58 protein-coding genes (2 of these 58 running past the window's edge) are annotated in these 57,067 nt (G+C 71.0%); 44 read left to right on the top strand and 14 right to left on the bottom strand.

Going from position 1 to position 57,067, the window contains the following annotated elements; translation table 11 throughout:
* Nucleotides 1-861 carry the 5' portion of a mycothione reductase gene (locus BMY07_RS09045; protein WP_092777274.1) on the bottom strand. 537 nt of this gene lie to the left of the window's left edge, so only the first 861 of its 1,398 coding nucleotides appear in the window; it begins with the start codon at nt 859-861; its stop codon lies beyond the left edge, outside the window.
* An 82-nt stretch (nt 862-943) separates the two neighbouring features.
* On the bottom strand, nt 944-1,480 hold the full coding sequence (locus BMY07_RS09040) for a YbhB/YbcL family Raf kinase inhibitor-like protein (RefSeq protein WP_092776467.1): 537 nt from the start codon (nt 1,478-1,480) through the stop codon (nt 944-946).
* Nucleotides 1,481-1,617: 137 nt separating this feature from the next.
* Between BMY07_RS09040 and BMY07_RS09035 the strand changes: the two genes are divergently transcribed.
* On the top strand, nt 1,618-2,664 hold the full coding sequence (locus BMY07_RS09035; RefSeq protein WP_092776464.1) for a M48 family metallopeptidase: 1,047 nt from the start codon (nt 1,618-1,620) through the stop codon (nt 2,662-2,664).
* 104 nt (nt 2,665-2,768) lie between these two features.
* On the opposite strand, the gene BMY07_RS09030 is transcribed toward BMY07_RS09035, so the two are convergent.
* The 3 genes from BMY07_RS09030 to BMY07_RS09020 form a co-directional block, all read right to left on the bottom strand.
* Nucleotides 2,769-2,984 (bottom strand): hypothetical protein, encoded by a 216-nt coding sequence (locus BMY07_RS09030; RefSeq protein WP_143073413.1) that lies wholly within the window; start codon nt 2,982-2,984, stop codon nt 2,769-2,771.
* Between the two features lie 180 nt (nt 2,985-3,164).
* Nucleotides 3,165-3,491, bottom strand: coding sequence for a YnfA family protein (locus BMY07_RS09025; protein WP_092776458.1), 327 nt, complete (start codon nt 3,489-3,491; stop codon nt 3,165-3,167).
* 1 nt (nt 3,492) lies between these two features.
* Nucleotides 3,493-4,398, bottom strand: coding sequence for a M15 family metallopeptidase (locus BMY07_RS09020; RefSeq protein WP_245782289.1), 906 nt, complete (start codon nt 4,396-4,398; stop codon nt 3,493-3,495).
* Nucleotides 4,399-4,531: 133 nt separating this feature from the next.
* Between BMY07_RS09020 and BMY07_RS09015 the strand changes: the two genes are divergently transcribed.
* Both BMY07_RS09015 and BMY07_RS09010 read left to right on the top strand, forming a co-directional pair.
* Nucleotides 4,532-5,296 (top strand): S1 family peptidase, encoded by a 765-nt coding sequence (locus tag BMY07_RS09015; RefSeq protein WP_092776452.1) that lies wholly within the window; start codon nt 4,532-4,534, stop codon nt 5,294-5,296.
* Between the two features lie 43 nt (nt 5,297-5,339).
* Entirely contained in the window at nt 5,340-5,765 is a 426-nt protein-coding gene (locus BMY07_RS09010) for a GNAT family N-acetyltransferase (RefSeq protein WP_092777272.1), read from the top strand.
* Here BMY07_RS09010 and BMY07_RS09005 read toward each other — a convergent pair.
* Entirely contained in the window at nt 5,738-6,571 is an 834-nt protein-coding gene (locus BMY07_RS09005; protein ID WP_092776449.1) for a class I SAM-dependent methyltransferase, read from the bottom strand. The two genes, BMY07_RS09010 and BMY07_RS09005, sit on opposite strands and share 28 nt — an antisense overlap.
* A gap of 42 nt (nt 6,572-6,613) precedes the next feature.
* The gene (locus BMY07_RS09000) at nt 6,614-7,774 is read right to left on the bottom strand and encodes an 8-amino-7-oxononanoate synthase (protein ID WP_092776446.1); all 1,161 of its coding nucleotides are present in this window, start codon (nt 7,772-7,774) and stop codon (nt 6,614-6,616) included.
* A 72-nt stretch (nt 7,775-7,846) separates the two neighbouring features.
* Here BMY07_RS09000 and BMY07_RS08995 point away from each other — a divergent pair, with 72 nt between their 5' ends.
* The 6 genes from BMY07_RS08995 (at nt 7,847) to BMY07_RS08970 (ending at nt 14,555) form a co-directional block, all read left to right on the top strand.
* Nucleotides 7,847-8,938 carry a cobalt-precorrin-4/precorrin-4 C(11)-methyltransferase gene (locus tag BMY07_RS08995; RefSeq protein ID WP_092776443.1) on the top strand — a complete coding sequence of 364 codons (1,092 nt, stop codon included), beginning with the start codon at nt 7,847-7,849 and terminating at the stop codon, nt 8,936-8,938.
* A 31-nt stretch (nt 8,939-8,969) separates the two neighbouring features.
* Complete coding sequence (cbiE, locus tag BMY07_RS08990; protein ID WP_092776440.1) at nt 8,970-10,145, top strand: precorrin-6y C5,15-methyltransferase (decarboxylating) subunit CbiE; 1,176 nt, start codon at nt 8,970-8,972, stop codon at nt 10,143-10,145.
* Nucleotides 10,146-10,594: 449 nt separating this feature from the next.
* Complete coding sequence (locus BMY07_RS08985) at nt 10,595-11,440, top strand: alpha/beta hydrolase-fold protein (protein ID WP_143073412.1); 846 nt, start codon at nt 10,595-10,597, stop codon at nt 11,438-11,440.
* Between the two features lie 52 nt (nt 11,441-11,492).
* Complete coding sequence (locus BMY07_RS08980; protein WP_092776434.1) at nt 11,493-12,437, top strand: hypothetical protein; 945 nt, start codon at nt 11,493-11,495, stop codon at nt 12,435-12,437.
* A 143-nt stretch (nt 12,438-12,580) separates the two neighbouring features.
* Complete coding sequence (gene cobA / locus BMY07_RS08975; protein ID WP_177215503.1) at nt 12,581-13,792, top strand: uroporphyrinogen-III C-methyltransferase; 1,212 nt, start codon at nt 12,581-12,583, stop codon at nt 13,790-13,792.
* A 58-nt stretch (nt 13,793-13,850) separates the two neighbouring features.
* Entirely contained in the window at nt 13,851-14,555 is a 705-nt protein-coding gene (locus tag BMY07_RS08970; RefSeq protein ID WP_143073411.1) for a hypothetical protein, read from the top strand.
* 50 nt (nt 14,556-14,605) lie between these two features.
* Here the strand turns inward: BMY07_RS08970 and BMY07_RS08965 are convergent, their stop codons facing one another.
* Nucleotides 14,606-15,595, bottom strand: a complete 990-nt coding sequence (locus BMY07_RS08965; RefSeq protein WP_245782288.1) for a helix-turn-helix domain-containing protein — start codon at nt 15,593-15,595, stop codon at nt 14,606-14,608.
* A gap of 347 nt (nt 15,596-15,942) precedes the next feature.
* On the opposite strand from BMY07_RS08965, the gene aspS reads away from it, so the two are divergent.
* From aspS to BMY07_RS08935, 6 genes are all read left to right on the top strand, one after another.
* Nucleotides 15,943-17,763, top strand: a complete 1,821-nt coding sequence (gene aspS / locus BMY07_RS08960; protein WP_092776423.1) for an aspartate--tRNA ligase — start codon at nt 15,943-15,945, stop codon at nt 17,761-17,763.
* A gap of 1 nt (nt 17,764) precedes the next feature.
* Nucleotides 17,765-18,697, top strand: a complete 933-nt coding sequence (locus tag BMY07_RS08955) for a DUF389 domain-containing protein (protein ID WP_092776420.1) — start codon at nt 17,765-17,767, stop codon at nt 18,695-18,697.
* Nucleotides 18,698-18,871: 174 nt separating this feature from the next.
* Nucleotides 18,872-20,098 (top strand): hypothetical protein, encoded by a 1,227-nt coding sequence (locus tag BMY07_RS08950; RefSeq protein ID WP_342741530.1) that lies wholly within the window; start codon nt 18,872-18,874, stop codon nt 20,096-20,098.
* A gap of 82 nt (nt 20,099-20,180) precedes the next feature.
* The gene (locus BMY07_RS08945; protein ID WP_092776417.1) at nt 20,181-21,026 is read left to right on the top strand and encodes an SGNH/GDSL hydrolase family protein; all 846 of its coding nucleotides are present in this window, start codon (nt 20,181-20,183) and stop codon (nt 21,024-21,026) included.
* 10 nt (nt 21,027-21,036) lie between these two features.
* Complete coding sequence (locus tag BMY07_RS08940) at nt 21,037-22,143, top strand: pyridoxal-phosphate-dependent aminotransferase family protein (protein WP_092776414.1); 1,107 nt, start codon at nt 21,037-21,039, stop codon at nt 22,141-22,143.
* 79 nt (nt 22,144-22,222) lie between these two features.
* Nucleotides 22,223-23,269, top strand: a complete 1,047-nt coding sequence (locus tag BMY07_RS08935; RefSeq protein ID WP_092776410.1) for a zinc-dependent alcohol dehydrogenase family protein — start codon at nt 22,223-22,225, stop codon at nt 23,267-23,269.
* A 41-nt stretch (nt 23,270-23,310) separates the two neighbouring features.
* Here the strand turns inward: BMY07_RS08935 and ssuE are convergent, their stop codons facing one another.
* From ssuE to BMY07_RS08915, 4 genes are all read right to left on the bottom strand, one after another.
* Nucleotides 23,311-23,847, bottom strand: coding sequence for an NADPH-dependent FMN reductase (gene ssuE / locus BMY07_RS08930; RefSeq protein WP_092776407.1), 537 nt, complete (start codon nt 23,845-23,847; stop codon nt 23,311-23,313).
* 15 nt (nt 23,848-23,862) lie between these two features.
* The gene (locus tag BMY07_RS08925; protein ID WP_092776404.1) at nt 23,863-25,074 is read right to left on the bottom strand and encodes an acyl-CoA dehydrogenase family protein; all 1,212 of its coding nucleotides are present in this window, start codon (nt 25,072-25,074) and stop codon (nt 23,863-23,865) included.
* Nucleotides 25,075-25,086: 12 nt separating this feature from the next.
* On the bottom strand, nt 25,087-26,214 hold the full coding sequence (gene sfnG / locus BMY07_RS08920; protein ID WP_092777268.1) for a dimethylsulfone monooxygenase SfnG: 1,128 nt from the start codon (nt 26,212-26,214) through the stop codon (nt 25,087-25,089).
* Nucleotides 26,215-26,448: 234 nt separating this feature from the next.
* Nucleotides 26,449-27,093: a TetR/AcrR family transcriptional regulator gene (locus BMY07_RS08915; protein ID WP_092776401.1), complete on the bottom strand. Its 645-nt coding sequence runs from the start codon at nt 27,091-27,093 to the stop codon at nt 26,449-26,451.
* A 371-nt stretch (nt 27,094-27,464) separates the two neighbouring features.
* On the opposite strand from BMY07_RS08915, the gene BMY07_RS08910 reads away from it, so the two are divergent.
* The 22 genes from BMY07_RS08910 (at nt 27,465) to BMY07_RS36045 (ending at nt 50,011) form a co-directional block, all read left to right on the top strand.
* The gene (locus BMY07_RS08910) at nt 27,465-28,754 is read left to right on the top strand and encodes a cytochrome P450 family protein (RefSeq protein ID WP_245782287.1); all 1,290 of its coding nucleotides are present in this window, start codon (nt 27,465-27,467) and stop codon (nt 28,752-28,754) included.
* A gap of 34 nt (nt 28,755-28,788) precedes the next feature.
* Entirely contained in the window at nt 28,789-30,294 is a 1,506-nt protein-coding gene (locus BMY07_RS08905; RefSeq protein WP_092776398.1) for a GMC family oxidoreductase, read from the top strand.
* 198 nt (nt 30,295-30,492) lie between these two features.
* On the top strand, nt 30,493-31,566 hold the full coding sequence (locus BMY07_RS08900; protein ID WP_245782286.1) for an alpha-hydroxy acid oxidase: 1,074 nt from the start codon (nt 30,493-30,495) through the stop codon (nt 31,564-31,566).
* Between the two features lie 443 nt (nt 31,567-32,009).
* The gene (locus BMY07_RS08895; RefSeq protein ID WP_092776395.1) at nt 32,010-33,437 is read left to right on the top strand and encodes a class I adenylate-forming enzyme family protein; all 1,428 of its coding nucleotides are present in this window, start codon (nt 32,010-32,012) and stop codon (nt 33,435-33,437) included.
* Between the two features lie 106 nt (nt 33,438-33,543).
* Complete coding sequence (locus tag BMY07_RS08890; protein ID WP_092776392.1) at nt 33,544-33,822, top strand: acyl carrier protein; 279 nt, start codon at nt 33,544-33,546, stop codon at nt 33,820-33,822.
* Nucleotides 33,815-34,063 carry a hypothetical protein gene (locus tag BMY07_RS08885; RefSeq protein WP_245782285.1) on the top strand — a complete coding sequence of 83 codons (249 nt, stop codon included), beginning with the start codon at nt 33,815-33,817 and terminating at the stop codon, nt 34,061-34,063. The genes BMY07_RS08890 and BMY07_RS08885 overlap by 8 nt, the downstream gene beginning before the upstream one ends.
* Nucleotides 34,056-35,198, top strand: a complete 1,143-nt coding sequence (locus tag BMY07_RS08880) for a beta-ketoacyl-[acyl-carrier-protein] synthase family protein (RefSeq protein ID WP_092777260.1) — start codon at nt 34,056-34,058, stop codon at nt 35,196-35,198. Before BMY07_RS08885 ends, BMY07_RS08880 begins: the two co-directional genes overlap by 8 nt.
* Nucleotides 35,195-35,788, top strand: a complete 594-nt coding sequence (locus BMY07_RS08875; protein WP_092776388.1) for a beta-ketoacyl synthase chain length factor — start codon at nt 35,195-35,197, stop codon at nt 35,786-35,788. Before BMY07_RS08880 ends, BMY07_RS08875 begins: the two co-directional genes overlap by 4 nt.
* Nucleotides 35,785-37,413 carry a class I adenylate-forming enzyme family protein gene (locus BMY07_RS08870; protein WP_092776385.1) on the top strand — a complete coding sequence of 543 codons (1,629 nt, stop codon included), beginning with the start codon at nt 35,785-35,787 and terminating at the stop codon, nt 37,411-37,413. Before BMY07_RS08875 ends, BMY07_RS08870 begins: the two co-directional genes overlap by 4 nt.
* A complete protein-coding gene (locus BMY07_RS08865; protein WP_245782284.1) occupies nt 37,410-38,672 on the top strand; it encodes a beta-ketoacyl-[acyl-carrier-protein] synthase family protein in 1,263 nt (420 codons plus the stop codon). The genes BMY07_RS08870 and BMY07_RS08865 overlap by 4 nt, the downstream gene beginning before the upstream one ends.
* A gap of 29 nt (nt 38,673-38,701) precedes the next feature.
* Nucleotides 38,702-39,238 (top strand): L-2-amino-thiazoline-4-carboxylic acid hydrolase, encoded by a 537-nt coding sequence (locus BMY07_RS08860; protein ID WP_218150635.1) that lies wholly within the window; start codon nt 38,702-38,704, stop codon nt 39,236-39,238.
* 156 nt (nt 39,239-39,394) lie between these two features.
* A complete protein-coding gene (gene hppD / locus BMY07_RS08855) occupies nt 39,395-40,471 on the top strand; it encodes a 4-hydroxyphenylpyruvate dioxygenase (protein WP_092776382.1) in 1,077 nt (358 codons plus the stop codon).
* Between the two features lie 34 nt (nt 40,472-40,505).
* Complete coding sequence (locus BMY07_RS08850) at nt 40,506-41,417, top strand: phytanoyl-CoA dioxygenase family protein (RefSeq protein WP_177215502.1); 912 nt, start codon at nt 40,506-40,508, stop codon at nt 41,415-41,417.
* A gap of 73 nt (nt 41,418-41,490) precedes the next feature.
* Complete coding sequence (locus tag BMY07_RS08845) at nt 41,491-43,443, top strand: FAD/NAD(P)-binding protein (RefSeq protein WP_092776379.1); 1,953 nt, start codon at nt 41,491-41,493, stop codon at nt 43,441-43,443.
* A gap of 40 nt (nt 43,444-43,483) precedes the next feature.
* A complete protein-coding gene (locus BMY07_RS08840; protein WP_092776376.1) occupies nt 43,484-43,960 on the top strand; it encodes an acyl-CoA thioesterase in 477 nt (158 codons plus the stop codon).
* A 13-nt stretch (nt 43,961-43,973) separates the two neighbouring features.
* Nucleotides 43,974-44,762 (top strand): enoyl-ACP reductase FabI, encoded by a 789-nt coding sequence (gene fabI, locus BMY07_RS08835; RefSeq protein WP_092776373.1) that lies wholly within the window; start codon nt 43,974-43,976, stop codon nt 44,760-44,762.
* 12 nt (nt 44,763-44,774) lie between these two features.
* Nucleotides 44,775-45,707, top strand: a complete 933-nt coding sequence (locus BMY07_RS08830; RefSeq protein WP_092776370.1) for an alpha/beta hydrolase — start codon at nt 44,775-44,777, stop codon at nt 45,705-45,707.
* A gap of 42 nt (nt 45,708-45,749) precedes the next feature.
* Nucleotides 45,750-47,072: an aminotransferase-like domain-containing protein gene (locus BMY07_RS08825; protein ID WP_342741529.1), complete on the top strand. Its 1,323-nt coding sequence runs from the start codon at nt 45,750-45,752 to the stop codon at nt 47,070-47,072.
* An 86-nt stretch (nt 47,073-47,158) separates the two neighbouring features.
* Entirely contained in the window at nt 47,159-48,325 is a 1,167-nt protein-coding gene (locus tag BMY07_RS08820) for a pentapeptide repeat-containing protein (protein WP_218150634.1), read from the top strand.
* 126 nt (nt 48,326-48,451) lie between these two features.
* A complete protein-coding gene (locus tag BMY07_RS08815) occupies nt 48,452-49,060 on the top strand; it encodes a DUF5701 family protein (RefSeq protein WP_092776361.1) in 609 nt (202 codons plus the stop codon).
* Between the two features lie 58 nt (nt 49,061-49,118).
* A complete protein-coding gene (locus BMY07_RS08810) occupies nt 49,119-49,445 on the top strand; it encodes a DMT family transporter (protein ID WP_092776358.1) in 327 nt (108 codons plus the stop codon).
* A complete protein-coding gene (locus BMY07_RS36045; protein WP_092777252.1) occupies nt 49,442-50,011 on the top strand; it encodes a TetR family transcriptional regulator in 570 nt (189 codons plus the stop codon). Before BMY07_RS08810 ends, BMY07_RS36045 begins: the two co-directional genes overlap by 4 nt.
* On the opposite strand, the gene BMY07_RS08800 is transcribed toward BMY07_RS36045, so the two are convergent.
* Nucleotides 50,012-50,842 carry a class II glutamine amidotransferase gene (locus BMY07_RS08800; protein WP_092776356.1) on the bottom strand — a complete coding sequence of 277 codons (831 nt, stop codon included), beginning with the start codon at nt 50,840-50,842 and terminating at the stop codon, nt 50,012-50,014.
* Between the two features lie 115 nt (nt 50,843-50,957).
* Nucleotides 50,958-51,167: a hypothetical protein gene (locus BMY07_RS08795; RefSeq protein WP_092776353.1), complete on the bottom strand. Its 210-nt coding sequence runs from the start codon at nt 51,165-51,167 to the stop codon at nt 50,958-50,960.
* A gap of 119 nt (nt 51,168-51,286) precedes the next feature.
* Here BMY07_RS08795 and BMY07_RS08790 point away from each other — a divergent pair, with 119 nt between their 5' ends.
* The 7 genes from BMY07_RS08790 to alaS all read left to right on the top strand — a co-directional run.
* The gene (locus BMY07_RS08790; RefSeq protein ID WP_092776350.1) at nt 51,287-52,150 is read left to right on the top strand and encodes a helix-turn-helix domain-containing protein; all 864 of its coding nucleotides are present in this window, start codon (nt 51,287-51,289) and stop codon (nt 52,148-52,150) included.
* 3 nt (nt 52,151-52,153) lie between these two features.
* Nucleotides 52,154-52,345: a DUF397 domain-containing protein gene (locus tag BMY07_RS08785; RefSeq protein ID WP_092776347.1), complete on the top strand. Its 192-nt coding sequence runs from the start codon at nt 52,154-52,156 to the stop codon at nt 52,343-52,345.
* 9 nt (nt 52,346-52,354) lie between these two features.
* Complete coding sequence (locus tag BMY07_RS08780; protein ID WP_092776344.1) at nt 52,355-52,543, top strand: DUF397 domain-containing protein; 189 nt, start codon at nt 52,355-52,357, stop codon at nt 52,541-52,543.
* A gap of 11 nt (nt 52,544-52,554) precedes the next feature.
* A complete protein-coding gene (locus tag BMY07_RS08775) occupies nt 52,555-53,898 on the top strand; it encodes a replication-associated recombination protein A (RefSeq protein ID WP_092776341.1) in 1,344 nt (447 codons plus the stop codon).
* A 100-nt stretch (nt 53,899-53,998) separates the two neighbouring features.
* On the top strand, nt 53,999-54,421 hold the full coding sequence (locus BMY07_RS08770) for a DUF948 domain-containing protein (RefSeq protein WP_092776338.1): 423 nt from the start codon (nt 53,999-54,001) through the stop codon (nt 54,419-54,421).
* Nucleotides 54,418-54,684 (top strand): hypothetical protein, encoded by a 267-nt coding sequence (locus BMY07_RS08765; RefSeq protein WP_425426250.1) that lies wholly within the window; start codon nt 54,418-54,420, stop codon nt 54,682-54,684. Before BMY07_RS08770 ends, BMY07_RS08765 begins: the two co-directional genes overlap by 4 nt.
* Nucleotides 54,685-54,744: 60 nt before the next feature.
* On the top strand, nt 54,745-57,067 hold the 5' portion of the coding sequence (alaS, locus tag BMY07_RS08760) for an alanine--tRNA ligase (protein WP_092776335.1). Its footprint extends 341 nt past the window's final position; only the first 2,323 of its 2,664 coding nucleotides appear in the window; the start codon lies at nt 54,745-54,747; the stop codon falls past the right edge of the window.

Raw genomic sequence — 57,067 nt, 5'->3', positions numbered from 1 at the left:
GGTGATGCCGCCCGCGGCCACGTCGAGCTGGTCGGCGTTGGGGGTGCGGCCGGTGGCGACCAGCAGCAGGTCGGCGTCGACGGTCTCCGCGCCGTGCGGGCCCTCCAGGTGCAGGCGGACGCCGCCGTCGTGGTTCTGCGCGCGCACCGCCTTGCGGTCGAGCCGCACGTCCCAGCGCTGCTGGGCGAGCTCGGTGAACCGCAGGCTCACGTCGCGGTCCTCGGCGCGCAGCAGGGCACCGGAGCGGGCGACCACGGTCACCTCGACGCCGAAGGACGAGAACACGTGCGCGAACTCGGCCGCGATGAACCCGCCGCCGAGGATCACCAGCCGCCGGGGCAGCTCGGGGATCCGCATGATCGTGTCGCTGGTGTGCAGCGGCACGTCGTGGATGCCGTCGATGTCCGGGACGGTCGCGCGCCCGCCCGCCGCGAGCACGACCCGGTCGGCGGTGATGGTCTCGGCGGGGGAGCCGTCGTTGGGCGTGATCTCCAGGCGCCGCTCGCCGGTGAACCGGGCGTTGCCCGCGTAGACGGTGACGTTGGCGTTGTCCGGGTGCTCGACCCGGTAGGCCTGGCCACCCGCGGCGATGGGGTCGATCCGGCCGAAGACCCGGTCCCGGATGTCGGCCCACCGCACCCCGTCGAGCGTGGTGTCCACCCCGAGCCGCGCCGAGTGCCCCGGCACCGCGGCCAGGTCGGCGGCGTGCACGAACATCTTGGTCGGGATGCAGCCGACGTTCAGGCAGGTCCCGCCGAACACGCCGCGTTCGACCATCGCCACCCGCCAGCCCGCGAAGCGCGGGTCGAGCAGGGAGTTCCCGGAGCCGGTCCCGATGATCACCAGGTCGTAGTGCGCCACGACCCCATCCAACCGCATCGCCCCGGTCCCGCATTCCCGCGCGTGTCCCGGGTGACCACGGCCACCCGGGAGCCAGCCGGGATCAGTGCGCGTAGGTCGGGGTGATGATCGCCCTGGCCAGGGTGTGGAACGCCAGGTTGAAGCCGACCACCGACGGGCTGGCGTTCTCGTCGACGTCGAGCCGCTCGACGTCGACGGCGTGCACCACGAAGTAGTACCGGTGCACCTGGTCGCCCTGCGGCGGGGCGGCGCCGCCGTAGTCGCGGGTGCCGAAGTCGGAGCGCACGTGGAACGCGTCGCCGGGCAGGGCGTCGTCGCTCGCGCCCGCGCCCTCGGGCAGACCCGTGGTGTCGGCCGGGATGTTCACCGCGGCCCAGTGCCAGAACCCGCCGGGGATCGGCGCGTCCGGGTCGAAGCAGGTGACCACGTAGCTCTTGGTGCCCTCGGGCGCGCCGCTCCAGGTCAGCTGGGGTGAGGCGTTCTCCCCGCCCGCCGAGCCGTGCACGTGCCGGGTGGCCAGCGGCTCGCCGTCGCGCACGTCGGTGGAGGTCACGGTGAACGAGCCGACCTGGGGCAGCAGCTCGTAGGGGTCGGGTGCGACCGGGCGGTCCAGGCTCATCGGCATACCTCGCAGCCAGTGGGTGATCTTCCGGCGTCGAATCTAGTCCGGCCCGGCACCGGTCGCCTCAGCGCAACTACGCCAAACGGACCGGGGACGGGCCTACTGTGGAAGGAGACACACGGGGAGGAAGACCAGTGACCGACAATTCCGACGTCTCGCGCTCGACCAGCAGGGTTCGGTTCCCGCGGATCAGCCCGCGCGCCTACGAGCACCCGGCCGACCGCGGCGCCATGGCGGGCCTGCGCGCCGTGCCCGGCCTGTCCGAGGTGCTGAAGTCCGTCGCGGGCCTGTTCAGCGAGCGCGGTGAGCGGCTGCTGGCGCTGGCCTCGGCGATCCGGGTGGGCGAGAAGCAGTACCCGAAGGTCGACCAGCTGCGCCGGGAGACCGCCGAGGTGCTGGACCTGGACACGGTGCCGAACCTGTTCATCCAGCGCGACCCCAGGGCCAACGCGATGGCGGTCGGCATCGACGAGCCGTTCGTGGTGATCACCACCGGCCTGGTCGAGGCCATCGACACCGAGAGCCTGCGGTTCGTCATCGGCCACGAGATGGGCCACATCCTCTCCGGCCACGCCGTGCTGCGCACCATCCTGCTGCGGCTGCGCAGCGTGCAGCAGACGATGGCGCTGCTCCCGCCGGGTGCCCTGGCGCTGCGCGCGATCCTCGCCGCCCTCAACGAGTGGTACCGCAAGGCGGAGCTCACCGCCGACCGCGCGGGCCTGCTCGCGGGCCAGGACCCGGCCGCGGCGCTGCGCACCCACCTCTACCTCGCGGGCGCGACCGACCTGACCCAGATCGACATCCCCTCGTTCCTCCAGCAGGCCAAGGAGTACGAGGAGGTCGACGACGTCCGCGACAGCATCCACAAGCTGCGCAACGTCGAGGGCATGACCCACCCGTTCGCCGTGGTCCGCGCCGCGCAGTTGCAGCGCTGGGCCGCCTCGGACGAGTACCGCGACATCCTCACCGGCCAGTACCAGCGCCGCGACGACGACACCCCCACCACCAACCTCGGCGAGGACCTCCGCTCGGCGGCGAAGTCCTACAAGGAGTCGTTCACCACCTCGGCCGACCCCCTGGTCAGCCTGCTCAACACCGTCGGCTCCACCATCACCGACACCGCGGGCAAGGTGTTCACCAAGTTCACCACCCCCCGCTCCGAGAACCCCACCCCCAACTAGCTCTTCCGAGGGGCGGCGGGCACTTCCGCCGCCCCGGCGCACGGCCGGGTCGACCGGGGGAGCGGCGCGTGGACCCGCCGACGATCCGGCGGGTCGACGCCTTCCTACGTCCTGGACCGCCGCGGGCGGTGCTGCCACCAGCCGATGGCGGTGGCGGCCAGCACCATCAGGGTGGCCGCCCCGGTGGCGACCAGGGCCGCCACGCCCATCTGCTGCCAGGTCGGGGCCGGGTAGGGGAATCCGACTGCGAACCACAGCAGCCAGACGGCGAGGAAGAGCCATCGCCTGCCGGTCTTGGGGGCTGTGTTCGTGCTGGTCACCACCGGTCCTCCTGCGCGCTCAGGTTGCTCTGCGTCACCATCGCCGTGTTCGGCCGAGACCGCGGCGCGGGGGTGAACACCGTTGGGGCATCTGGCCGACAAGGGTGGTTCCCGCTCCGCACGGTCCATTCCAGGGTCGCGTCGCCTGTGCGCAGCGTTACAGCTCTCACCTGGTGGTGATCACCCACGGGGGGCGTACATGATCGCCGCGACCCCCGCCAGGCACAGGGCGGCGCCGAGCAGGTCCCAGCGGTCGGGGCGGAAACCGTCCACGACCACGGCCCAGGCCAGCGAGCCCGCCACGAACACCCCGCCGTAGGCGGCGAGGACCCGGCCGAAGTGGGCGTCGGGTTGCACTGTCGCGACAAATCCGTACGCGCCGAGGGCGAGCACCCCGCCGAGCACCCACAGCCAGCCGCGGTCCTCGCGGACGCCCTGCCACACCAGCCACGCGCCGCCGATCTCGGCGATGGCCGCGAGCAGGAACAGCGCCACCGACCGCAGCACGTCAGCCGCCGGTCGCGCTGAAGTGCTGGCGGTCCACCGGGGACGTCCACGTGCCGCCCCAGGTCCAGCCGATCGCGGTGAACGCGCGCACGACGGGGTCACCGGAGTAGAGCATCCCCGGTCGCTTCCGCGCCCTGTCCACATAGGAGGAAGCCAGCTCCGGCAGCACCAGCTTCCCCTTGGTGTAAGGGTTGCAGAACGGGTTGATGTCGATCGCGAGGCCGTAGGCGTGCGCCGACCACGTCGTGCCCGTGCGGACCGCGCGGCAGACGAACGCGCCGGTGTTGTTGCCATCGCCGGTCGGGGGGAGATCCAGCTCGGGTAGCGCTGTCACCCGCATCTCCTCCAAGGGGAACCGGTTCGCGAACAGCGTCCCGAACACCTTGGTCACGTCTTGCGCCACCCGCGCGTTGACGATCATCTCGCCGGTGTGCGCTTTCCCGTCGAACCCCCAGAACGACATCGTCAGGTACCGCAGCTGACCCGCGGTCACCGGGCACCCCGACTGCCAGGTGCTGCGCCGCAACACCGCCGTGGGCACCTCCGACACCGTCGCCGCGTACCTGCCGTCCGCGGGCGGCGGCAGCACGTCGCGAGTCGGCAGTGACCGGTTCACCAGGACCGCGGGCGTCGGCAGCACCTTCCCGAACCCGTCCGCCCCCAGCGGCAGCGGCTCCGCCCCGACCACCCACGTCTCGGTGGGCGCCTGCGTTGTCACCGGCGGGGCCGCGGTCACCGGGACCGTCGTGGTCGCGCTCGTGGTCGGCGGGATGGCGGTGGATGGCGCGGTGGTCGCCACGGACTCGCTGGTCGGGGCCGCCGCGCTGCTGGAGGCGGCGCGTTGCTGTTCGGGCGTCACGCACCCGGCGGCGAGCAGCAGGCACAGGGCGGGCAGGAGGCGGCGCACCTGCCCAGCATGCCGTACCCGGAAAGTTCCACCCGTTCGAGCGACAGCGCAGAGTAACCGTTCGGCTCCGATTTGACCTACCGTGTCGACCTGCCCGAACCCCCGCTGGATCCCCCCGACAGGAGACACACCCATGGGGCTCTACGCCCGCCGCATCCTCGGCGCCCTGGCCGCCGTGGCGATCCTGGTCGCGTTGCTCGGCCAGTTGTTCCGCGCCGACGCCTCCGAGCAGATCGTCGGCGGGCAGCGCGTGCCGATCGCCGACCACCCGTACGTCGTGTACCTGGCCACCTCGAACGGGTTCCAGTTCTGCGGCGGCACCCTCGTCGACCGCGACAAGGTCGTCACCGCCGCCCACTGCGCCAAGGCCTACCCCCGCGACCGGGTCCTCGTCGTCGCGGGCCGCGAGGACAAGAGCAGCACGGACGGGGTGACCGTCGGCGTCAAGGACATCTGGGTGCACCCCGACTACCGCGACGTGACCCTGGGTGACGACGTGGCTGTCCTCACCCTCGCCGAGCGGGTGCCGTACCGGCCGCTGCCGGTGGCCACCGACCGGGCGATCTACACCCCCGATGCCCCGGCCGGGATCCTCGGCTGGGGTCGCGTGGCCGAGACGGGGGCCGCGTCCCGCTACCTGCTCGGCGCCCAGGTCCGCCTGGTGTCCGACACCGAGTGCGCGGTCGACTACGACAACTTCCTCGACGACTCCATGGTCTGCGCGGGCCTGCCCGAGGGCGGTATCGACACCTGCCAGGGCGACTCCGGCGGCCCCCTGATCGTGGACGGCAGGCTCGTCGGCATCTCCTCGTGGGGCCAGGGCTGCGCCGAGGCGGGCAAGCCCGGCGTCTACACCCGCGTCGCCGCGTACGCCGATCTGATCGGCGACCACCTGTGATATCCACGGTGGCGTGACGCTTCACGCCGCCCCCGGGCCCGAGATGACCGCGGCTGACCTCTACGCCGTGCTCACGCTGCGGCTTCTCGTGTTCGTGGTGGAACAGACGTGTCCGTACCCCGAGTTGGACGGCCGCGACCTCTTGCCCGACACCGTGCACGTCTGGTGGCAGCCGGACACCGAGCCGTTGGCCTACCTCCGCGTGCTCGGTGCTCCGGGCACCGTGCGCCGCGTAGGTCGCGTGTGCACCGCCGCCACCGCTAGAGGCACCGGCCTGGGCAGCAAGCTCATGGCCGCCGCGCTCGACATCGTCGGTCCGGACGAGAGCGTCCTAGATGCCCAACTTCCCGCCCAGGCCCTCTATGCGAAGTTCGGCTATGTGCCGGAAGGCGAGCCCTTCGACGAAGACGGCATCCTGCACATCCGCATGCGCCGCCCCGGTCAGTCCTTGACCGCGACGAGCGTGTAGCTCGCCGCGAGCCGCTCGGGCTCCGACGTCAGCCGCCACTCGCCATCGGCCGACTCGGTCATCTGGCCGGGCAGCGCGTTCCACGGGACGCTGTCGTGCTCCTCCAGCAGTGTCAGCCGCAGACCCCGCTCCAGCAGCGCGGTCACGATCTCGCCGAGCCCGTGGTTCCAGGTGTGCGTGTACCCCTGGGTGAACGCCACGTCGGTCGCGACGTAGGTGTCGTACTCCTCGAACACCAGCGGCTCGACGTGCTCGAAGTACGGGTACCGCAACACCGGCCGGTCGGCCTTCTCGTCGAGCGCCCACAGCAGCGGGTGCGACTCCCGCAGGAACAGCCGCCCACCCGGGCGCAGCAGCCCGGCCACGACACCGGCCCACCGGCTGACCGAGGGCAGCCAGCACAGCGCCCCGACGCCGGTGTAGACGAGGTCGTAGCCGCCCGGGTCGAGCACGTCGAGGGCGCGGTACACGTCGGACTCGTGGAAGTCGACGGTGTCCCCGGCCAGCGCGCGGGCCTGGCGCAGCGACTCGGCGGAGAAGTCCAGGCCGCTCATCCGCGCGCCGAGCCTGGCCAGCGACAGCGTGTCGGTGCCGATGTGGCACTGCAGGTGCACGCCGCGCACGCCGGTCAGGTCACCCAGCCGCGGCCGGTCGAACCGGACCACGTCGCTGAGGTGGGTCGGGTCGGCGCGGAACCGCTCGAAGCCGTAGTCGGCGGACGCGGCGTGGGCGGGCGCGCGTTCGTCCCACTTCGCCTTGTTGACCGCGATGTACTCGGCTTCCTGGTACTCGGGTTCCTGGTCCATGCCCCGCATGATCCGGGCCGGGGCGGCCGCTCGGCCAGTCGATTACCGGGGGGCGCAGCGGGTGATGACGTCGACCGCCCGGTCGATGTCGCTCTCGGTCAGGTCCGCCCGCGCGGTGAGCCGCAGGCGTGAGATCGAGTCCGGGACGGACGGCGGGCGGAAGCAGCCGACCCACACCCCGGCCGCGCGGCAGTCGTTCGACCACGTGAGGGCCGCGTCGGGGGAGGGCGCGCGGACCGACACCACTGCTGCGGTCGGGTCGCTCACTGCCAGCCCTGCTGCCTTAAGGCGCTCAGCGAGAGTCAGCGCTACCTCCAGCACCCGCGCTGGGCGGTCTGGTTCTTCCTTGAGGATGTTGAGCGCTGCGAGCGCGGCCGCGACGCTGCTCGGGGCGAGGCCGGTGTCGAAGATGAAGCTGCGCGCGTTGTCGACCAAGTGCTTGATGACCCGGCGCGGGCCCAAGACCGCGCCTCCTTGTGCGCCAAGGGCTTTCGACAGCGTCACCGTCGTCACCACGTCCGGTGCGCCTGCCAGTCCGGCAGCCGCGACCGCGCCCCGGCCGCCTTCACCAAGCACGCCAAGGCCATGCGCGTCATCGACGATCAGCGCCGCGTTGTTCTCCCGGCATACCTGCGCGAGTTCGTCCAATGGAGCCAAGTCACCGTCAACGCTGAACACGGAATCGGTGACATAGACGGCGCGTTCGGTCCGTCGCGTCGAGAGCGCGCGCCCTGCGGCGGCTGGGTCGGCGTGCCCGACCACCGCTACCTCCGCGCGGGACAGTCGACATCCATCGATCAAAGAGGCGTGGATGGCGGAATCCGTGACGATCGAGCAGTTCTTCCCCGACAGCGCGGTCACCACTCCGAGGTTCGCCGCGAACCCCGACGAGAACACCAGCGCCGCCTGCGTCCCGCAGAACCGGGCCAGGTCGAACTCCAGCTCGCTGTGCAGCTCCGTGGTCCCGGTGACCAGCCGCGACCCGGTCGCCCCCGCGCCCCAGCGCAGCGTCGCCGCCGCGGCCGAGCCGGTCACCCGCTTGTCGCGGGCCAGCCCCAGGTAGTCGTTGCCCGCGAGGTCGAGCAGGTCCGAGTCGTGCCCGCGCGGCCGCAGCTGCCTGGCCAACCCGGCCCGGCGGCGGTCGTCGGCGTGCGCGTCGAGCCAGTCGAAGACCTGCTCGGCGGGGCTGGGTGCGTCGTTCACGCAGCGAGTCTGACACCGGCCACCGCTCGGGGTGCCCAGGGGGCGGGGCAGGCCGGACGATACGGTCGGGCCATGCGTGGCGCCGTGAGTTTCGTGGGAGCTGGACCGGGGGCGGCCGACCTCATCACCCTGCGCGGGGCGGCCAGGATCGCCGAGGCGGACCTGGTGCTCTACACCCCGAGCGCGGTCGACCCGCTGTGGCTGCGCGAGCACACCAAACCCGACGCGGACCTCGTCGACCACGCCCGGCTCGCCGCCGACGAGCTCGCCGAGCTGTACCGCAGGCTCGCCAGCAGGCACCACCGCGCCGTCCGGCTCGTCGCGGGCGACCCGGCGCACTGCGCCGACCTGCGCGAACAACGCGAGCTGTGCGCGCGGCTCGGGCTCGACACCGAGGTCGTGCCCGGGGTGTCGCCGGTGTCCGCCGCCGCGGCCGCCACCGGTAACGCGCTCGTCGAGACCGCGGGCGCCGACACCGTGGTGGTCACCGAGGCCGACTTCGAGCGGGTACGCGAACTCGCCGCGGACAGCCGCACGCTCGTAGTGCACGCCCCGGCCGCGCGGGCCGCCGAACTGGTCGAGGCTCTCCTCGGCGCCGGGTTGGACTCAGAGGTACCGGTGGTGGTCGCGCACAAGATCAGCTGGGTGGACGAGACGCTGCTGCGCACGACCATCGGTGAACTCGTCGCCGACGTGAAGGGCGCCAACCTGTGGCGCAACGCGGTGTTCCTGGTGGGCGACGCGCTGCGCCAGGCCAAGCCGAGGGCGGGGTACGCGCCGCGCGAGACCGAGACGGGCAAGCGGTGGACCTCGCGGTCGTGGCGGTCGAACGGCACCTGGTCGCGCCGCTCGTTCCCGGAGCCCGCTCCCGCCGTCGGCGATCCCACAGCCTGCGATCCCACCGTCGAGGATCCTGCCCCGGCGGGCGCTGTCGAACCGGAGTCGGCTGAGCCCGGGTCCGCCGAGTTCGTGTCGGTCGAGCCCGTGGTGGCCCGGTCGGAGCCGGCTCCCGCCGAGCGGGCGCCGGACGCCCCGACGATCGAGTCGGTGCCCGAGGTGCCGGTCGCCGCGGAGCCGAAACCGGTGGTCAAGCGGGCCACGGCGACCAAGAAGCAGCCCGCGCGCCCGACGCGGACCGGCGCGAGGCGCACCACGAAGAAGTGAGTCCCGTTCACGGGCGTGGTCGAATACCGCCATGACGGTGACCGTTCTAGGTGGCCTGGCCGCGGCTGGTCAGGCCGTGCCCGGTGGCGCGCTCGACGCGGCGGACCTGGTCGTCGGGCCGAGAGCGCTGCTCGCGGGCTACACCGGGTCGGCGCGCGTGATCGAGACCGCCGGTCCGCTCACCGGTGCCGCGCTGGACTCCCTCGCCGCCGCCGACGCCGCGGTCCTGCTCGTCGCCGGTGATCCCGGCTTCTTCGGCGACCTGCGGGTGCTGCGCGAGCGCGGCGTCCAGGTCGTGGTGCGTCCCGGGATCACCGACGTCCAGCGCCTCGCGGCGATGCTGCGGCGCCCGTGGGACGACATCACCGTGGTCAGCGCGCACGGCCGCGACTTCCGGCACGCGGTCAACGTCTGCCGCGCCCGCAAGGCCGTCGCGGTGCTGACCGCTCCCGGCGCCGGTCCGGCCGAACTGGCCAGGGAACTGCGCGGCTGGCGGCGCGCGATCGCGGTGCTGGAGGACGTCGGCGGCCAGGCCGAGAAGCTGTCCATTGTGGACGTCACCGAGGCGGAACGGGCGCGCTGGCGGGAGCCCAACCTGGTGCTGTGCCTGACCTCCATCGACGCCGTTGGCGCGGCCCGGTGGATCGCGGGCGGCGAGCCGGTGCCCCCGCCCGGCGGCTGGGCGCTGCCCGCAAGCGCTTTCGCCACCCGCGAGGGCCTCGGCGTCGCCCCGGAGATCAGCGCGCTGGCGCTGGCCAGGCTGGCCCCGCGGCCGGGGGCGCTGCTGTGGGATGTCGGCGCGGGCTCCGGTGCTGTCGGCATCGAGGCCGCCCGGCTCGGCGCCGCCGTCATCGCCGTCGAGCGCGACCCGGGGCTGTGCGTGCGGATCGTCGCCAACGCCGCCGCCCACGAGGTCGATGTCCGGCTGGCCGACGGCGAGGCGCTGACCGACCTGCCGCGGCCGGACTCGATCTTCCTGGCCTCCGCCCGCCCCGACCTCGTCCGCGCGTGCGCCGCCGCGGGCGCGGACCGGGTCGTCGTCCTGGTCCGCGAGGTCGACCGCCTCACCGAGACCCGCCAGATCCTCGTCGGCGCCTGCTACGAGGTCGACGGCTGCCACCTCACCACCGCCGCCCTGACCCCCACCGCGGACGGCACCACCCTCACCCCCGCGAGCGCCACCGCGCTGATCTGGGCCACTCGCTGATCACGGTCAGTACCAACGTGGACACGAACCGTGCGACCGGGAGCCCCGGATCGCGAACTGGTCCACGTCCGCGGCCGAACACGAGATCAACTTGAAGCCGTAGCCCGAGTGGCACCGGAATCGTTCACCGATGGATGGCGTAAGAGGCGCGGGTGGTGGCAAACGGCCTTATTGGCGTTGGGCTGAATGCGCCCGATCTGGGCCATGCCGCTGGTGAAGTGGTGGTAGCGCTAGAGATCGCGTAACCCGATTGGCCGGGGACGATTGTCGGGGGACGGTAGAGCTACCAGTTGCCAGTTAGGTCTATCCGCACAAGCGTTGCGCCCCTTGTGAAGGATCACAGGCGGACTGGGAGCGCTCTCCCGGCAACCGTTTCACTACGGAGCGCCCACGCGACGGCAGTAGACCAATAGGATTCGGCCCAGGGGTCCGTGAGGAGCGGAGAACTTGTGAACACTGCGCGAACTGTTCGACTGTCGCGGCGCTCGGTGCTGATGGCCGGGGTCGGGCTGGGTGCCGGGCTGGTCGCCGGGTGCCAGCAGCAGGCGTCGCCGTCTGCGCCACCGAACCCCGTGATCGGCAGCAAGACGCCGACCAGCGAGATCGCGCCGGTGGTCACCGGCAGGAACCTGTCCGCGGGCCGCTACCGCGAGGTCGACATCGTCATCATCCGCCCGGAGGGCATCCCGCCGGAGCCGATCCCGGTGTGCATCGCGCTGCACGGCGGCTGGGGCGCGGCGAAGGTGTTCCTCGACTACGGCGTGCCGCAGGTGCTGACCCAGATCGTGCGCGACGGGGCGCCGCCGTTCGCGGTGGTGGCCGTCGAGGGCGGCAACTGGATCGGCAACAAGGACGACGACCCGCACCGGATGCTCAACGAGGACCTGCCCGGCTGGCTCGACTACCACGACCTGGCGACCACCCCGTTCTCCGTGGTGGGCTTCGGCGAGGGCGGCTCGGCCGCGCTCAACCAGGGCCGCTCGCCCGGCTTCCAGGCCGTCGCCGCGATCAGCCCCACCCTCTACAGCACCTGGGACTCCGCGCAGCGCGCCAAGATGTTCAACGACCAGGCCCAGTGGGAGCGGCTGGAGCCGCTGCGGCACACGATGGAGCTGGGCAAGACCCCGATCGGCCTGTGGTGCGGCACCGAGGACACCGAGCGCCTGGAGCTGACCAGGCAACTCGCCCAGAAGGTGAAGGCGGTCAAGACCGCCTACGACCCCGGCGGCCACGACGACGCCTACTTCCGCCGGGCCATCCCCGAGGCGCTCAAGTTCGTCGCGGGCTACCTGTAGCCTTGCTGGTCGGCGCCCTCGTCCGCGCCGACCACGACCTGGGGACCTGCGAATGACCGACCGACCCGACCAGCCCGAGCAGCCGAGCGGTCCGGAGCCGACACCGCCACCGGTGCACCCGTCGCGGTCGCGCACCGACCACACCGGCGCCATCCAGCTCGGCATCGTCCCGCTGCGGCCGCTGAGCCTGCCGGACTTCGTCGGCGGCACCGTGAGCGCGCTGCGCCGCAACGCTGGGGCGCTGCTGGGTGTCTCGCTCGCCGTCGCGCTCGGCGCCGAACTGCTGCGACTGCTGCTGAGCACCCTGTTCATCGGCGACATCCCCACTGCGGCGGTCGTCACCGGCACCGCCATCGACTGGGACGTCGCCGGCCGCATCCTGGGCGACCTGGCCATCGGCCTGGCCGCCACCGCCGTGCTCGGCCTCGTCCTCGCCGCCGCGGTCAACATCGTCATCCCGCGCGCGGTGTTCGGCCACGCCACCGGCGTCCGGCAGGCGCTGCGCGAGAGCGTCCCCCACCTGGGCAGGCTCCTCGCCACCACGCTGATCATGGTCGTGATCCTCGGCGGCCTCGGCTCCATCGCCGTCCTGGCCATGGTCGCCGCGGGCGGCGCGGGCATCCTCATCGCCCTGCCCCTGCTGGTGGGCATCATCTACCTGTCCATCGCGTTCACCTTCGCCCGCTCCCTCGTCGTCGTCGAGGGCCTCGGCCCGGCCGCCGCCCTGGACCGCTCCCGCCACCTGGTGCGCGCGGGCGGCTGGTGGCGGGTGGCGGGCATCACGACCCTGCTGAACGTGGTCCTGGGCATCTTCGGCCTGGTGATCACCACCCTCTTCGACCGAGTCAGCAACTCCAGCTCCCTCGGCGGGACCCTCGCCATCATCCTCGCAGGCTCCCTCACCGGCGTCGTCGTCATCATCTTCGAGTGCCTCCTCTACATCGACTACCGCGCCAGGACCGAGGGCATCGAGGGCCTCTGGCTGAAGGCAGGCTGACCACCGGACGGCCGCCATCCCGGGCGGTGTCCTCCGCCCGCGCCGCTCGATGACACTCACCGGTGTTCACCGCTCGTTCGCTCCGTCACACTGTCGGGCGGCGGTTGCGGGTCCGGGGCCGGGGACCGGGCATGCTGTCCGGCATGGCAGTCGAGCAGCACTATCTCGCCGGGTTGGACCTGGCTGGGCGCCGTGTGGTCGTCGTCGGGGGTGGGACGGTGGCGCAGCGGCGGTTGCCGCGGTTGGTGCGGTCCGGTGCGGTGATCGAGGTGGTGTCGCCGGAGGCCACGCCGTCGGTGGAGGCCATGGCGGACGCGGGTGAGATCGCGTGGCACCGGCGGGTCTACCGGGCTGGTGATCTCGCGGATGCTTGGTATGTCTTGTGCTGCACCTCGGAGACGGCTGTCAACGCGGCGGTAGCGGAAGAGGCTGAGCGGACAAGGGTTTTCTGCGTTCGCGCGGATGCCGGGAGTGCCGGTAGTGCTGTCACGCCCGCCACGGGTGACCACGATGGTCTGCTCGTTGGCGTACTCGCGGGCGGTGAGCACCAGAGGTCCGCTGCCATCCGCGACGGTTTGCTTGACGCGCTCAGGGAAGGCCGGATCGCGGACCAGGAACGGGAACCCGCCGGCGTGGCTCTGGTCGGCGGCGGTCCGGGAGACCCCGAGCTGATCACCGTGCGCGGCCGCCGTCTGCTCGCGCGCGCGGACGTCGTGATCGCTGACAGGCTCGGCCCGCGCGACCTGCTCGACGAACTAGCCCCCTCCGTCACCGTCATCGACGCCGCCAAGATCCCGTACGGGCGGGCCGCGAGCCAGGACGCCATCAACGACGCCCTTGTGGAGCACGCCAAGGCAGGCAAGTTCGTGGTGCGGCTCAAGGGCGGCGACCCGTACCTGTTCGGCCGTGGGTTCGAGGAGTTGATCGCGTGCGCTAAAGCAGGCGTGCCGGTCACCGTCGTGCCGGGCGTGACCTCCGCGTTCTCCGTTCCCGCTGTCGCCGACATCCCGGTGACGCACAGGGGTGTCGCGCACGAGGTCGTAGTCGTTTCAGGGCACATCGGCCCTACTGACCCCAACACGCTCACCGACTGGTCCGCGCTGGCCCGGCTCGGCGGCACCATCGTCGTGATGATGGGTGTGGACAAGCTGGCGGCGATCGCCGAGGTCCTGATCAGCGGCGGGCGGGACAAGACGACGCCGGTCGCGGTAATCCAAGAGGGCACTACCCGGTCTCAACGCGTCCTGCGTTCCACATTGGACCGTGTGGCCGATGACCTGCTCGAAGCCGGGATCCGGCCGCCCGCGGTGACCGTCATCGGCCCCGTCGCGGACCTACGTACCGCGCTCTCTTAGCAGAACAATCAGTACCCGTACTGCGACGACTACGGATTGTTCCGCGTATGTCCGGACGGTGATGGTGAGGGTCCACAAACCGGAGGAGACCCTCACCGTGGCCTACGCGATCGACCCGTTCCTCAGCCCGAGCACGCACCCGGGTGACTTCACCGTGTCCGTCGAGCCGCTGTCGGTGCGGGTGGGCAGGCCAGGTGGGGCTGTCGCCGCCGTCGTGACGCGGGCGGGCGGGGAGCGGCACACGCTGACCATGTCGGTCACCGGTCTGCCCTGCGGGGCGCTGGCGACGTTCGAGCCGAAGGTCGTCGAGGCGGGCGAGACCACCGAGCTCAGCATCGCGATCTCGGAGAAGGCGAGCCCCGGCGTCTACCCGGTCACCGTGCACGCCACGGCGCCCAACGGCATGACCGCGCGCGCCTACCTCTCACTGACCGTCGACGACGCCACGACGCACAGTGGCATCCGGGTGCGGTTGGTGCCCGAGGAGTCGACGACGCAGCCGGGTTTCCTGACCCAGACGCGCGTCACCGTCTCCACGGACGAGCCCGTGGAGCTCAGCGTCGGCGGCGTGCCACCGGGGACCCGGGCCACGTTCAGCCCGGCGCGGTTGCCCGTCGGTGGTGGTGCCTGCACCCTGTGGATCTTCACCAGCCCGTCCGCCGCCCCCGGCGCCTACCCCGTCGTCGTGTCGGCGGCGGGAGCGCACGGGCGCGTCGGCGAGGCCATCTTCACCCTGACCATCACCGGGTGGGACCGGCCCTAGAGCCGGTCCCCGCGGTACTCGTTCCTCGGGAACACCCGGACCAGCGGAAACTAGTCCGGCCACTCCCAGCGCACGCAGAGGATCCCGGGACCGAAGTCCAGGGCGACCGCGTGCGCCTTGCCGTCCAGGGTCACGTCCAGCTTGCGCCGGTTGGTCACCTGGTCGTCCATGTCGACGGTGTACTGCTCCAGGTACGCCGGTAGCGCCCTGGGGTCGAACCTCAGCTCGAGCACGAACTCGCGCACCGGCCCCGGGAACTTGCGGCAGTAGCTGTCGTCGCCGCGCGAGTAGGGCGGACCGGGGTGGCGCAGCACGTAGTCGACGATCGTCGTCTCGCCGCGGTTGAGCGGCTGGTCGAGCAGGATCTCCGCGGCCACCAGGCCCGCGGTGGGGTCCTGCGCGACCCGGCCGATGCGGCAGGTGTCGCCCGCGACGATCTCGGGGAACGGTCTGCCCGGCACCTCCAGGTCGTAGACCAGCAGCGTGCGATCGGCCCCGTCCCGCTCGGCGCGGAATACCTGGCGGATGTTGAGGGCCTTCTCGCCGCGGTCGACGGCGATCTCCATCTTGTCGTGCTGGCTGATCTTGGTCAGCGCGCTGTCTGTCGTGTAGTCGATGCGCTTGAGCAGGTGCGACACCGGTTCGCTGTTGCCCCACAGTGCCTCGACGGTCAGCCGGGAGGACTCGCGGTTGACCCGGCCGCGCGGCCGCGGTGGGCCGAGCAGCGCGATCAGCGAGCCGGTGGGCACCCCGAGGACGTCCTCCAGATGCCCGAGCGCGGCCAACGACTCCGCCCGCTCGGGCCTGCGGCGCCCGGACTGCCAGTAGCTCAGCGCCGTGACGCTGATCGACACCCCGCGTGCGCGCAGCCGGTACTGGATCCGGTCGAGGCTCAGACCACTGGCCTGGATCGCCGACCGCAACGCCGTGGGGAACGCGTCGGCCGCCAGCGACTCGGGCTGCTCGGCCGTCAACGCATGGCGGACACTCCCGTTCTGGTGAAGCTCACGAACTGGCTCGCGGGTGATACCGCTACCCATGTTCACTCCCTGGGTTACCCCTTACGCCCTGACGGTCACATTACGTCTTGGGGGGCCCGCTGGGTAGCGTCAGTGTTAATTCATGGGTAACCGGATCACTCCTGGGGGTCACCGGATAGCCTGAATGGCGCCGGTCTTATACCGCCGAACGGTCCATGAGAACCGTCCATAGGGGTCACCGGGACCGTTCCCATTCCCAGTCGCCGCCGCGCGTCCCGGCACCGTGGCCAGTCAGCATAAACCTGCTCGACAGGCCCCCCGAGGGGTTGGTTAGCCTGACCGACTAGCCGGTACCACTCCGCTGGTCGCCGCGAACATCCCATGATCTGGACAAGAAGAGGCACACCGTGATCCGCACGCACGAGGCAGGCGCCCTCCGGACCGAGAGCACCGGGCAGACCGTCACCCTCGCCGGGTGGGTGGCGCGCAGGCGCGACCACGGCGGCGTCATCTTCATCGATCTGCGCGACGCCTCGGGCGTGTCGCAGGTCGTCTTCCGCGAGGGGGAGATGGCCGAGCGCGCGCACCGCCTGCGCGCCGAGTTCTGCGTGCGGGTCGTCGGCGAGGTCGCCGCCCGCCCGGCGGGCAACGAGAACCCCGAGCTGCCGACCGGCGCGATCGAGGTGCTGGCCACCGAGCTGGAGGTGCTCAGCGAGTCCGCGCCGCTGCCCTTCCCGCTCGACGACCACCTGACCGTCGGCGACGAGGTCCGGCTGCGCTACCGCTACCTCGACCTGCGCCGCAGCGCCCCCGCGAAGGCGCTGAGGCTGCGCAGCGAGGTCAGCCGGGTCACCCGCGACGTGCTGCACGCCGAGCGGTTCGTCGAGGTCGAGACCCCGACCCTGACCAGGTCGACCCCCGAGGGCGCCCGCGACTTCGTGGTGCCCGCCCGGCTCAAGCCCGGCTCCTGGTACGCGCTGCCGCAGTCGCCGCAGCTGTTCAAGCAGCTGCTCATGGTCGGCGGCCTGGAGCGGTACTACCAGATCGCCCGCTGCTACCGCGACGAGGACTTCCGGGCCGACCGGCAGCCCGAGTTCACCCAGCTCGACATCGAGATGAGCTTCGTCGACCAGGAGGACGTGATCGCGCTCGGCGAGCGGATCATCGGCGCCATCTGGCGCGAGCTGGCCGACCACGAGATCACCGGGCCGCTGCCGCGGCTGTCCTACGCCGAGGCGATGTCGCGCTACGGCTCCGACAAGCCCGACATCCGCTTCGCCGTCGAGCTGACCGAGCTGACCGGCTACTTCGCCGAGACCCCGTTCCGGGTGTTCCAGGCGCCCTACGTCGGTGCCGTGGTCATGCCCGGTGGCGCCTCGCAGCCGCGCAAGCAGCTCGACGCCTGGCAGGAGTTCGCCAAGCAGCGCGGCCACAAGGGCCTGGCCTACGTGCTCGTCGGCGAGGACGGCACCCTCGGCGGCCCGGTCGCCAAGAACCTGTCCGAGGCCGAGCGCGAGGGCCTGGCCAAGGCCGCGGGTGCCGAGCCGGGCGACTGCGTGTTCTTCGCCGCGGGCAACCCGAACGACGCCCGCGCGCTGCTCGGCGCGGCCCGCCTGGAGATCGGCAAGCGCTGCGGGCTGATCGACGAGTCCGCCTGGGCCTTCGTCTGGGTGGTGGACTTCCCGATGTTCGAGGAGGCCGCCGCCGCCCAGTCCGCCGGTGACGTCGCGGTGGGCGGTGGCCGCTGGACCGCGCTGCACCACGCCTTCACCTCCCCGACCCCGGAGTGGGTCGACCGGTTCGAGCAGGACCCGGGCAACGCCCTGGCCTACGCCTACGACCTCGTGCTCAACGGCAACGAGATCGGCGGCGGCTCGATCCGTATCCACAACAAGGAGGTCCAGGAGCGCGTGTTCGGCGTGATGGGCCTGGACAAGGCCGAGGCGCAGGAGAAGTTCGGCTTCCTGCTCGACGCCTTCGCCTTCGGCGCGCCCCCGCACGGCGGCATCGCGCTGGGCTGGGACCGGCTGGTCATGCTGCTGGCCGGGCTGGACTCCATCCGCGAGGTCATCGCCTTCCCGAAGACCGGCGGCGGCTTCGACCCGCTGACCGCGGCGCCCGCGCCGATCACCGCCGAGCAGCGCAAGGAGGCCGGGATCGACTTCAAGCCGACCAAGCCCGCCGTGCCTGCCGTGCCCGTCGAGTCGGGCGGCCAGGCCCAGGCCTGACTTGCTGCACCTGAGGGTCCTCAGCCCGCGCGACAGCACCGAGCGGGCGCTCGGGGTGCTGCGTGAGCACCCCGGCGCCACGCACCTGGTGCTGGTGCGCGGCGCGGCAGTCGACCCCGAGGGCGACGTCATCGAGGCGGACGTCGCCCGCGAGGCGGCCGACGAGGTCCTGGCCGCGCTGTGCGAGCTCGGCATCGACCGCGACGGCGGCATCACCCTCGAACAGGTCGACACCTCGCTGTCCGACGCCGCCGACCGCGCCGAGCGCGACGCCCCGGGGCAGGCGGCGGACGCGGTGGTGTGGGAGGAGCTGGTCGCCCGCACCGGCGAGGAGTCGCGGCTCAACGCGACCTTCCTGGCGTTCCTGACCATCTCCTGCCTGCTCGCCGCGGCCGGGGTGATCACCGATTCCGCGGTGACCATCGTCGGCGCCATGGTCGTCGGCCCGGAGTTCGGCCCGCTGGCCGCGCTGGCGGTCGGCCTGGTCCGCCGCCGCGGCGACCTGGTCCGCCGGGCCGCCACCGCGCTGGGCGTCGGCTTCCCGCTGGCCATCGCCGCCGCGGCGGCGCTGACCTGGGTCGGCAACCGGGTGGGGCTGCTCGACGCCCGCGCGATCAGCGGCGACCACCAGGTCGACTTCGTCTACCAGGTGGGCCCCTGGTCGCTGGTGGTCGCGGTCCTGGCAGGCGCCGCCGGGATGCTGTCGATGACCTCCGCGAAGTCGGCCGCCCTGGTCGGGGTGTTCATCTCGGTCACGACGGTCCCCGCGGCCGGGTACATCGGGGTCGCGGCCGTGCTGGGACAGTGGGAGAAGGTGTTGGCCTCGGCCGGTCAGCTGGCGGTCAACCTGGTGGGCATCGTGGTCGCCGCGGCGGTCGTGCTGCTGACCCGCGGGCGGGCCGCGTCCAGGACGAGGCCGCTCGCCCGCGGCTGAACCTCCCAACCGCTGGGAACCGCGCGGTGGGTGACCCACCGGAATGCGTCGAGGTGCTGTGATTTCTTGGCAGGTCGCTCGTCGGGAGGCCTGCCCGACCACTACGGTCTTCTCGGCGAGAGTGCTGACCGGGCCGCCGTCGGCCCCCTACGATCGGGAGCAGGGTCAGAGGAGATGAGTGTGGAGATCGCCGCCGATCCGCCGGGCACCGGCGAACCGGACGGCCCAGGCGAATCCGAGCAACTCGCGAGCGCGGAGGTGCTGGCCACCGTGGTGGCCGCCGAGTCCGTGCTCAGCAAGCGCTTCGGCGCGCGCATCCACCTCGCCGAACCCGAGGACCTCGGCGGCAGTGAACGGTCCATCGTGCTGCGGGTCAAGGTCGCCGCCAGCCCCTTCTCCCTGCCGCGCACGCTCGCGGTCAAGCGCTACGTCCGCCCGGCCGGTGGCGCCACCCGCGACAGCTGGGTGCGCGAGGCCGTCAGCTACCAGCTGTTCACCGCGCTGGCCGCCGAGGACCGCATGTGCCCCGAGCTGTTCGCCCACGACAGCGGCACCAGCCTGCTGGTCATGGAGGACCTCGGGCGCGCGCCGACGCTGGCCGAGAAACTGCACGGCGACGACGCCCGCGCCGCCGAGGGCGCCCTGCTGTCCTGGGCCAGGTCCCTGGGGCGGCTGCACGCCTCCACCGCGGGCCGCGAGGCCGACTTCGACGCGCTGCTGCGCAGGCTCAGCCCGCCCAAGTCCAAGGACCCGCTCACCGTCGACGGCCCCGTGGCCGTCGAGGCGCTGCCGCTGCTGCTGGCAGGCGAGTTCGGCGTGGACACCGCGCCCGCCGCGTGGGACGCCGCCCGGCGCACCCTCGGTCTGCTCGACACCGCCCGGCACCGCGCGTTCAGCCCGTCCGACTCCTGCCCGGACAACAACCTGATCACCAACCGCGGCGTCCGGTTCCTCGACTTCGAGGGCGGCTGCGTGCGGAACATGATGTTCGACGCGGCCTACCTGACCGTGCCGTTCCCGTCCTGCTGGTGCGCCTACGCGCTGCCGCCGGGGATGACCGACGCGATGCTGGCCGCCTGGCGGGCCGAGGTGCGGGTCATGTGGCCCGACCTCGACGACGACGCCGTGCTCGGGCCCCGGCTGCTCGACGCCCAGGTGTTCTGGGTGTGGCTGACCACCTGGCAGTTCCTCACCGTGCCCGACCTCGAACAGCTGGGCTCCGGCGGCTCGGTGCCCAGGCCGCACCAGGCCGACGTGCTGGTGGCCCGTTGGACCGGTCTGGCCGCCGCCGCGCGCCGGGCCAAGTCGGTCGCGGTCGCCGAGCACGCGGAGGCCGTCGTCACCGGCCTGCGGTCGCGGTTCGGCGAGCGTTCGCTGCCGCTCTACCCCGCGTTCGACTGACACCGAAGTCTTCGCCCGGCCGACCCCGCGCGGACACCGCGATCTCACCGCCGGTGAGCCATCGGGTCGCATCGTTGTCCGCGTGACCGCGCTGGGGATCGAACGCAGCAGCACACCCGTACTCCCGACCTCGACCACGTGGACCGCGAGAACGCTGGCGGTACTCGGCGACTCCACCACCGTCGGCATCGGCGACCCGCTGCCGGGCGGGCGCTGGCGCGGCGTCGGCCCGCTGCTGGCCGCCGCGCTCGGTGCCGAGGTGCACAACGTGTCCGCGACCGGCGCCAGGCTCGGTGACGTGCGCGCCACGCAACTGACCCTCGCCATGGCCGCCGCCCCCGACGCCGCGGTGGTGATCGCGGGCATGAACGACACGCTGCGGTCGGACTTCGACCCGGTCGCGATGTGCGCCGACCTCGCCCACGTGGTGATCTCGCTGCAGGAGCGGGGCACCGTGGTGGCGCTGGTGCGCTTCCACGACCACGCGCGGGTGTTCCGGATGCCCGCCGCGCTGCGCCGGGCGCTGCGCACCAGGATCGACCGGCTCAACTCGGTCATCGACGCGGTGGTCGCCGAGACCGGTGCCGCGCTGGTCGACCTGGACGTGCTGCCGGGCGCCTACGAGACCGCGACCTGGAGCGTGGACCGGCTGCACCCGTCCGAACTCGGGCACCGGATGCTGGCCAAGGGGTTCGCCGAGCAACTGGCCGCCCGCGGCTGCGCCGTGCCCGCCCCGGTGAGCCTGGTCTGCGAGGGCGGGCTGCGGCCGGGACCGCTGGCGCACTTCGCCTGGCTCGTGCTCAAGGGCATCCCGTGGCTGTGCAAGCGCGGCGGCGACCTGGTGCCCTACGCGCTGGGGATCATGCTGCGCGGCCACCGCGAACCGCCCTGTGGACAGCTCGGCGCGGAGCGGGTGGCGCGTCCGTAGAGTTCGGGGCATGGCACTTCTCGACCGCACCCTGCTCGGCCCGGGACCGTCCAACCCCTACCCGGAGGCGACGGCCGCCCTGGCCGCCCCGCTGCTGGGGCACCTGGACCCGGAGTTCCTCCGCGTGCTCGACGAGACCTGCGACCGGCTGCGCCGGGTGTGGGGCACGCACAACGCGCGCACGCTCCCGTTGTCCGGCACGGGGTCCATCGGCATGGAGGCCGCGTTCGCGAACTTCGTCCGGCACGGCGACGTGGTCGTGGTGGCGGTGAACGGCCTGTTCGGCGAGCGGATGGTCGACGTCGCGGGCCGCTACGGCGCGAACGTGGTGCGGGTCGACCACGACTGGGGCACCCCGGTCGACGTGGAGCGGGTCCTCGCCGCGCACCCGGAGCCGTCGCTGGTCGCCGCCGTGCACGCCGAGACCTCGACCGGTGTCCTCAGCGACGTCCGCGCGTTGTCCCTCGCCGTCCACAAGCGCGACGAGCGCGCCCTCGTCCTCGCCGACTGCGTCACCTCCCTGGCGGGCATCGAGGTCGCCATCGACGCCTGGGACGTCGACCTCGCCTACTCCGGCACCCAGAAGTGCCTCGGCGTCGCCCCCGGCCTCGCCCCCTTCACCGTCTCCCCCCGGGCCTGGGACCGCCGCGTCCAACGCCCCCCGACCTGGTACCTCGACCTCAACCTCATCGGCGCCTACGTCGACGGCACCAACGGCGGCCGCACCTACCACCACACCGCCCCCGTTGCCATGATCGCCTCCCTCCACGCCGCCCTCGGCCGCGTCCTCGACGAGGGCCTGGAGCAGGTGTGGACCCGCCACCACGCCGCCGGAACCCTGCTGCAGCAAGGATTGCGGGACCAGGGCCTCGAACTCTTCGCCGCTGACGGCCACCGCCTCCCCGAACTGACCACCGTCCGCGTCCCGGCAGGGGTCGACTCCGCGAGGGTCCGCCAGATCCTGCTCACCGAATACGGCATCGAGATCGGCGCGGGCGCGGGCGCCTTCGCCAGCTCGGTCTGGCGGATCGGCCTGATGGGCCACAACGCCCGCCCGGACCGAGTGGAGTTGGTACTCGCCGCCCTGCGGGCCGCCATCGCCAAGGCCAAGGCCTGAGAGTCCGGGGCCTGGGAGTCCGACCTGAGTGTCCTGAGAGTCCGACCAAGAGTCTGTCTACTGTGGAGGGTTGTTGAGTATGCGCGGCACTGTGCTGCACGGGACCGGGGATGTGCGGCTGGAGGACATGCCGGAGCCGGGGGTGTGGCGGGCGACGGACGCGGTGGTTCGGGTGGTGGCGTCGTGTGTGTGCGGGTCGGATCTGTGGGGGTATCGGGGGATCGCGCCGGTCGAGGGGCCCAAGCGGATGGGGCACGAGTTCGTCGGGGTGGTCGAGGCGGTCGGGTCCGAGGTGCGGACCGTGCGGCCGGGGGACTTCGTGATCGCGCCGTTCGCGGTCAGTGATGGGACGTGTGCGCACTGCCGCAACGGGATCCACACCTCGTGCGAGCGCGGCGGCTACTGGGGCGGCACGGCCCGCGCCGGGCACGACATCGACGGTGGGCAGGCCGAGTACGTGGTGTCCCCGTTCGCCGACGGCACCCTGGTCGCCACCCCCGGGTTCCCCGACGCCTCAGCCGTCCCCGGTCTGCTGACCCTGTCCGACGTCATGGGCACCGGTCACCACGCGGCGGTGTCCGCGAAGGTCGGCCCCGGCGACAAGGTGGTCGTCGTGGGTGATGGCGCGGTCGGGCTCTGCGCGGTCCTCGCCGCGTCCCGCCTGGGTGCGGAGCGCGTGGTCGCCATGTCCCGGCACGCCGACCGCCAGGCCTTGGCCACCGCGTTCGGCGCCACCGACATCGTCGCCACCCGCGGCGACGAGGGCGTGGCCGAGGTCAGGGACCTCCTGGGCGGCGGCGCCGATGCCGTGCTGGAGTGCGTGGGCACCAAGGAGTCCATGGACCAGGCCCTGCACGCCGTCCGCCCCGGCGGCCGCCTCGGGTACGTCGGCGTCCCCGCGGGCGGTCCCGAGTTCCCCGTCCGCCACCTCTTCGGCAACAACATCGCGGTGGCCGGGGGAGTGGCCCCGGTCCGCGCGTACTTCGACGACCTGCTGCCCGCCGTCCTGAACGGGGAGATCGACCCGGGGCGGGTCTTCGACGCCGAGTACCCCCTCGACCGGGTGGCCGACGCCTACACCGACATGGACAACCGCAAGGTCATCAAGCCGCTTCTGCGCCCGTGACAGCGAACTCGCCGTTGGGCTTACCCAACGGCGAGTCCCGCCTAGACAACCCCCACGGGTAAGACCCGCGAGAACGTGTCGACCACCGACAGCAGCGGCGCCTCCGCGTCCGGGTGCAGCACGACCCCAGACCCGGTGACCTCGATGTGCCGGTCCAGCACGAACCACCCCGGCACGATGTGGTGCGCCCCGAGCGAGGACAGCACCGGCCGCAGCGCGTAGTCCAGCGCCAGCACGTGCGCCGGGCTGCCCCCGGTCAGCACCGGCAGCGCGGTCTTGCCCGCCAGCGCGAACTGCGGCAGCAGGTCCAGCAGGGTCTTGAGCAGTCCCGAGTACGCGGCCTTGTAGACCGGCGACGCCACGACCACCCCGTCGGCGGCCTCGATCGCCGCGGTGACCTCCGCGATCGCCGGGTCGGTGACGTCGGCGTGCAGCAGGGCGGCCGGGGGCAGGTCGCGCACCAGCACCAGGCGCACGTCGTGGCCGTGGTCGCGGAGCCTGGCCGCCAGGTGGCCGGTCAGGGCCGCGGTGCGGGAGGTGGCCGAAGGGCTGCCGGAGAGGACGACGATCGAGGACAACGCAACCTCCAGTGGTCAGGAGTACCAGGTGGGTTCGGGGATCTCGTCCCGTAGGACGAAGACCCCGACCTCGCGTCGCTTGTAGGCGACCGGGTCGTGCAGGGTGTGCGTGCGGACGTTGCGCCAGAAGCGGTCCAGTCCCTCGCGGGCGGCCGTGGCGCGGGCGCCGGTGACCTCGAAGATGCCGCCGGTGATCTCCAGCGCCACCTCGGTCGCGCGGGCCTTCACCGCGGCGACCCGCACCTCGTGCTCGCCGCGTTCGCGCTCGGTCACCACGTCCGGGTCCTGGTGGATCGCCCAGCCCTCGGCGGCGACCTGGTCGGCGAACGCCTCGACCGCCCACAGCTTCGCGGTCAGGTCGCCGTACACGTCGAGGACGTAGGGCTCGTCCACCGACCGCTCTTGGCCGCCGTGCAGCCACGCCCGCGACTTCTCCACGGTGTAAGCGCGCGCGGTCTCCAGTGCCCCGCGCGCGATCCCCAGGTAGAAGCTCACGAACACCAACTGGATCGTGGGCACGTTCAGCGTGTTGTAGACCTTCGGCGTGAACTCCTTGTCGACGTACCCGGCTGCCGAGGCCCAGTCGACCCGCACGCCCGAGATGGTGACGCTGCCCGACTCCGTCAGCCGCTGACCGATGTTGTCCCAGTCATCGTGGAAGGTGAGCCCCTCGATGTCGGATGGCACGATGGCGAAGATGTGCTTGTCGGTGCCCTCCAGGACACCCTCCAGCACCGTCAGGTCCGACACCTTGCTGCCGGTGGAGAACGACTTGCGTCCGTTGTAGACGATCGTGTCGCCCTCGTCGGTGATGACGACGTCGTCGTCGCGCGGGTTCACCGCGCCACCGAAGAACAGCCGGTTCTTGGTAGCCAGCTCCTCTACCGCCAAGATCTGCTCCGGCGTACCGACCAGCCGCGCGGCCCAGAACCACAGGTAGTGGTACCCGAGCAGTTGCCCGATAGAGCCGTCGGCCTTCGCGATCTCGCGCACGATCCGGTACGCGGTAGGCCAATCCTGTCCGCCTCCGCCGTGCTCGACCGGTCCGAGCAACGTCACCAGACCGGATTCCTTGAGCAGCGAGACTTCCGCGTGAGGGGTCTTACCCTCACGGTCGCGCGAGACAGCGTCAACGGCCAGCAGTGCCGATACCTCGGCCGCACGGGCCAACCAACCGGTGGTGGTGGTAGGAGTGGATTTGGCCCAATCAGTGTCTGTGGTGGTCATGGTCCCTGCCTTTCAGCGGGTCACGGGTTCGGGGACACCGGCCCCGCGATCGGCGTCGGCCTCCAGGGCGCGCACGATCGGCAGGACGTGGGTGCCGAAGTACTCGACTTCCTCGTGGTAGTGCAGGAATCCGAGCAGGGCCAGGTCGACGCCGCGGCGGCGGTACTCGACGAGCCGGGTGGCGATCTGCTCGGGGGTGCCGATGAGCTTGGTGCGGAATCCGTCGTTGTACTGGACGAGGTCCTCGAACGAGGAGTCCGCCCACATGCCCCTGCCGTCGCCGGTGGAGCCACCGGCCTGGGTGACCGCGTCGCGGAACCCGGCCACGGCCTCGGGGTTGGCCTTGGCGACGATCTCGCGCAGCGTCTCGCGGGCCTCGGCCTCGGTGTCGCGGGCGATGAGGAACCCGTTGAGGCCGAACCGCACCCGCCGACCGTGCGCCCCGGCGGCGGCTCCGACCTCGGCGACCTGCTCGCTGACGCCGTCGTAGTCCTTGCCGTTGCTGAAGTACCAGTCCGACACCCGCCCGGCCATCGCCCGGGCCGCGGTCGAGTTGCCGCCCTGGAAGATCTCCGGGTGTGGTCGGTCCGGCCCGCTCAGCGGCTTGGGCTTGAGGTCGAACCCGCGCAGCCGGTAGAAGTCCCCGGCGAACTGGGCGTCGTCGGTGGTCCAACTGGCCCGCAACACCCGGATGAACTCCTCCGAGCGGCGGTAGCGCTCGTCGTGCTCCAGCCACGGTTCGCCCAGGGCGGTGAACTCGCCCTTGAACCAGCCGGACACCACGTTCACCGCCGCGCGGCCACCGGAGATGTGGTCGGCGGTCGCGATGAGCTTGGCCAGCACCGCCGGGTGCCACAAGCCCGGGTGCACCGCGGCGATGACCTTCAGCCGCTCGGTGGCCAGCAGCAGCGCCAGGCTGAAGCTGGTGGACTCGTGCTGGTAGGCCGCGCCGTAGCTGGCCATGTAGCGGACCTGGCTCAGCGCGTAGTCGAACCCGTTGTTCTCGGCCAGCACCGCCAGCCGCCGGTTGTAGTCGTAGGACCAGTCGGTGCGCTGCTCGATGTCGCTGACGACCAGGCCACCGCTGACGTTGGGGACCCAGTACGCGAACTGGAGGGGGGTCGGTTCGGTGTCGGGCACGGTGGACTCCACGGGTCGCCGGGCACGCTGGGGGACCGGCCCCTGGGGCGCGGTCGAGTGCGGAGAGTGACGCTCAGCGGTGACAGCCCTGGGTGCAGACCCGGGCGAAGTCGACGTGCCTGCGCCTGGTCAGGCGCTTGGCTGGCTTCGCGGTGGACACCCACCTATCCGAGCACCGGGCCCGCGCGTGGTCAACAGATGACCCTCCGCGTCCACCCGGTGGGACCGGGGGCGCTAGGCGCTGGCCGGGAGTAGGGCCGGGTCGGTCGCCACGGACCGCAGCAGCCGCAGGATGGCCGCGCGGGAGCGGTCGTAGACGGCGAAGTCGTCGTTGAGCACGGAGTTGGCGTTGGCCGTCTCCATGAACGCGATCAGCTCGAACGCCAGCTGCCCGCTGTCGACCTCGTCGGTCAGCTCGCCTGCCGCGGCTGCCTCGTCCAGGGTGCGCCCGACCAGCTCGGCCCAGCGCGCCGAGAGCCGCGCCAGGGTGTCGCGCACCCGGCCGGGCTGGGCGTCGAACTCGGCGGAGACGGCGAAGAAGAAGCACCCGCCGGGGAAGATCCGGCCGCGGGAGTAGTCCTGCCAGCTCAGGCACAGCCGCCACACCTTGTCGACGCCGGGCGGCAGGTCGAGCACCGGCTTGACCACGGTGTCGACGTAGATCCGCAGCGCCGCGTCGATGGTGGCCAGCTGTAGCTCCTCCTTGGAGCCGAACAGGCCGAACACCCCGCTCTTGCTGATGTCCAGGTCGGTGGCGAGCCTGCCGAGCGACAGGCTCGTGAGGCCCTCCACCGAGGCGATCTCGACCGCGCGCGCGACAACCAGCCCGCGGGTGTGGTTGCCCCGCTGGACACGACCGTCCACACGAGCCTCGGTCATCGTTGCGCTCTCAGGGATCTAGGACTCACTAGGGTCTTTGTGCTCTGAATGGTCTTCAGGGCTCTATGTCTCAGGGCTCTCAACGTCTTCGGGCTCTCAGGGCGGGTAAGGGAACCGGGAGCCGATACCGGTGTCCGTCGATCTTACTCCCGCCTTCACGAGTTCCTCTCATGGTAGCGCGCAGTTTCCGGTGGCAGCAGCGCCCGCGTCTGTCCGAAGGGGACTGCCGGGGGCCGCGCGGGGCCCAGACCAGCCGGTACGCTGTACCGAAAATATCCGCACGACCGATCGCATTGTGTGTTAGGCTCGCCGCGTCGGGCCACCGGGCTGCGACGGGGGAGAGCTAGCCGAACCGGTATCCGAGGAGTGTCGTGTCCGCAGACCAAGCCACCAGTCCGTCGTTACCCGCCGAGCCCGTGGGCCCGGGCCAGGAGGACGGCACGTTCGTCTTCCACGCGAACGACATGCAGGACCCGCACGCGGTGTACGACAAGCTCCGCGCGGAGACACCGGTACGCGAGGTGCTGATGCCCAACGGCCTCAAGGTCTGGATGGTCACCAAGCACGCCGACGCCCGCGCGGTCATGGCCGACCGGCGCTTCTCCAGCGACCTGGTGCACGGCCGCAAGCTCGTCGAGACCGGCTCGGATGTCCGCCCCACGCAAGAGGACTACGGTTCGCAGTTCGGCAGGCACATGCTCAACGTGGACCCGCCGGACCACACCCGGCTGCGCCGGTTCATGGCCAAGGCGCTCACCCCGCGCCGGATGGAGGGCCTCAAGCCCAACGTCTCGACCCTGGTCGAGGACCTGCTCGACGCCTTCGACCCGTCCGGCGAGATCGACCTGGTCGGCCAGTTCGGCAGCCCGCTGCCGCTGACGGTCATCTGCGACCTGTTCGGCGTGCCCGCCGCCGACCGCTCCGACTTCCACCGCTGGGCGCTGGCCATCGGCACCGACTCCGCCCCGGTCGCGCTCACCTCGGACAACCGCTCCGCCGAGGCCAAGTCCTCCGCCGCGGAGATGGCCGGGTACCTGCTGGAGCTGATCGACCACAAGCAGCGCAACCCGGCCGACGACCTGCTCACCGCGCTCATCACCGCCCGCGACGAGGACCAGGCGCTGAGCACCGTCGAGGTCGTCTCGATGGCCTTCCTGACCCTGTTCGCCGGGCACGAGACCGTGGTCCACCTGATCGGCAACGGCGCGCTGTCGCTGCTGACCCACCCCGACCAGTTGGCGCTGCTGCGCGGCGACCTGTCGCTGCTGCCCAACGCGGTCGAGGAGTTCCTGCGCTACGACGGCCCGGCCAACACCTCGATGATGCGGTACTCGATCGAGGACGTGGAGATCGCGGGCGTCACCATCCCGGCAGGCTCGTTCGTGGCCACCATCCTCACCTCGGCCAACCGCGACGACGAGTTCTTCCCGCGCGCGGCCACCATGGACATCACCCGTCCGATGGGCGGCCACATGACCTTCGGCCACGGCATCCACTACTGCGTCGGCGCGCCGCTGGCCAGGATCGAGGGCAGGGTGGCCTTCGAGCGGCTGCTCACCCGGTTCCCGAAGCTGCGCCTGGCCGTGCCGCCGGAGGAGTTGGTGTGGCAGTCCAACACCCTCATCCGCGGCCTGAGCAGACTGCCCGTCCTCGTCGACTGACCGTCGGCACCACACACCACGAAGAAGCGGGTTCATGACACACGATGTGATCGTCGTCGGCGCGGGCGCAGCGGGCTGCGTCGTGGCGAGCAGGCTGTCCGAGGACCCGACCCGCTCGGTCCTGCTGCTGGAGGCCGGGCCGCACTACCGCACCGAGTCGCAGTGGCCCGCCGACCTGCTCGACGGGTTCGGCTTCCCGCGCAGCCACGACTGGGGTTTCGCCAGCGCCCCGCTGGAGCACGGCGGGCACACCTTCCCGATCCCCCGCGGGAAGGTGGTCGGCGGCTCCACGGCGGTCAACTTCTGCGTCGCGCTGCGCAGCAGGCCCACCGACCACCGGGCGTGGGCGGCGATGGGCCTGCCGGGCTGGGCGTGGGACGAGGTGCTGCCGGTCTACCAGGCGCTGGAGTCCGACCACGACACCGAGCCGCGCGCCCTGCCCGGCCGCACCCCGGTGCGCAGGTACGCCCGCGAGGAGTTGACCGACTCCCAGGAGCGGTTCCTCACCGCCTGCGAGAAGGCGGGCTTCGCCCTCGTCGACGACCACAACGCCGCCGACTCGCTCGGCGCGGGCATGACCCCGCTCAACCAGGTCGGCGGCAGGCGGTACAACTCCGCGCTGGTGTACCTGGAGCACGCGGCCGAGCGGCCGAACCTCACCGTCCGCCCGGACACCGATGTCGACACGGTGCTCATCCGTGACGGCCGCGCGGTCGGTGTCCGGTTGGTCTCCGGTGAGGAGATCGAGGCCAGGCAGGTCGTGCTGAGCGCGGGTGCCTACGGCAGCCCCGCCATCCTGTTGCGCTCCGGTGTCGGTCCGGCCGAGCACCTGCGCGAGGTCGGCGTCGACCTCGTCGCGGACGTGCCCGGCGTGGGGTCGAACTTGCTGGAGCACCCCTCCACCCCGGCGGTGTTCGCGACCGCCGAAGAGCACAACGAGCGCCGCCCCGCCCCGCTGCGCACGATGCTGTCGATCAAGACCAGCCAGGACGAGCCGGACGTGGACATCCACATCCACGCCATGGCGACCATGCCCACCCGCTCGCCCGCCGGTCACCCCACCGGCTTCGACCTGCTGATGACCTCGGCCCTGGTCGCCCCGCACTCCACCGGGTCGGTCCGGTTGCGCTCACGCGACGCCGCCGAACTGCCCGTGGTGGACACCGGGATCTACCGGGACCCGCGCGACGCGGTGCGGGTCGCCGAGGGCCTGCGGGTGATCCGCAGGCTCGCCGAGCAGTCGCCGCTGGCCAGCCTGCTGGTCGCCGAGCGGTTGCCCGGCGCGTCGGTGGCCGACGCCGATCTCGTCGACGCCGTGCACGCGACCGTGGGCACCTACAATCACCCGGTTGGCACTGCCCGGATGGGCCAGGCGGGTGACCCCGGCGCGGTGCTCGACGAGACCTGCCGGGTGCGGGCCGTCGACGACCTGCTCGTCATCGACGCCTCCGCCTTCCCGGTCAGCCCCCGCGCGACTACGACCCTGCCCGTGCTGATGCTCGCCGAGCGCGCCGTCGCCCTCAACTGGCCGAACCCGTGACTCTCCGCACCCGTGCGGTGACCGGCGGGGACGTCGGGGAGCGTCGTTAAACCGCCGCCAGCGGAGAAAAACGTACGAACGATCGGCCTTGTTGGGTACACTGACGCCCGAGGTCGACCGGCGGGGCAGGTCCCGGCCGGAGGGCATCGACCACCGGGCGTCAGCGGTTGGGGGACTTTCGTGGCGGAGAGTCAGGGGATGGGCGACATGCTGTCCCTGTCGGACTTCGAACGGGCCGCGCAGGCCCGATTACCGGGGTCCACCTGGGACTTCCTCCAGGGCGGCAGCGGTGCCGAGAGCACCGTCGCCGCCAACCGGGCCGCCTTCGACCGCCGGGTGCTGCTGCCGAGGGTGCTCGTCGACGTGACCAAACCGGACCTGGGCACCGCCCTGCTGGGCGACCCGGTCCGCGCTCCCATCGCCATCGCGCCGATGGCCTACCACCGCCTGGTCCACCCCGAGGGCGAGGTCGCGACCGCGCGCGCCGCCTCGGGGTGCGGCCTGCCGTTCGTGGTCAGCATGTTCGCCAGCCGAACCCTGGCCGACATCACCGCCGCCACCACCGCGCCGGTCTGGTTGCAGCTGTACTGGCTGCGCAGGCGCGACGCGCTGGCCGACCTGGTCGCCCGCGCCGAGGCGGCGGGCGTGCGTGCGCTCGTGCTCACCGTGGACGCGCCCAGGGTGGCGACCCGGCTGCGCGACCTGCGCAGCGGATTCACCCTTCCCCCCGGCGTCACCGCGGCCAATGTCGACCCGGCCGCGATGGCGGTCGCGCGAACGGGGGAATCGGGTTCCTCGATTCAGAGTCATTCCAGGGAGCAATTCGACGCGACCATCACCTGGGCCGATCTGGCCTGGTTGCGCGGGACGACCCGGCTGCCCGTCCTGCTCAAGGGAATCCTGACCGCCGCCGACGCCCGGCTCGCCGTCGACCACGGTGTCGCCGGGATCGTCGTATCCAATCATGGCGGACGCCAACTCGATTCGGCCATTGCGGCTCTTGACGCACTCGCCGAGATCGTCGCCGAGGTCGCGGAAGCGGTTCCGGTTTTCGTCGACGGTGGGGTTCGTAGGGGTACCGATGTCCTCAAGGCGCTCGCGCTCGGAGCCGACGCGGTGCTGCTCGGCAGGCCGGTCCTGCATGGACTCGCGGTGGCCGGTGCCGAGGGCGTGACCGGCGTTTTGTCCACCCTGCGCGAGGAACTCGAAGAGGCGATGGTCCTCTCCGGCGCGCCGAGGCTGACCGACATCGGCGCCGCGCTGGTGCGTTAGCACGGTCATCCGGGTCGGACTGTCCATTTTCGACGGATACCACACGATTGGGCATTGTCGTGTTAGGAACGCGTGCACCGCGCCCTCTTCCCGGTCGGCCGCGGTGCTATACCCCTACTGTTCAGTCCGATGTATCTACTGGTCGGTATGCGACTCCCGCGGGCAATCGTTGCGCGTTCACTTATTTTCCCGTTGTTCATTCGATCATTGTGCGGCGGTGTGACAGTGCCGACGTAAACCCGTTGCGCGAATCGCTTGCTAAACCCGGATTGTCGGCAGTAACGTGAGATGCAGGGGTGAGTTGCCGGGCGTGCTGCCGCGTGGGCACCCGGGGTTTTACTCCCCCGTTGTAGATGCTGTGGTTCGGCCGAAGGCGATATGCGCATATCTGTCCTATAAGGGATCATCATTCCCATTCCGGGTACCGAATAGGGGGGAACACCATGCCGAGTGAGACCCACTTATCCCCGGTCGCGACCGGGGAGCCCTCGGCTCCGGCGACCGGCGAGTGGGTGGACGAGCTCCTGCTGGCCGGACCGGACAGCGAGCTCGCGCTGCACCTCGGCGCCCCGCTCGACCGGCGGGCGCTGCGCGCGCTGGTTCTCGAGCGCGAGGCCGAGCTGGTCGCGGCCGGGCTCGCTCCCGGTGGGAGCGTCTCGTTGCGACTCCCGCCGTCGCTGGCGTTCGTCACGGTGCTGCTCGCCGCCTGGCGGCTGGGCACCCAGGTGTCCCTTCTGGACTACCGGCTCACCCAGCACGAGGTGGACCAGGCGGTGGCCAGGTTGGCGCCGCAGCTGCTCGTGCAGCCGAGCAAGCCCGCCACCGGCGCGTTGCGCGCGCTGTTCGACGTGGACCCCGCGTACCTGCCGAACCCGGCGGGTGTCCCCGCGGCCACGCCGCACACGCTGATCCAGCTCAGCTCCGGCTCCACCGGTCCGTCGAAGATCATCGGTCGCACCGCGGCCGACGTCATCTCCGAGCTCGACCGCTACAACGCGATCGCGGGCATCCCGCGGCGGGGTGAGCGCGCGGTCGTCCTCGGTTCGATGGTGCACGTGCTCGGCCTGGTGGGCGGTCTGCTGCACGGCCTCAACGCGGGCGTGCCGATGGTCGTGCCGCCGCGGCTGACCATCGACGGCATCCTCAAGGCGCTCGCCGCCGACGACGCCCCGACCACGCTCATCGGGGTTCCGTCCCAGGCGGAGATCCTGGCCGCGGTCGCCGAACCGCCCGCGCTGCCCGGGTTCCGCCGGATGATCACCGGTGGCGAGCTGGTCCGGCCGGAGCTGTGGCGCACGCTGACCGAGGGCTACGGCATCACCCTGGGCAACATGTACGGGATGACGGAGCTGGGTGTCATCGCGACCGACATCGAGGGCGCGCACCGGCCCGAGCTGACCCCCGCCCCCGGCATCGCCGTGCGGGTCGAGGGCGGCGAGGTCCTGCTCAGCCGCGAGCGCTCGCCCTACATCGGACTCGTCGACCCGACCCGCTGGGCCGACGGCTGGCTGCGCACCCGCGACGCGGGCGAGGTCGACCCCGACACCGGTCGGGTCACCATCAAGGGCAGGCTCGACTCGCAGGTCTCCATCGGCGGCCTGAAGGTCGACCTGACCGAGGTCGAGCAGACCCTCGCCGACGCGCCGGGTGTCGACGCCGCCGTGGTGCTCTACGACGAGGGCATCAGGGCCTATGTGTCCGGTGTGGACACCAGTGCGGTCGACGCCTGGCTGCGCGAGCGGCTCGCCGCCTACAAGCGGCCCCGCGCCGTGCACGTCCTCCCCGCGCTGCCGCGCACCTCCAGCGGCAAGCTCCTGCGCGACCGGGCCGCGTTGCGGTCGGCCGCGGAGCAGGCCGCGGACCCGACCTAGCCACAGCCACCCGGTCCCCACCAGGCGCTCACCCGATCCCGGGTCAGCGCACGGTCGGGCGCGCCCGCGTCCGGGCGCGCCCGAGTCCCGCCACGAGAGGAAGTCCATGAGCACCAAGGAAGAAGTCCGCGCCTTCGTCATCGACGCGTTGGTCGGCCTGCAGTACGCCACCAAGGACGTCGCAGGCGACACCCAGCTCGGCCCGGCCGGGCTGGACCTGGAGTCGCTGTCGATGGCCGAGCTGACCGTGCAGCTGGAGGACCGCTTCGGCGTCAAGATCGACGAGGACGAGATCGAGCAGGTCTCGCTGATGACCATCGACGAGTTCGTCGCCGATGTCGCGGGCAGGCTGGAGCCGGTCGCCGAGGGCAGCGTTCGTGAGTGAGACCACCGCCGCTCCCAGCAAGGAAGACGTCGTGGAGATGATCTCCGGCTACCGCGCCCAGGTGTCCAAGGCCGACACCGAGGACCTCGACTCGCTCGAGCTGGCGTGGCTGCTGCACCAGGCCGAGCAGCGCTACGGCGTGGAGCTCGACCTCGACGACGCCGACCTGTCGCGGATGCACACCGTGGCCGGGGCCGCGCAGGTGCTCGCCGACCTGGTGGGTGGGCGCGGCGATGGCTGAGGCGCACGGGGCCGGTCGCGCGGACGTGGTGGTCACCGGGCTGGCCGCGGTCGCGGGCACCGGGTGGGACCTGGCCGCGCTCGGCGAGCGGACCGCGGTGGGCGACCCCGCGTTCACGCCCGTCACCCGGTTCGACGCGGGTCGCTACCGCACCGACCTGGCCGCCCAGCTGCCCGGTGACCCGGTGCTGGCCGACGAGCTCGTCGCCGTCCTGGACCAGGCCTGCGCGCAGGCCGGGCTCAGTGTCGACGAGCGCGCGGTCAGCCCGGTGCTGGTCGCCGTGCACGGCGACCCCGCGGTGGCGCGGCTGCCCGAGTCCGACCGCACCGGCCCCGGCGCCATCGCCTCCGCCATCGCGCGCCGGGCCGGTCTCGGTCCCGCGCCGAGGGCGTACATGACCGCGTGCGTCGCCGCGAGCACCGCGGTGGCCGACGCGGCCACGATGATCACCCACGGCCGCGCGCACCGGGTCGTGGTCGCCGCGGGCTACCTGGTCGAGCAGGACAACTTCGCCCTGTTCGACGCGGGCCGCTCGCTGGCGACAGATGGCCACGTCCGCCCGTTCAGCGCGGGCAGGCAGGGCATGCTGCTCGGCGACGGCATCGCCGCGGTGGTCCTGGAGTCGGCGCAGGAGGCGGCCCGCCGGGGCGCGACCCCGCTGGCCGCGATCGCGGGCTGGGGCCGGGCGGGCGACGCCTTCCACATCACCCAGCCCGACCCGGAGGGCGGCGGCATGACCAGGGCCGTCACCGCGGCGCTGCGCAAGGCGGGTCGCACCCCCGCCGACATCGGCTACATCAACGCCCACGGCACCGGCACCACCCAGAGCGACGCGGCGGAAGCGGTCGCGCTGCACCGCGCCCTGGGCGACGAGGCCGCGCGGATCCCGGTGAGCTCGTCGAAGTCCGTGCACGGCCACACGCTGCAGGCGGGCGGGCTGCTGGAGCTGGCGGTCACGATCCACGCGCTGCGCACCGGTCGTCTCCCGGTCAACGCGGGCTACGCCGGACCGGACGAGAGCCTCGGCCTGAACCTGGTGCTCGACACCCCGCTCGAGCGCGAGGTCGACCACGCGCTCACCCTCAACTCCGCCTTCGGCGGCGCGAACACCGCATTGGTGGTGGCACGGGTATGACCACGACCGCGGACACCGATCTGTCCACATTGGACTTATCCGATGTGGATGGTCTGACCGTGCTCGCCGAGGCGCGGTTCCCCGGGGCGGGCCCGTCCCGGCAACCGGCACCGCTGCCCGGGTTCGTCAGCTCGTCGTTCGCCCCGCTCATTGCGCAGGCCGCCGACGACTGCATGAGCCAGGTGCACGGCAGCGCCCCCGTGCCCGCCGAGCGCGGCGACCGCACCGCCGTGGTGGTGGTCAGCACCCGCGGCGACCTGGGCACCGCCACCGCGGTGGCCGCCGCCATCGAGGCGGGCAAGCGGATGCCACCCATCCTGTTCTTCCAGTCCGTGGCCAACTCCGCGGCGGGCCGGGTCGCGGTGACCTGGGGCCTGCGCGGGCCGGTCGTGTGCACCAGCCCGGTCGACGACCCGGTCGCCGACGCGCTGGCCGTCGCCGACCTGCTGCTCGCCGACGAGGCCGCGGACGAGGTGCTGGTGGTGCTCGTCGAGCAGGGCGCCGAGGCGGCCGCCGCGCTGCTGCTGGCCAGGCCAGGACGCACCACCGACCAGACCCGCCGGCGAACCGACCAGAGGAGCACGCAGTGACCGTCAAGACAACCAGGGCGCAGCTGGCGGCCGACCCGGACCTGGGCATCGGCAACGTGCTGAGCACGCTCGTGCGCAGCGGTTACGGCCTCGACGAGCCGACGCTGAGCTTCGACACCGACGTCGACGGCCACCCCGCGTGGGAGGCGCTGAGCCTGCGGCAGCTGGAGTTCGCCGTCGCCGGGCGCGCGTCGGTGTTCCACGCCAAGGGGATCCGCCCGCGCGACCCGGTCGCGGTCTACGTGACCGACTCCGCCGACCTGGTGCTCAACTACCTGGCGCTCTCCCGCATCGGTGCGATCCCGGCGCTGGTCAACAAGAACCTGCCCGGTGCCACCGCGGCCGTGTACATCACCCGGGTCCGCCCGGTCGCCGTGCTCACCGACGCCCCGCACCGGGCCGCGCTCGGCGACGGCGTCGAGGGTGTCGAGCTGTTCATCGACGTGACCGAGCTGGGCAACGGCGACCCGGCCGCCGCGCCGCCGCAGTTCCGCCACCACGCCGACGACCCGGTGGTCATCACCCACTCCTCGGGCACCACCGGCATGCCCAAGGCGGTCGTGGCCTCGCACTCGAGCCTGTTCGCCTCGGTGCGCCACCGGCTGCGCCTGCCGCGCGCCCAGGGCGTCGACCGGATGCTGTCCGCGCTGCCCGCCAACCACGCCGCGATCGTCATCGCGACCAGCCTGGCGCTGAGCAACCGCTCGCAGCTGCTGTGCCTGTCCGAGCAGTCCGGTGCCAAGGTGCTGGCCGCGGTCGACCGCTGGAAGCCGACCTGCGTGCTGGGCTTCGCCGCGACCTGGCCGGAGCTGGTCTCCCAGGACCTGACCGCCTACGACGTGGCCTCGGTGCAGTTCTGGTGGAACACCGGCGACTGCGCGCACGAGGCGCACATCCGCAGGCTGATCTCGGTCGGCACCCGCACCGTGGTCACCGCGCAGGGCGTGAGCCAGGTGACCGGGTCGGCGTTCATCGACGGCCTGGGCTCCACCGAGATGGGCCACTCGCAGTTCTTCATCACCCACACCCCCGACACCGACCGCTACGGCCGCTGCATCGGCAAGCCGCACGCGTTCTCCGACATCGCGGTCCTCGACGACAACGGCGACAAGCTGCCCGTCGGCGAGGTCGGCCAGCTCGGGGTGCGGTCGCCGACGCTGGCGCCGGGGTACTGGAACGACTCGGTGACGACTTACCGCAGCAGGCTCGCCGGGTACTTCCTCACCGGTGACCTCGCGTACCGCGACGCGGAGGGGTACTACTACCACGTCGACCGGGCCGTTGACGCTATCGACCTCGGTGAGGGCAAGCGCTTGTACACCGCGCAGTCCGAGGAGCGCGTGCTCGCGACCAACCCGGACGTGCTCGACTGCACCGTCGTCGCGGTCAAGGACGACAGCGGTCAGGTCGTGTCCGCGGTCCTGCTGACGCTCAACGCCGGTGCCGACACTTCCGTCGACCGGACCGAAGCGGTCAAGGCAGCCCTGCCCGAGTACGTCGCCGCCACCATCCGCGAGGTCGTCGTCGTGAACGAGGACGACATCCCGCGCGGCGCGACCGGCAAGGTCCGCAAGGTCGTCCTGCGCCAGCAGCACGTCGACAAGCTCCGCGCGGTGACCGCGTGAGCGCCCCCGGCCGCACGGCGGTCATGACCGGCATCGGCATGGTCACCCCCGCTGGTCGGGGCCTGACCGCCACGTTCGACGCGCAGTGCGAGGGCCGCTCCGGCATCGTCACCCCGCCGCGCGACCACGTGGTCGCCACCTGGATCGAGAACGCCGGTGTCGCACCGGACATCGACCCGGCCACGATCTACAAGCGCGCCGACCCGTGCCTGGACCGGTACGTGCTGTTGGCCCTGGCAGCGGCCGATGACGCTATCGCCGACGCGGGCATCGCGGTGGGCGACAACGCCGACCCGCACCGGATCGCGACCGTCGTCTCCAGTGGCGGCGGCGGTCTGCTCACCTACGAGGACCAGGCCGCCACCCGTCGCGACAAGGGCCGCACCGGGATCAGCCCGTACATGATCCCCGGCATCCTGCCGAACATGGCCGCCGCGCGGATCGCGCTGCGGTTCGGCCTGCGCGGCTACAGCGCGGCCATCGCGACCGCGTGCGCCGCCGGTGCGCAGTCGATCGCCGAGGGCCTGCGGTTGATCCGCGCGGGCGAGGCAGACGTAGTCGTGTGCGGTGGCACTGACGCGCCGCTGCACCCGAGCATCGCGACCGGGTTCGTCAACGCTCGCGCTACCGCCAACGGTTGGGCCGACCCGACTCAGGCAAGCCGACCGTTCGACAGCGGCCGCAACGGGTTCGTGCTCAGCGAGGGCGCGTGCGTCGTAGTGCTGGAGAGCGTCGAGCACGCCGAGGCGCGCGGGGCCGCCGGGTACGCGGACATCATCGGCTGGGGCGGTACCACCGACGCCCACCACCTGACCGCGCCGCGCGCGGACGGTGAGGGCGCTGCCGAGGCGATGCGCAAGGCGGTCAAGGACGCCGGTCTTGTCCCGTCCGATGTGGAGTACATCAACGCGCACGGCACGAGCACCAAGCGCGGCGACGTCGCCGAGACCAAGGCGGTGCACGACGTGTTCGGCACCGACGGCCCCGCGGTCAGCGCGACCAAGTCGGTCATCGGCCACTCGCTGGCCGCCGCGGGCGCGATCGAGGCGGCGGTGACCGCGCTGGCCATCGCCAAGGGCACCCTGCCGCCGACGTTCAACCTGACCGACGTCGACCCGGGCTGCGACCTCGACCACGTGCTGGACAAGCCCAGGCAGGGGCCGGTGTCGGTGGCGCTGTCGAACTCCTTCGGGTTCGGCGGGCACAACATCAGCCTCGCGGTCGGACCGACGAGCACCACCGCGAAGCGATTCGGCTGAGCGGCGCGCACAGCGGGAAAGGGAACACGATGGGTGGGACGGAAATCGAGAACGGCCGGGTCGATGTCGACACCGACGCCGATCCGGGGCCGCCGCCGCTGCACGAGTTCTGGTGGCTGCACGACGCCCGGTGGTACCAGGGTGTGCTGCGCCGGTTCGGCCAGGAAGCGGCGAACGAGATCAATGCCGAGGCCATCCGGTTCGTGTTCCGCCGCATCGCCCGCTGGTACCGCCACCAGCACGGGCTCGACTTCCGGGCGATGTCGCTCGACGAGTTCGTGAAGTGGTTCGCGGAAATTCCCAAGATCTCCTGGAACCCGGCCATGATGGTCGCCGAACACGCCGTGACCGGGGATGACGAGTGGGAAAGCGTCATCACCAAGAACTACGCGCTGAAGATGTTGGCCGCCGCGCGGGCGCTGGACGGGTATGAATGCCCCTGTCCGCAGATGCGCGAGGGCTGGTTCGAGGGAATGGGTGTCACGGTCCGTGACAGCAGGGTGTCGTGCGTGCGCACCGGTGGTGAAGTGTGTCGATTCCACGCGGTTATGGACCAGGGATCATGACGATTGTGGTAAACATGTTCTAGTGCCGGGTCGGCCTTCCAGTCGGAAATAAAGCGGACAAACCAGCGTGGGTGACGATGTCGCTCCCGTGTGTTTCCGGTGCCGTCGAAACCTGGTGTTGTCATCGGTAACCGAATCACTCCCGAAGGGGGAGAAATGGATATCCAGGACATCGACCACGTCGAGCTCTACGTCGGTGACGTCCAGCAGTCGGCGTTCTACCTGTGCACGGCGCTCGGGTTCCGGGTGGCGGGCCAGGGCGGGCCGGAGACCAGCCTGCCCGACGACCGGTCGCTGCTGCTGCGGCACGGTCGAATACAGCTGCTGCTCACCTCCGGCCTCAACCCGCGCAGCGCCGCCGCCCAGTACGTGGCCAGGCACGGCGACGGCGTGTCCAGCCTCGCCTTCACCGTCGCCGACGCGCGGGCCGCCTTCGAGCAGGCCGTCAGCCGGGGAGCGACCGCGGTGGCCGAGCCGGTCACCCACGCCGACGGCGAGAGCAGCGTGACCATCGCCGAGGTCATCGGCTTCGGCGACGTGCGGCACCGGTTCATCGAGCGCCACGGCGAGCGCGACGAGTTCCTGCCCGGCGTGATCGGCATGCTGACCCACGACGTCGAGGAGGGCGACACCCTGCTCGACATCGTCGACCACATCGCCGTCTGCCTTCCGGCGGGGACGCTGGCCGAGACCGTCCGGTTCTACCAGGACGTCTTCGACTTCGACCAGATCTTCGAGGAGTACATCGAGATCGGCGACCAGGCGATGGACTCCAAGGTCGTGCAGAGCAAGTCGACCAAGGTGACCTTCACCCTGATCGAGCCGGACAGCACCCGCCGCCCCGGCCAGATCGACGACTTCCTGGCCCGCCACGACGGCGCGGGTGTGCAGCACCTGGCGTTCCTCACCGACGACATCGTCGGCTCGGTCGAGACCTTCGCCGCGCGGGGCGTGCAGTTCCTGTCGACCCCGGCGAGCTACTACGACGCGCTCCAGGAGCGCCTGGGCCGGGTCGACCTCGGGGTGGAGGCGCTGCGCCGCACCAACGTGCTCGTCGACCGCGACCACTGGGGCGAGGTCTTCCAGATCTTCACCCGGTCCATCCACGCCAGGGGCACCTACTTCCTGGAGGTCATCGACCGCCACGGTGCCAAGACCTTCGGCAGCGGCAACATCCGCGCGCTCTACGAGGCCGTCCTGCGCGCCTCGGAGAGCCCCGCGACCGCGGGCTGAGAAGCACAAACAGGGGATAGAGGGGAAAACCAGCGTGACCACGCAACTGCGGACGTTCGACCTGACCGACGAAGAGCGCGCGTTACTGCCGACCGACGACGAGGTCCAGTTCTACGCCGAGCACGGGTGGTACCTGAGCAAGAAGCTGTTCACCGACGAGGAGATCGACACCCTCGTCGCGGCCAGCGAGGCCTACTACGGCGGGCACCGCGACCGCAGGCTCCCGTCGCACCCGCCGCGCCTGGCCTACTGGACGCCCGAGAAGGGCGACGTGCAGCGGCACAACGACTACGTGCACTACGAGGACGACACCCTCGGCGCGATCCTGCGCAAGCCGCTGCTCGGCGCGGTCGCCGCCCGGCTGGCCGAGGCCGAGTCGATCCGGGTCTTCCAGTCGACCCTGATCTACAAGCAGCCCAAGCCCGACGAGGTCACCAACATCGTCCCGTGGCACTTCGACAAGCACTACTGGTCGACGTCGACCTCGGAGAAGATGCTGACCGCGTTCATCCCCTTCCACGACTGCCCCGAGGAGATGGGCACGATCACCATGGTGGACGGCAGCCACCTGTGGAAGGAGATCGGCGACAACGACACCACCAACCGGCACTTCGCCGAGCGCGACCGCTCCGAGCTCGACCAGATGCTGGAGGACAACGCGTCCTTCAACAACGTCGAGGTCAGGAAGGTGCCCATGGAGATCCCCAAGGGGCACGTGAGCTTCCACCACTGCAAGACCTACCACGGCAGCGGCGCCAACGTCAGCGACCGCCCGCGCCGCGCGATCTCCCTGCACCTGCAGGACGGCGACAACGCCTACCGCGACTTCCGCACCTCGGACGGGTCGCCGGTGAACTACAACCACGACTTCCTGGTGCGCAAGACCGCCGCGGGGACCCCGGACTACTCCGACCCCGAGTACTGCCCGGTGACCTGGCAGTCCTGACCACAGCCGGTCCGACCGACCCGTCGTGCCGGACCTGCCACGACACCAGAGCCGCTCCGGCGAGAGGAACGAGATGCCCCCGAGTGTTGACCCGTCGCGCACCGGTCGGATCGCCGTGTGCGTCGTCGGCATGGGCCCGCGGGGCCTGTCGGTGCTGGAGCGGATCTGCGCCAACGCCCGGGATTTCCCGCGGGTGGAGCTGACCGTCCACGTGGTCGACCCGCACCACCCCGGCGCGGGTGGTGTGTGGCGGACCAGTCAGGACCGTCAGCTGCTGTTGAACACCGTCGCCTCCCAGGTGTCGATGTTCACCGACGACAGCGTCGACCTCTCCGGACGGTTGGAGGTCGGGCCCAGCCTCTATGAGTGGGCACGGTTCCTTGTCCTGATGGGCAACTCCGAGGGCTACCCGGAGGAAGTCCTGGCCCAGGCTCGTGAGCTCGGACCGGACTCTTACCCCTCTCGGGCGTTCTACGGGCATTACCTCAAGTGGGTGTTCCGTCGCGTCGTGCGGCAGGCTCCCGGGACGGTGCGGGTGGAGGTGCACCGCTCGCGGGCGGTGTCCCTTGAGGACGCCACCGGCACCGTCGATGGGCCGCAGACGGTCCTGCTCGAAGACGGCACGCGGCTCGACGACCTCGCCGCGGTCATCTTGGCGCAGGGGCATGTGCCGGTCCGGCCTAGCGCTTCGGAGGAAGGGCTTGCCGCTTACGCCGCCGAGCACGGTCTGACCTATGTGCTGCCGTCAAACCCGGCCGACGTGGACCTGTCTGCGATCCAGCCTGGTACCGCTGTCGCGTTGCGTGGGCTCGGGCTGAACTTCTTCGACCACCTCGCCCTGTTCACCCTGGGGCGTGGTGGCCGGTTCGAGCGCGAGGACGGCCGGTTGGTCTACCGCGCGTCGGGCCGCGAACCCCAGCTGTACGCCGGATCCCGCCGTGGTGTGCCGTACCACGCGCGGGGCGAGAACCAGAAGGGCCCGTCCGGTCGCCACGACCCGTTGGTGATCACGCCGGAGGTCATCGCGGACCTGCGGGCGCAGCGCGGGATCGACTTCCGCACGCAGCTGTGGCCGTTGATCGCGAAGGAGACGGAGACGGTCTACTACGCCACGTTGCTCGCCCAGCGCGAGTGCGTGTGCGTGGCGGACCGCTTCCGTGAGCGCTACCTGACCAAGTCTTGGGGCGACCCCGCCGAGGCTCTCCTGCTCGACGAGTTCGGTATCCCCAACGACGACCGGTGGGACTGGGAGCGCATCGCGACCCCGTACCGCGGGCAGGTGTTCGCCGACCAGGACGCGTTCCAGCGCTGGCTGCTCGACTACCTCAGCGCGGACGCGGCCCAGGCGCAGCAGGGCAACCTGGACAACCCGCTCAAGGCGGCGTTGGACGTGATGCGCGACCTGCGCAACGAGATCCGGCTCGTCGTCGACCACAACGGCCTCAGTGGACACTCGCACCGAGACCACCTCGACGGGCACTACACCCCGCTCAACGCGTTCTTGTCGATCGGCCCGCCCGCGGCCCGCATCGAGCAGACCGTCGCGTTGATCGAGGCGGGCGTGCTGCACGTGATGGGCCCGGACGTCCGCCTGCGCGTGGACCCGGACGAGCCCGGTTTCGTGCTGGAGTCGCCTGCCGTCCCGGGATCCGTAGTGCGCGCGACCGTGCTCATCGAGGCGCGGCTGCAAGAGATCGACCTGCGTCGTACGGCCGACCCGTTGCTGGGCAAGCTGATGGCGACCGGTCAGTGCCGCCTGCACAAGGTAGGGGAGTACGAGACCGGTGGCCTTGCCGTCACCGCTCGGCCGTACCACGTCATCGACGCCGACGACCGCGCACACCCGCGCCGGTTCGCCTTCGGTGTGCCGACCGAGTCCGTGCACTGGGTGACGGCGGCGGGGATCCGGCCCGGGGTGAACTCGGTGACCCTGGGTGACTCGGACGCGATCTCCTTGGCCTGCCTGGATCTCGCGGCTCCGGTCGCGGCGCCGGTCGCCTCGCGCGAGGCGGTGGTCGCGGGATGAACCGGGGAAACAATCCGCACGACCGTGCTAGATTGGTGTCATGACCGAGACACCGCTCCGCAGTGGACCGTCGACCGATGTCGAGCCCGGCACCTTCCGCCACGCCAGCCGGGTGTTCTTCGACGAGCTGGACCCGATGGGCATCCTGCACAACGCGCGCTACGCGGTGCACGTCGAGCGGGCCACCGCCGCGTTCTTCGAGGCCAACGGCTTCACCTGGGAGGCCTCGATCGAGGACAACCCGGACAAGTTCCACGCGGTGCGGCGCTTCGAGGTCGACCTGGAGCTGCCGTACCTGGGCACCGGTCCGCTGGACGTGGACCTGTGGCTCGACCACCTGGGCTCCACCAGCCTGCGCTACGGCTTCCGCTGCGTGGGACCCCAGGGCCAGTCGCACGCGAGCGGCCTGCGGTCGGTCGTGAAGCTCAACCCCAAGACGTTCCGGCCCGAGCCGTGGACCGACCGGTGGCGCGAGGCGCACCTGTCCGTCCTGGGCCCGGCCCGGTCATCAGGCTGATTGCGGAGGGACCGTGCCAGGACTGCTCGACGGCAAACGACTGCTGATCACGGGGGTCATCACCGACTCCTCGATCGCCTTCGAGGTGGCCAGGTACGCCGCCGAGCAGGGGGCGCGGGTCATCCTCACCGGGTTCGGCCGGATGTCGCTGGTCGAGCGGCTGGCCAAACGGCTCGGCCCGGACGTGCCGGTGGTCGAGCTCGACGTCACCGACGCCGACCAGCTTGCCACCCTGGCCGACCGGGTCCGCGCGCACGACGGGTTCGCCGACGGCCTCGACGGTGTGCTGCACGCGATCGCGTACGCCCCGACCACCTGCCTCGGCGGCGAGTTCAGCCAGGCGCCGTGGGACGACGTGCAGACCGCGGTGCACGTGTCGACGTACTCGTTCAACTCGCTCACCGCCGCCTGCCTGCCGCTGCTCGGCCCCGGCTCCTCGGTCGTCGGCCTCGGGTTCGACGGGCAGGTCGCCTGGCCCACCTACAACTGGATGGGTGTCGCCAAGGCCGGGCTGGAGGCCGTCGTCCGGTACCTGGCGCGCGAGCTCGGACCGCGGGGCATCCGGGTCAACCTGGTCAACTCCGGTCCGCTGCGCACCAAGGCGGCCGTGTCCATCCCCGGGTTCGCCCAGCTCAAGGCCGACTGGGACAGCCACGCCCCGCTCGGCTGGGACCCGCACGACGCGCGACCGGTCGCCACGTCGGTCTGCGCGCTGTTCTCCGACCTGCTCCCCGCCACCACCGCCTCCGTGCTCATGGTCGATGGCGGCGTGCACGCCATGGGCCTGGCCATGGGCTCCTGAGAGGACCCCGACATGCCACTGGACCCGCAGGTCGCCGCGATGCGCGAGCGCAAGATCGCGCAGGACACGCCGCCGCTCTACACGCTCTCGCTGGCCCAGGCCCGCGCCGATGACCTCGCCTCCATCCAGGCCGCCGGGGGGACGCCCGAACAGGTGGGGTCGGTCGTCAACGACTCCTACCCCGGTCCGGACGGTGAGATCCCGATCCGCGTCTACCGGCCGGATGTCGAGGGCCCGCTTCCGGTGCTGTTCTACTTCTTCGGCGGTGGCTGGACTCTTGGCACCATCGACACCTCTGACGCCATCTGCCGTCGTCTGACCAACGCCGTTGGTTGCGTGACCGTGGCCGTGGGGTACCGCCTGGCGCCAGAGCACCGGTTCCCGGCCGCGCTTGAGGACTGCTACGGCGCGGTGGAGTGGTTCGCTGCCAACGGTTCCCGCTACGGGGCAGACGTCAGCCGTATCGCGGTCGGTGGCGACAGCGCGGGCGGTAACCTCGCCGCGGTCGTGTCACTCATGTCGCGCGACAGGGGCGGCCCGCGGCTTCAGGCCCAACTGCTCGTGTACCCGAACACGGACTACACGGCGTCTTCCGGCTCTATGGCCGAGAACGTCGACCCCGCGTTCTTCAACAACCGTTCCGTGGCTTGGTACTGGAGCCACTACCTGGCCGACGCGCCGTCCGAGGGCATGGACCCTCGGGTGTCGCCGTTGCGCGCCACCGACCACACCGGCCTACCTCCGGCGTTGGTCATCACGGCCGAGTACGACCCGCTGCGCGACCAGGGCGAGGCCTACGCGGCGAAGCTGGTCGCTGCTGGCGTTCCGGCCGAGGTGAGCCGCTACGACGGTATGGTGCACGGCTTCTTCGCCATGGCAGGCGACCTCGCGGCGGGGGAGCGGGCGCAAGAAGAGGCTGCTGCTTTTTTGCGGAAATTCCTGTAGTCAGATGCCGTAGTGGGTGGCCCGACAGCGAGGGGTGCAGGCGTGTCAGTAGAGACCATGTCGGGGGTGCTGCTGCGGGCGGCCGACCTCCACGGCAGCGTCACCGACCCGGGCATGGAGTCGATGAACTTCCTCAACGAGGTGGTCGGCCGGTTCCCGGACGCCATCTCGTTCGCCCCCGGGCGGCCCTACGAGGGGTTCTTCGAGACCAGCCAGGTGTTCGACTACCTCAAGGCGTACACCGACTACCTGGAGCGCGACCGCGGGTTCACCCCGGCGCAGGTCCGGACGAACATCTTCCAGTACGGCCGCACCAACGGGCACATCCACGACCTCATCGCCCGCACCGTCTCGAACGACGAGGGGATCGAGGTCTCCCCGCAGTCGGTCGTGGTGACGGTCGGTTGCCAGGAGGGCATGCTGCTCACCCTGCGTGCCCTCTTCGCCGGTCCGGACGACGTGCTGCTGGTCAGTTCCCCTTGCTACGTCGGCATCACCGGTACCGCCACCGTGCTGGACATCGCGATCCACCCGGTGCCCGAGGGCCCGCATGGCGTTGACCCTGCCGCGGTTGCCGCTGCGGCGGCTGAGGTGCGTGCGCAGGGTAAGAGGCCGCGTGCGATGTACCTGGTGCCAGACTTCGCCAACCCGTCCGGTTCGAGCATGCCGGTCGAGGCCCGCGAGGAGCTGCTGCGCGTCGCCGAGCAGGAAGACCTCTTACTGCTAGAGGACAACCCGTACGGCTTTTTCCTCCGCGAGGGCAACCCGCGCCCGACTCTCAAGGCCCTCGACCGCGCCAAGCGCGTCATCTACCTGGGCTCCTTCGCCAAGACCGGTTTCCCCGGCGCCCGCGTCGGCTACGTGCTGGCGGACCAGCCCGTCGCCGCTGCCGACGGCACGGTGGGCCTGCTCGCCGACAGCCTCTCCAAGATCAAGAGCATGACCACGGTCAACACCGCGGCCCTGAGCCAGGCGGCGATCGGCGGCATGCTGGTCCTCGCGGACTGCAAGCTGCGCGACGCCAACGCCCAGGCCATCGACTTCTACCGCACCAACCTCCAGACCGTCCTCGACGAACTGGAACACCACTTCCCCGCCGACGTCCGCGAGTCCCTCGGCATCTCCTGGAACGCCCCCGAGGGCGGCTTCTTCCTGGTGGTCAAGGTCCCCTTCCCCGCCGACGACGCGGCACTGCACCGCGCCGCGAGCGACTACGGCGTCCTCTGGACCCCCATGAGCTACTTCCACCACGACACCGCCGGGGACCACCAGCTCCGCCTCTCCTGCAGCGCCCTGGACCCGGCCACGATCCGCGATGGCATGACCCGACTGGCCCGCTTCATCAAGGACTCCGCCCAGGCCTAGCTCGTGACGGCGCCCGTCGACCTCATGGGGACGACGGGCGCCGTCGTATGCCTGACACGATCGCCCGCGTTCGAGATGCTTCTCCGGTGAACAAGACTGGACGGCAGACCGGCCGGACGGGTCGAGCGGTGCTCGCCGTGGTGACCCCGGTCGTGCTGGTCACCGCCGCCGCGGTCCTGGTCCTCAGCCGGGTGCTGGACATCAGCACGTCGGCGGCCAGGCTGGAGATGATCCGCACCGCGCTCACCATCGGCGCGGGCACCGGCGCGCTCACCACCCTGGTCCTGGCCCTGCGCCGCCAGTGGGCCACCGAGCACGACGCGACCGAGCGGCGCCTCACCGACCTCTACGTCAAGGCCATCGACCAGCTCGGCTCCGACAAGCCCCCCGTCCGCCACGGCGCGCTGTACGCCCTGGAGCGCATCGCCCAGGACAACCCCGCCCACCGCCAGACGGTCGTCAACCTCATCTGCGCCTACCTGCGCGGCCCGTGGATCCCCCCGACGAACAGGCCCGCGCCCCGCGTCGGCGGACTCCGCAAGAACCGGTCGACCGGGCTTTCGAGCACCGACCAGGGCAAGCGGGAGGAGCACGAGGTCCGCAACACCGCCAGCCGCATCCTGCACCGCCACCTCCAGCGCGACCCGGCGTCCAGGCGTCCCTCGCCCACGTTCTGGCCGGATATCGACCTCGACCTCGCGGGCGCCGTCCTCGTCGACTTCTCCCTGGACCACTGCGCCGTCCGCGCGGCCACGTTCGCCGGGGCCACCTTCACCCGCGACGTGACCTTCGCGGGTGCGGTGTTCGCGGGCGCCGTCCGCTTCGACCGTGCCACCTTCACCGGCACGTGCAGCTTCTACCAGGTCGCCTTCAAGGGGACGGCCTGGTTCGCCAGCGCCACCTTCAAGCGCCTCACCTTCTTCGGCTCCGCCTCGTTCGGTGTCAGTGCCGGGTTCGAGGACGCCGTCTTCGAGGGTTTCGTCCTGTTCGAGCAGGCCACCTGGTCCGGCGACGGCACCTTCGTCCGAACCGCGTTCGACGAGGTCTCCTTCGACAACACCGTTTTCCGCCGGTCGGCCCGGTTCAAGGCCGCCACGTTCACCAGGCTCCCCACCTTCCGCGAAGCCGAGTTGCGTGCGGGTGGGCCGGACCCGCTGCGACCTTCCTCCCCGTTCACCGACTTCACCGACGCCCGGTTCGTCCGCGGGGTGCCGCCGGAGATCCGCGGGTTCGTCGACGACACCCCCGGCTGAGCGCCGCTGGTCCACTGTGGACGTGAACCGGCGGTCGATGTTGACCCATTAGGGTGACGGGGGAACTCGTGGCCCGGATTTCACGTTGTAGGTGGACTCGCTCTGTCACACCCTGGAGGCTTGCGCGTGCCTGTGTCTCTCCCGCCTCTCGACAAGCAGATCTTGCGCCTCCACGAGTTGGGCATCCCGGAGTTGGCCGGGCTTTCCGCGAACGACCTCGACCTCCCCGATGTCGACAACGCCCTGGTCGTCGTGCACCCCGATCGGCTCAAGACCTCCGCGTTGGCGCCCCTGCTGCGGCACAAGGAGAAGCCCGGGTTCGTCGTGCTGGACATGCCCGATCTCGACGACTTCACCCCAACGGTGGAACTCCCGGACAAGCCCGTCTACCTGGTCACCGACATCGACCGCGGTGACGACATGGCCAACTGGACCCCCGAGGACGCCCTGCCCGAGATCACCGGCGCCGGTCGCACGCCTCTCACGGTGGGGGAGGGCGTGCAGTGGCTCTTGCACCAGCCGGAGGCTCTAGAGCGCACGCGGTGCTTCATGACCATCTCGTCGCGGTTGCGCAAGGCGGACGGCAAGTTCGACACCCGCACCCCCGCGATCTGGATCAGCAACGGCATCGGCCGCGACGGCAGGGGCCACAAGGACGCCCCCAAGGTCGGGTGGTGCTGGTGGGGCAACCGGCACACCTGGCTCGGCTTCGCCTCCGGTCGCACCCGCTCCTAGCAGGCCCGGACATCTGTACAGTCGTACATGTACGGATGTCCAACACAGGGGAGTGGCCATGCTCGCGTGGGTCTACCTGGGCCTCGCGATCACGTTCGAGGTGGTCGCGACCAGCCTGATGAAGTCGACGCAGGGCTTCACCCAGCTCTGGCCGACGGTGACCGTGCTCGCCGGGTACGCGGTCGCGTTCTTCATGCTGGCCAAGGCCCTGCAGCACGGGATGGAGATCGGCGTCGGTTACGCCATCTGGTCCGCACTCGGTACCACGGTGATCGTCATCGTCGGCGCCGTGTTCCTCGACGAGGCGCTCACCCCGGTCAAGGTCATCGGCGTGGTCCTGGTGGTCGCGGGTGTCGTCACCCTCAACCTCGGCGGTGCGCACTGAACCGCCGCCGCGACCCCGGGGCCAGGCGCCAGGAGATCATCGACGCCGCCTGCGCGCTCATCCCGACCCTCGGCGTCGCGGGCCTGACCCACCGCGCCGTCGCCGCGCGCGCGGGTGTCCCGGTCGGCTCGACCACCTACTACTTCGCCACCCTCGACGACCTGACCACGGCCGCTCTGGAGCAGGTCACCCAGGCCTGGACCGCCGACCTGGCCGAGCTGGCGGCCGAGATCAAGGCCGCCGACGATCCGGTCGCCGCGCTGGTCGCGCTGTCCCTGTCGTACCACGGCAGCGAGCGCGCGGTGGTCGAGGCCGAGCTGTACCTCGCCGCCACGCACCGCCCCGAGCTGCGCCCCCTCGCCGACTGCTGGCGCACCGCGCTCGTCGACGTGCTGACCCTCCGGTACCCGCCGGACCGCTCCCGCGCCGCGGCCGTGTTCCTCGACGGCGTGCTGCTCGACGTCCTGAGCAACGCCACCCCGCTGGAACCGGCCGCGGTCGCCGCCGCCCTGCGCGACCTGCTGGGTCCGGGAGAGCGCGCTGGTTCGGGAGAACGCGCTGGGTGATCAGCGCGCCACCGGGGCGAACGGGTGGGTCTCCTCGACGTCGTCGTGCGTGGTCAGGTACGTCGACTCGGGCACTTCCCGCCACGCGCCCCGCAGGCTGCCCAGCGGTTCGGACACCACCAGTCGCGCGTCGTCGGACAGTTCGTGCAGCTCCGGGTTGTCCGGGTACTGCGCGCGCAGCGTCGAGATGTCGGCGCTGTGGAACAGCGAGCGGGAGCGTCCCTCGCTGGAGTAGCGGAACGCCCAGGTGGTGTCGCCGTCGGTGGTCGCGACCGCGAGTTGCACCGGGTAGGCGATGCCGTGGCGTTGGCCCACCTGCTCGACGAAGCCGACCGCCTGGGCGATGGCCGCCGGTGGGTCGTGCTCCAGGCCCATGGTCAGCGCGAGGTAGAACAGCACCTCGGAGTCAGTCGACCCCTCGATGCCCGGGTAGAGCTCGGGGTCGACGGCGAGGACCAGGTCACGCTTGATCAGCGGGAAGCCCGCGATCGCCCCGTTGTGCATCCAGAGCAGCCTGCCGTGGCGGAACGGGTGGCAGTTGGTCCGCTGTACCGCCGTGCCGGTGGTGGCGCGGACGTGGGCGAAGACCCTGCGGGAGGTGACCTGGGCGGTCACCTCGCGCAGGTTGTCGTCCTGCCAGGCGGGTTGGGTGTCGCGGTACACCCCTGGGGTCGCCCGGTCGCCGTACCAGCCGACGCCGAAGCCGTCGCCGTTGGTGGTCTCGACGCCGAGTTGGGCCCGTTTGCTCTGGACGATGAGGGAGTTCTCGGGTTTGTAGAGCAGGTCTTCCAGCCGCACGGGCGAGCCGGAGTACGCGATCCATCGACACATGCCGACCTCCTTGCGCCCAAGCCCACACCGCGCTCGGGCCGGGGGCATCGCCCGCGCCGGATGAGTCCACCCGGGTTCCCCTCACCCCATCCGGCGGTGGCTGATAGTTTCCGCCTCAGCTCGCCGCCATCTCGGTCAGCGCCCGGGTCGCCAGCTCGACGAACTGGGTCAGGTTCGCCTGGCTCATGGTCATCGTGTACTCGCCGGACTGCCCGAACTGCAGGGTCGCCTGGTTCCCCTCGACCGCCTCCAGCTTGATCGGGACGTCGTGCGCGAGGTCGACCCAGGCCTCGACAGAGACGCCCGGTTGGGTGAAAAGTGCCATGGGGTGCCACCTTCTGCTCTACGGTGATCGAGACTTAAGCCCGACTGTCGTGCTGAACGTTAGGGCGACAGTCGGGCAACTGACAAGACGCACGATCGGGTGAACCGAAGGGGTCGGCCATGGGCCACGCGCGGCCTACATTCGAACGCAGGCAACTGGGCCTGGTCCTCCGCCGCTTGCGGGAACGCTCCGGCATGACACAACAGGCAGGCGCCGAGGCGGTGGGCAAGGTCCGCTCCCGCATCGTGCAGCTGGAGGACGGAACCGCCACCGCCAGCGAGGAAGACCTCCGAACCCTCCTGGACTGCTACGCCGTCACCGGCGACGAACGCACCACCGTCCTCGAACTAGGCGCCCAAGCCCGCCGCCGCCAGAAACGCCGCGTCCACGTAGACAATCTGCCGGACGCCTACCGCCGCTTCGCCGACCTCGAAGCCAGCGCCTCCGAGATCAACTGTTTCGAGACCGGCATCATCCCCGGTCTTCTGCAGTCCGAGGGGTACATCCAGGCACTTTTCGCTGAGGCCGAAGGTCCCTGGCACGAGGTCGACGACGTCGAGCGCGGCGACAGGTGGTCCTTCCGGGTGGATCGCCAGATGCGGATGCTCGATGAGACGGATCGTCGAATCATGCGGTTTGTCGTAACCGAGGACGCGTTGCGCGCCAACATGGGCGCCCCCGAGGTCATGCGCCAGCAGTTGGACCACATGCTTGCGTTGCTCGACAAGCAGCGCGACCTCAACATCCGGGTGCTTCGCACCGATGCCTACGGCAACCCGTTGAGGGGCTTCGGCTTGACCATCTTCGCCTTCGGTGAACGTGGGGCACCGATCGGCTACTCATCACCCGTTCTCGGCCCGTCAACTTATTACGATGGCGAGTCGGAGACCACGGCTATGCTTCGAGCATTCTATCGACTGTGGGAGTTGGCTTTGAGCCGCGAAGAGTCCCGCCGTCTGATCCAGCAGATCGCGAAGGAGTAGGCCATGGTTGCCCGCGTTCGGGACACCGGTTGGTTCAAGAGCAGTCGCAGCGGTGCCGTCAACGAGAACTGCGTCGAAGTGCGGCTGACCGACACCGCCGTGTGCGTTCGGGACACGAAGCACCGCGCTGCTGGTGCCCTCAACGTCACCCCGGCAACCTGGACCGCATTGGTCACCAGCCTCAAGACCGCCTAGGAGATCCCCATGGACACCGGTTGGTTCAAGAGCAGCCGCAGTGGCGCCGCCAACGAGAACTGCGTCGAGGTCCGCCTGGCCCCCACCGCCATCGGCGTCCGCGACACCAAGAACCGCACCGCAGGCGCCCTCTCCCTCCACCTCACCACCTGGGTCGCCTTCCTCACCACCACCAAGGACGACCGCCACACCAGGTAGCGTCGACTCCTGTGGAACAGGAGTTCGACCTCTTCGGCGCCCCCGCCTCCGCTGACGCTGTCCGGAAAGCGCGGGCGAACACGCCTCTGGCGGTCAGGATGCGGCCCGCCACTCTCGACGAGGTCTTGGGCCAGGACCATCTCCTCGGTCCCGGCGCCCCGTTGCGCCGCCTCGTCGAGGGTGCGGCGCCCGCGTCGATCCTTCTCTATGGCCCACCTGGCACCGGTAAGACAACCCTGGCCACTCTTGTCTCCTCCGCCATCGGGCGGCGCTTCGTGGCGTTGTCAGCGCTGTCCGCAGGAGTCAAGGAAGTCCGGGCCGTCATCGATGAGGCGCGTAAGAGGCTGACGCACTCCGGTGAGTCCACCGTTCTGTTCATCGACGAGGTCCACCGGTTCTCCCGCACCCAGCAGGACGCCTTGCTCGGTGCCGTCGAGGACCGGATCGTCCTGCTTGTCGCTGCTACCACCGAGAACCCGTTCTTCTCCGTGGTGTCGCCCCTCCTGTCCCGCTCGCTCGTGCTCCAACTCCAGCCTCTTGCCGACACGGACGTCCAGCAGCTCGTCCGCCGCGCGGTCGCCGACGAGCGTGGCCTCAACGCCACCGTCACCCTTGACGACGACGCAGAGGCCCACATCGTCCGTCTAGCCGGTGGTGATGCGCGCAGGGCTCTTACCGCCCTCGAAGCGGCCGCTGACTCAGCGCTAGCGGCCAACGATGGCGCTATCGACCTCGCCACGGTTGAGGCCACCGTGGACAAAGCCGCCGTGCGTTACGACCGACAGGGCGACCAGCACTACGACGTCACCTCCGCGTTCATCAAGTCCATCCGCGGTTCCGACGTCGACTCCGCCCTGCACTACCTCGCCCGCATGGTCGAGGCAGGGGAGGACCCCCGGTTCATCGCCCGCCGCCTGGTCGTGCACGCCAGCGAGGACGTCGGCATGGCCGACCCCACCGCGCTCCAGGTGTGCGTGGCCGCCTCGCAGGCCGTCCAGCTGATCGGCATGCCCGAGGCCCGGCTCGCGCTCGCCCAGGCCACCATCCACCTGGCCACCGCGCCCAAGTCCAACGCCGTGATGGTCGCCTTCGACTCCGCGCTCGCCGACGTCCGCTCTGGCGCTACCGGACAGGTCCCGCCCCACCTGCGCGACGGTCACTACGCGGGCGCCAAGAAGCTCGGTAATGCCACCGGCTACCGGTACCCCCACGACGTTCCGGAAGGGGTACTCACCCAGCAGTACCCACCGGACGACCTGCGCGGCCGCGACTACTACGAGCCCACGCAGCGCGGCGCGGAACGGCACCTCGCGGACCGCGTGCCCAAGCTGCGGCGGGTCATCCGCGGCGAGTAAACGGGTCGCCCGACACCGCCTCGACCGCACACAATGCCGGGGCGACCGGCACGGTAGCCTGACGATCGAATTCCGGGGTCAGGCCATATGAGGAGGGCTCGTGACAGCAGGGCAGATCGCCGCGCTGGTGGCCGCAGGCGCGTTCGTGCTGCTGGTTGTGCTGCTGGGCATCGTGCTGGCCAAGCTCGGCCGCACGCTCGACGAGGCCACCATCGCCATCCGCAAGGCGCACCAGAACAGCGACCCGCTGTTCACCGGCGCCAACACCACGCTCAACCACGTCAACGCCCAGCTCGAGCGGGTCGACGGCATCACCGCCAACGCGCAGGCCGTCACCGGCAACGTCTCGGCGCTGACCTCGGTGTTCACCGCCACGCTCGGCGGTCCGCTGGTCAAGGCCGCCGCGCTGTCCTACGGCGTCAGCAAGGCCATCCGCGCGCGCCGCAAGGCCAAGGGCGAGATCGAGGGCAAGCACTCCCGTTCCGGCCGCCGCCGCTCCGGGCGCAGGGGAGCCAGGTCATGATCCGCCGCGTCTTCTGGCTCGGCGTCGGTATCGCCGCCGGTGTCGCTCTCAACCGCAAGGTGAAGCAGACCGCGCACGCGGTCACCCCCGCGGGCATCGCGGGCAACCTCGGCGACGCCATGCACGAGCTCGCTAGCGCTATCGGCGCGTTCGGCGCCGACGTGCGCGCGGGCATGGTCGAGCGCGAAGATGAGCTGGCCGACGCCGTCGAGCGCCGCTCTGGCGTCACCCCCGGCGCGCGAGCGCGTAGGGCGAACGGCTGACTCTGAGGCCGTTCGCCGCGCACCGACCGCCGAACCCCTGACAGCTAGAGGACCACTCCAGTGCAGACCCACGAGATCCACAGTCGATTCCTGGACCACTTCAAGCGCAACGGCCACACCCAGGTGCCGAGCGCGTCGCTGATCCTCGAGGACCCCAACCTGCTGTTCGTCAACGCGGGCATGGTCCAGTTCAAGCCGTACTTCCTCGGCCAGGCCCCCGCGCCGTGGCCGCGCGCCACCAGCGTGCAGAAGTGCGTGCGCACCGGCGACATCGACGAGGTCGGCAAGACCACCCGGCACAACACGTTCTTCCAGATGGCGGGCAACTTCTCCTTCGGCGACTACTTCAAGGCCGGGGCCATCGAGTTCGCGTGGGAGCTGATCACCAAGAGCGTCGGCGACGGCGGCTACGGGTTCGACCCGGACCGTCTGTGGGCGACTGTCTACAACGACGACGACGAGGCCCTGGAGTTCTGGCGCAAGATCGCCGGACTGCCCGAGGAGCGCATCCAGCGCCGCGACGGCCTCGACAACTACTGGGACATGGGCGTGCCCGGTCCCGGCGGCCCCTGCTCGGAGATCTACTACGACCGCGGCCCCGAGCACGGCCGCGACGGTGGGCCGGTCGCCGACGAGGACCGCTACCTCGAGATCTGGAACCTCGTCTTCATGCAGGACGAGCGCGGCGAGCTGAGCCCCAAGCAGGGCCACAAGCCGATCGGGTCGCTGCCGACCAAGAACATCGACACCGGCATGGGCATCGAGCGCGTCGCGACCCTGCTCCAGGGCGTCGAGAACGTGTACGAGACCGACCTGGTGCGCCCGGTCATCAGCAAGGCCGAGGAGATGTCGGGCCGCCGCTACGGCTCCGGTAACGCTGTCGACGACGTTCGCTTCCGCGTCATCGCCGACCACGCGCGCAGCGGCATGATGCTCATCGGCGATGGCGTCACCCCCGGCAACGAGGCCCGCGGCTACGTCTTGCGCCGCCTGCTGCGCCGCATCGTCAGGTCTGTCCGGCTGCTCGGCGTGAACGAGCCTGTCCTGGGTGAGTTCGCGGCCGTCGTGCGCGACACCATGTCGCCCTCTTACCCCGAGCTGGCCAAGGACTTCCCGCGCATTGAGTCCGTGATGCGCAAGGAAGAGGAGGCCTTCCTCGCCACCCTCGTCAGCGGGTCGAAGATCTTCGACCTCGCCGCCGAGCAGGTCAAGGCGGACGGCCGCGCGCAGCTGCCCGGCGACAAGGCCTTCCAGCTGCACGACACCTACGGCTTCCCGATCGATCTCACCCTGGAGATGGCCGCCGAGAAGGGCCTCACCGTCGACGAGACGGGCTTCCGGGAGCTGATGGCCGAGCAGCGCGCCCGCGCCAAGGCCGACGCCGCGTCCCGCAAGACCGGCCACGGCGACCAGACCGTCTACCGCGACCTCTTGGCGCAGGGGCCGACCGAGTTCCTCGGTTACGAGAGCCTGACCGCCGAGGCCACCGTGCGCGGCTTGGTCCGCGAGGGCGTCCGGGTTCGTAGTGCGTCCGAGGGTGAGATCGTCGAGGTAGTGCTCGACCGCACCCCCCTGTACGCCGAGTCCGGTGGCCAGGAGAGCGACGCGGGCACCATCACCGCCCCCGGCGTCGAACTGGAGGTCCTCGACGTCCAGAAGGTCGCGCGCAAGCTCTGGGTCCACCAGGTGCGTGTGCGCAGCGGCGAGATCGTCGAGGGCCAGAACGTCGAGGCTCTTGTCGACCCCGAGTGGCGCATCGGCGCGCGCCAGGGGCACTCGGGCACGCACGTCGTGCACGCGGCCCTGCGTGAGGTCCTAGGCCCGACAGCGCTGCAGAGCGGCTCTTACAACAAGCCGGGCTACCTGCGCCTCGACTTCGCCTGGGGCAACGCCCTGTCGCCCGAGACGCGCAGCGAGATCGAAGAGGTCTCCAACCTCGCCGTGCGCAAGGACCTGCCCGTTCGCGTGGTCTACACGGACATGGGCGGCGCGCAGGACCTCGGTGCCGTCGCCCTCTTCGGCGAGACCTACGACGAGACCGTGCGCGTCATCGAGATCGGTGGCCCGTGGTCGCGCGAGCTGTGCGGTGGCACCCACGTCGAGCACTCGTCCCAGATCGGCCCGATCACCTTGCTCGGCGAGTCCTCGGTCGGCTCCGGTAGCCGCCGCCTGGAGGCCTACGTCGGCATGGACGCCATGCGCTTCCTGGCCAAGGAACGGGCTCTTGTCCAGAACCTGGCCGCGATGCTCAAGGTGCCCGACGCCGAGGTGCCCGGTCGTGTGGAGGCCCTGATCGACCGCCTTCGCAACGCCGAGAAGGAGCTGGAGAAGCTCCGCGCCGGCCGGCTCTTGTCCTCCGCGGGCGATCTCGCCGGTAAGGCCG

The organism is Actinokineospora terrae (genome assembly GCF_900111175.1).
GTDB lineage: Bacteria > Actinomycetota > Actinomycetes > Mycobacteriales > Pseudonocardiaceae > Actinokineospora > Actinokineospora terrae.
Note: the sequence above shows the minus strand (reverse complement) of the source record. Positions and strands in the feature narration are given on the sequence as shown.

Bases quoted from the DNA above. Each gene is read 5' to 3' on its own strand.
- BMY07_RS08840 (WP_092776376.1), top strand. From the start codon at position 43,484: ATGACCGAGACACCGCTCCGCAGTGGACCGTCGACCGATGTCGAGCCC.
- BMY07_RS09015 (WP_092776452.1), top strand. From the start codon at position 4,532: ATGGGGCTCTACGCCCGCCGCATCCTCGGCGCCCTGGCCGCCGTGGCG.
- BMY07_RS08905 (WP_092776398.1), top strand. From the start codon at position 28,789: ATGACACACGATGTGATCGTCGTCGGCGCGGGCGCAGCGGGCTGCGTC.
- BMY07_RS08875 (WP_092776388.1), top strand. From the start codon at position 35,195: ATGACCACGACCGCGGACACCGATCTGTCCACATTGGACTTATCCGAT.
- BMY07_RS08860 (WP_218150635.1), top strand. From the start codon at position 38,702: ATGGGTGGGACGGAAATCGAGAACGGCCGGGTCGATGTCGACACCGAC.
- BMY07_RS08915 (WP_092776401.1), bottom strand. From the start codon at position 27,093: ATGACCGAGGCTCGTGTGGACGGTCGTGTCCAGCGGGGCAACCACACC.
- BMY07_RS08830 (WP_092776370.1), top strand. From the start codon at position 44,775: ATGCCACTGGACCCGCAGGTCGCCGCGATGCGCGAGCGCAAGATCGCG.
- BMY07_RS08790 (WP_092776350.1), top strand. From the start codon at position 51,287: ATGGGCCACGCGCGGCCTACATTCGAACGCAGGCAACTGGGCCTGGTC.
- BMY07_RS08940 (WP_092776414.1), top strand. From the start codon at position 21,037: ATGGCACTTCTCGACCGCACCCTGCTCGGCCCGGGACCGTCCAACCCC.
- BMY07_RS09010 (WP_092777272.1), top strand. From the start codon at position 5,340: ATGACCGCGGCTGACCTCTACGCCGTGCTCACGCTGCGGCTTCTCGTG.
- BMY07_RS08845 (WP_092776379.1), top strand. From the start codon at position 41,491: ATGCCCCCGAGTGTTGACCCGTCGCGCACCGGTCGGATCGCCGTGTGC.
- BMY07_RS08795 (WP_092776353.1), bottom strand. From the start codon at position 51,167: ATGGCACTTTTCACCCAACCGGGCGTCTCTGTCGAGGCCTGGGTCGAC.
- cobA (WP_177215503.1), top strand. From the start codon at position 12,581: ATGGCAGTCGAGCAGCACTATCTCGCCGGGTTGGACCTGGCTGGGCGC.
- BMY07_RS08995 (WP_092776443.1), top strand. From the start codon at position 7,847: ATGCGTGGCGCCGTGAGTTTCGTGGGAGCTGGACCGGGGGCGGCCGAC.
- BMY07_RS08925 (WP_092776404.1), bottom strand. From the start codon at position 25,074: ATGACCACCACAGACACTGATTGGGCCAAATCCACTCCTACCACCACC.
- BMY07_RS08800 (WP_092776356.1), bottom strand. From the start codon at position 50,842: ATGTGTCGATGGATCGCGTACTCCGGCTCGCCCGTGCGGCTGGAAGAC.
- hppD (WP_092776382.1), top strand. From the start codon at position 39,395: ATGGATATCCAGGACATCGACCACGTCGAGCTCTACGTCGGTGACGTC.
- BMY07_RS08890 (WP_092776392.1), top strand. From the start codon at position 33,544: ATGAGCACCAAGGAAGAAGTCCGCGCCTTCGTCATCGACGCGTTGGTC.
- BMY07_RS08965 (WP_245782288.1), bottom strand. From the start codon at position 15,595: ATGGGTAGCGGTATCACCCGCGAGCCAGTTCGTGAGCTTCACCAGAAC.
- BMY07_RS08980 (WP_092776434.1), top strand. From the start codon at position 11,493: ATGACCGACCGACCCGACCAGCCCGAGCAGCCGAGCGGTCCGGAGCCG.
- cbiE (WP_092776440.1), top strand. From the start codon at position 8,970: ATGACGGTGACCGTTCTAGGTGGCCTGGCCGCGGCTGGTCAGGCCGTG.
- BMY07_RS08785 (WP_092776347.1), top strand. From the start codon at position 52,154: ATGGTTGCCCGCGTTCGGGACACCGGTTGGTTCAAGAGCAGTCGCAGC.
- BMY07_RS08765 (WP_425426250.1), top strand. From the start codon at position 54,418: ATGATCCGCCGCGTCTTCTGGCTCGGCGTCGGTATCGCCGCCGGTGTC.
- BMY07_RS08810 (WP_092776358.1), top strand. From the start codon at position 49,119: ATGCTCGCGTGGGTCTACCTGGGCCTCGCGATCACGTTCGAGGTGGTC.
- BMY07_RS08900 (WP_245782286.1), top strand. From the start codon at position 30,493: ATGGGCGACATGCTGTCCCTGTCGGACTTCGAACGGGCCGCGCAGGCC.
- BMY07_RS08950 (WP_342741530.1), top strand. From the start codon at position 18,872: ATGAGTGTGGAGATCGCCGCCGATCCGCCGGGCACCGGCGAACCGGAC.
- BMY07_RS08895 (WP_092776395.1), top strand. From the start codon at position 32,010: ATGCCGAGTGAGACCCACTTATCCCCGGTCGCGACCGGGGAGCCCTCG.
- BMY07_RS09040 (WP_092776467.1), bottom strand. From the start codon at position 1,480: ATGAGCCTGGACCGCCCGGTCGCACCCGACCCCTACGAGCTGCTGCCC.
- BMY07_RS08880 (WP_092777260.1), top strand. From the start codon at position 34,056: ATGGCTGAGGCGCACGGGGCCGGTCGCGCGGACGTGGTGGTCACCGGG.
- BMY07_RS08780 (WP_092776344.1), top strand. From the start codon at position 52,355: ATGGACACCGGTTGGTTCAAGAGCAGCCGCAGTGGCGCCGCCAACGAG.
- BMY07_RS08935 (WP_092776410.1), top strand. From the start codon at position 22,223: ATGCGCGGCACTGTGCTGCACGGGACCGGGGATGTGCGGCTGGAGGAC.
- BMY07_RS09005 (WP_092776449.1), bottom strand. From the start codon at position 6,571: ATGGACCAGGAACCCGAGTACCAGGAAGCCGAGTACATCGCGGTCAAC.